The sequence below is a fragment of the Bacteroides salyersiae WAL 10018 = DSM 18765 = JCM 12988 genome, assembly GCF_000381365.1.
Lineage (GTDB): Bacteria > Bacteroidota > Bacteroidia > Bacteroidales > Bacteroidaceae > Bacteroides > Bacteroides salyersiae.
Map to the genome: position 1 here is coordinate 1797564 of NZ_KB905466.1, position 57671 is coordinate 1855234.

Annotated in this window: 47 protein-coding genes (1 of these 47 only partly in view); 16 read left to right on the plus strand and 31 right to left on the minus strand. The window is 42.2% G+C overall.

Annotation, left to right across the window (positions count from 1 at the left end; translation table 11 throughout):
• The 3 genes in view from proB to HMPREF1532_RS06890 are tightly spaced (at most 60 nt apart) and all read left to right on the plus strand, a layout consistent with a single transcriptional unit that may run on beyond the window.
• Positions 1-404, plus strand: partial view of a glutamate 5-kinase gene (gene proB, locus HMPREF1532_RS06880; RefSeq protein WP_005926790.1) — the 3' end only. It extends 679 nt beyond the left edge of the window; 404 of the gene's 1083 nt are visible here — the last part of the coding sequence; its start codon lies beyond the left edge, outside the window; its stop codon occupies positions 402-404.
• A 21-nt stretch (positions 405-425) separates the two neighbouring features.
• Entirely contained in the window at positions 426-1676 is a 1251-nt protein-coding gene (locus HMPREF1532_RS06885; protein WP_005926793.1) for a glutamate-5-semialdehyde dehydrogenase, read from the plus strand.
• Positions 1677-1736: 60 nt separating this feature from the next.
• Positions 1737-2693 (plus strand): Rossmann-fold NAD(P)-binding domain-containing protein, encoded by a 957-nt coding sequence (locus HMPREF1532_RS06890; protein WP_005926796.1) that lies wholly within the window; start codon positions 1737-1739, stop codon positions 2691-2693.
• 118 nt (positions 2694-2811) lie between these two features.
• On the opposite strand, the gene HMPREF1532_RS06895 is transcribed toward HMPREF1532_RS06890, so the two are convergent.
• The 7 genes from HMPREF1532_RS06895 to rpmH form a co-directional block, all read right to left on the minus strand.
• On the minus strand, positions 2812-4986 hold the full coding sequence (locus HMPREF1532_RS06895) for a pectate lyase family protein (protein WP_005926799.1): 2175 nt from the start codon (positions 4984-4986) through the stop codon (positions 2812-2814).
• Between the two features lie 272 nt (positions 4987-5258).
• Positions 5259-5651, minus strand: a complete 393-nt coding sequence (locus HMPREF1532_RS06900) for a rhodanese-like domain-containing protein (protein ID WP_025819143.1) — start codon at positions 5649-5651, stop codon at positions 5259-5261.
• 37 nt (positions 5652-5688) lie between these two features.
• Positions 5689-6834, minus strand: a complete 1146-nt coding sequence (locus HMPREF1532_RS06905) for a 1-acyl-sn-glycerol-3-phosphate acyltransferase (protein WP_005926803.1) — start codon at positions 6832-6834, stop codon at positions 5689-5691.
• Positions 6835-6843: 9 nt separating this feature from the next.
• Positions 6844-7818 (minus strand): D-alanine--D-alanine ligase, encoded by a 975-nt coding sequence (locus HMPREF1532_RS06910; RefSeq protein WP_005926806.1) that lies wholly within the window; start codon positions 7816-7818, stop codon positions 6844-6846.
• The gene (locus tag HMPREF1532_RS06915; protein ID WP_005926808.1) at positions 7815-8891 is read right to left on the minus strand and encodes an RluA family pseudouridine synthase; all 1077 of its coding nucleotides are present in this window, start codon (positions 8889-8891) and stop codon (positions 7815-7817) included. Before HMPREF1532_RS06915 ends, HMPREF1532_RS06910 begins: the two co-directional genes overlap by 4 nt.
• A gap of 34 nt (positions 8892-8925) precedes the next feature.
• Positions 8926-9564, minus strand: coding sequence for a PASTA domain-containing protein (locus tag HMPREF1532_RS06920; RefSeq protein ID WP_005926811.1), 639 nt, complete (start codon positions 9562-9564; stop codon positions 8926-8928).
• Between the two features lie 389 nt (positions 9565-9953).
• Positions 9954-10115 (minus strand): 50S ribosomal protein L34, encoded by a 162-nt coding sequence (gene rpmH / locus HMPREF1532_RS06925; protein WP_004292199.1) that lies wholly within the window; start codon positions 10113-10115, stop codon positions 9954-9956.
• Between the two features lie 191 nt (positions 10116-10306).
• Here rpmH and efp point away from each other — a divergent pair, with 191 nt between their 5' ends.
• Together efp and HMPREF1532_RS06935 are read left to right on the plus strand one after the other, a co-directional pair.
• Positions 10307-10873, plus strand: coding sequence for an elongation factor P (efp, locus tag HMPREF1532_RS06930; RefSeq protein WP_002558969.1), 567 nt, complete (start codon positions 10307-10309; stop codon positions 10871-10873).
• 132 nt (positions 10874-11005) lie between these two features.
• Complete coding sequence (locus HMPREF1532_RS06935; protein WP_025819142.1) at positions 11006-12403, plus strand: alkaline phosphatase; 1398 nt, start codon at positions 11006-11008, stop codon at positions 12401-12403.
• A 91-nt stretch (positions 12404-12494) separates the two neighbouring features.
• Here the strand turns inward: HMPREF1532_RS06935 and HMPREF1532_RS06940 are convergent, their stop codons facing one another.
• The 3 genes from HMPREF1532_RS06940 to HMPREF1532_RS06950 form a co-directional block, all read right to left on the minus strand.
• The gene (locus tag HMPREF1532_RS06940; protein ID WP_005926819.1) at positions 12495-12737 is read right to left on the minus strand and encodes a winged helix-turn-helix domain-containing protein; all 243 of its coding nucleotides are present in this window, start codon (positions 12735-12737) and stop codon (positions 12495-12497) included.
• Positions 12738-12991: 254 nt separating this feature from the next.
• Positions 12992-13756: a UDP-2,3-diacylglucosamine diphosphatase gene (locus tag HMPREF1532_RS06945; protein ID WP_025819141.1), complete on the minus strand. Its 765-nt coding sequence runs from the start codon at positions 13754-13756 to the stop codon at positions 12992-12994.
• An 89-nt stretch (positions 13757-13845) separates the two neighbouring features.
• Positions 13846-14157 carry a metal-sulfur cluster assembly factor gene (locus HMPREF1532_RS06950; protein ID WP_005926825.1) on the minus strand — a complete coding sequence of 104 codons (312 nt, stop codon included), beginning with the start codon at positions 14155-14157 and terminating at the stop codon, positions 13846-13848.
• Between the two features lie 475 nt (positions 14158-14632).
• On the opposite strand from HMPREF1532_RS06950, the gene HMPREF1532_RS06955 reads away from it, so the two are divergent.
• Positions 14633-15247: a hypothetical protein gene (locus HMPREF1532_RS06955; protein WP_005926827.1), complete on the plus strand. Its 615-nt coding sequence runs from the start codon at positions 14633-14635 to the stop codon at positions 15245-15247.
• 225 nt (positions 15248-15472) lie between these two features.
• Complete coding sequence (locus HMPREF1532_RS06960) at positions 15473-17188, plus strand: tetratricopeptide repeat protein (RefSeq protein WP_005926829.1); 1716 nt, start codon at positions 15473-15475, stop codon at positions 17186-17188.
• A gap of 58 nt (positions 17189-17246) precedes the next feature.
• On the opposite strand, the gene radC is transcribed toward HMPREF1532_RS06960, so the two are convergent.
• From radC to HMPREF1532_RS06995, 7 genes are all read right to left on the minus strand, one after another.
• Entirely contained in the window at positions 17247-17942 is a 696-nt protein-coding gene (radC, locus tag HMPREF1532_RS06965) for a RadC family protein (protein ID WP_005926831.1), read from the minus strand.
• A gap of 22 nt (positions 17943-17964) precedes the next feature.
• Positions 17965-18954, minus strand: coding sequence for a glycosyltransferase family 2 protein (locus HMPREF1532_RS06970; RefSeq protein ID WP_005926833.1), 990 nt, complete (start codon positions 18952-18954; stop codon positions 17965-17967).
• Positions 18955-19060: 106 nt separating this feature from the next.
• On the minus strand, positions 19061-20257 hold the full coding sequence (locus tag HMPREF1532_RS06975; RefSeq protein ID WP_005926835.1) for an acetate kinase: 1197 nt from the start codon (positions 20255-20257) through the stop codon (positions 19061-19063).
• Between the two features lie 22 nt (positions 20258-20279).
• Positions 20280-21299, minus strand: a complete 1020-nt coding sequence (pta, locus tag HMPREF1532_RS06980) for a phosphate acetyltransferase (RefSeq protein ID WP_005926837.1) — start codon at positions 21297-21299, stop codon at positions 20280-20282.
• A gap of 133 nt (positions 21300-21432) precedes the next feature.
• A complete protein-coding gene (locus HMPREF1532_RS06985) occupies positions 21433-22935 on the minus strand; it encodes a hypothetical protein (protein ID WP_005926839.1) in 1503 nt (500 codons plus the stop codon).
• 7 nt (positions 22936-22942) lie between these two features.
• Positions 22943-23743: a DUF4384 domain-containing protein gene (locus HMPREF1532_RS06990; RefSeq protein WP_005926841.1), complete on the minus strand. Its 801-nt coding sequence runs from the start codon at positions 23741-23743 to the stop codon at positions 22943-22945.
• A 27-nt stretch (positions 23744-23770) separates the two neighbouring features.
• Complete coding sequence (locus HMPREF1532_RS06995) at positions 23771-24454, minus strand: hypothetical protein (RefSeq protein ID WP_005926843.1); 684 nt, start codon at positions 24452-24454, stop codon at positions 23771-23773.
• 209 nt (positions 24455-24663) lie between these two features.
• Here HMPREF1532_RS06995 and HMPREF1532_RS07005 point away from each other — a divergent pair, with 209 nt between their 5' ends.
• From HMPREF1532_RS07005 to HMPREF1532_RS07020, 4 genes are all read left to right on the plus strand, one after another.
• Complete coding sequence (locus HMPREF1532_RS07005; RefSeq protein WP_005926846.1) at positions 24664-25002, plus strand: CidA/LrgA family protein; 339 nt, start codon at positions 24664-24666, stop codon at positions 25000-25002.
• A complete protein-coding gene (locus tag HMPREF1532_RS07010; protein ID WP_005926849.1) occupies positions 24999-25694 on the plus strand; it encodes an LrgB family protein in 696 nt (231 codons plus the stop codon). The genes HMPREF1532_RS07005 and HMPREF1532_RS07010 overlap by 4 nt, the downstream gene beginning before the upstream one ends.
• Before the next feature lie 56 nt (positions 25695-25750).
• Positions 25751-26668 carry a DUF2156 domain-containing protein gene (locus HMPREF1532_RS07015; protein WP_005926852.1) on the plus strand — a complete coding sequence of 306 codons (918 nt, stop codon included), beginning with the start codon at positions 25751-25753 and terminating at the stop codon, positions 26666-26668.
• A gap of 72 nt (positions 26669-26740) precedes the next feature.
• Entirely contained in the window at positions 26741-27751 is a 1011-nt protein-coding gene (locus HMPREF1532_RS07020) for a GNAT family N-acetyltransferase (protein ID WP_005926855.1), read from the plus strand.
• Positions 27752-27856: 105 nt separating this feature from the next.
• On the opposite strand, the gene HMPREF1532_RS07025 is transcribed toward HMPREF1532_RS07020, so the two are convergent.
• The 4 genes from HMPREF1532_RS07025 to folP all read right to left on the minus strand — a co-directional run bounded on the left by HMPREF1532_RS07025 (position 27857) and on the right by folP (position 32484).
• Complete coding sequence (locus HMPREF1532_RS07025; protein WP_025819139.1) at positions 27857-29176, minus strand: TldD/PmbA family protein; 1320 nt, start codon at positions 29174-29176, stop codon at positions 27857-27859.
• Positions 29177-29265: 89 nt separating this feature from the next.
• Positions 29266-30807 carry a TldD/PmbA family protein gene (locus tag HMPREF1532_RS07030; RefSeq protein ID WP_005926861.1) on the minus strand — a complete coding sequence of 514 codons (1542 nt, stop codon included), beginning with the start codon at positions 30805-30807 and terminating at the stop codon, positions 29266-29268.
• Between the two features lie 13 nt (positions 30808-30820).
• A complete protein-coding gene (cdaA, locus tag HMPREF1532_RS07035; protein WP_025819138.1) occupies positions 30821-31585 on the minus strand; it encodes a diadenylate cyclase CdaA in 765 nt (254 codons plus the stop codon).
• A gap of 44 nt (positions 31586-31629) precedes the next feature.
• Positions 31630-32484, minus strand: coding sequence for a dihydropteroate synthase (gene folP, locus HMPREF1532_RS07040; RefSeq protein WP_005926867.1), 855 nt, complete (start codon positions 32482-32484; stop codon positions 31630-31632).
• Positions 32485-32605: 121 nt separating this feature from the next.
• On the opposite strand from folP, the gene HMPREF1532_RS07045 reads away from it, so the two are divergent.
• Positions 32606-34621, plus strand: a complete 2016-nt coding sequence (locus HMPREF1532_RS07045) for a sensor histidine kinase (RefSeq protein ID WP_005926888.1) — start codon at positions 32606-32608, stop codon at positions 34619-34621.
• A gap of 162 nt (positions 34622-34783) precedes the next feature.
• Entirely contained in the window at positions 34784-36082 is a 1299-nt protein-coding gene (locus HMPREF1532_RS07050; RefSeq protein WP_005926890.1) for a UDP-N-acetylmuramoyl-tripeptide--D-alanyl-D-alanine ligase, read from the plus strand.
• Between the two features lie 22 nt (positions 36083-36104).
• Here HMPREF1532_RS07050 and HMPREF1532_RS07055 read toward each other — a convergent pair whose 3' ends face one another.
• Complete coding sequence (locus HMPREF1532_RS07055; RefSeq protein ID WP_005926892.1) at positions 36105-36494, minus strand: VanZ family protein; 390 nt, start codon at positions 36492-36494, stop codon at positions 36105-36107.
• A gap of 101 nt (positions 36495-36595) precedes the next feature.
• Here HMPREF1532_RS07055 and HMPREF1532_RS07060 point away from each other — a divergent pair, with 101 nt between their 5' ends.
• A complete protein-coding gene (locus HMPREF1532_RS07060) occupies positions 36596-37963 on the plus strand; it encodes a sodium-dependent transporter (protein WP_005926894.1) in 1368 nt (455 codons plus the stop codon).
• A gap of 1 nt (position 37964) precedes the next feature.
• Entirely contained in the window at positions 37965-38873 is a 909-nt protein-coding gene (locus tag HMPREF1532_RS07065) for a ComEA family DNA-binding protein (RefSeq protein WP_005926896.1), read from the plus strand.
• A gap of 179 nt (positions 38874-39052) precedes the next feature.
• Here the strand turns inward: HMPREF1532_RS07065 and HMPREF1532_RS07070 are convergent, their stop codons facing one another.
• The 3 genes from HMPREF1532_RS07070 to HMPREF1532_RS07080 form a co-directional block, all read right to left on the minus strand.
• A complete protein-coding gene (locus HMPREF1532_RS07070) occupies positions 39053-39709 on the minus strand; it encodes an ABC transporter ATP-binding protein (protein ID WP_005926899.1) in 657 nt (218 codons plus the stop codon).
• A 188-nt stretch (positions 39710-39897) separates the two neighbouring features.
• Positions 39898-40626, minus strand: a complete 729-nt coding sequence (locus HMPREF1532_RS07075; protein ID WP_005926902.1) for a tRNA threonylcarbamoyladenosine dehydratase — start codon at positions 40624-40626, stop codon at positions 39898-39900.
• Positions 40608-42740, minus strand: coding sequence for a cation:proton antiporter domain-containing protein (locus tag HMPREF1532_RS07080; RefSeq protein ID WP_005926905.1), 2133 nt, complete (start codon positions 42738-42740; stop codon positions 40608-40610). The genes HMPREF1532_RS07075 and HMPREF1532_RS07080 overlap by 19 nt, the downstream gene beginning before the upstream one ends.
• Positions 42741-42883: 143 nt before the next feature.
• Here HMPREF1532_RS07080 and HMPREF1532_RS07085 point away from each other — a divergent pair, with 143 nt between their 5' ends.
• A complete protein-coding gene (locus HMPREF1532_RS07085; RefSeq protein ID WP_025819137.1) occupies positions 42884-43894 on the plus strand; it encodes an aspartate-semialdehyde dehydrogenase in 1011 nt (336 codons plus the stop codon).
• 269 nt (positions 43895-44163) lie between these two features.
• On the opposite strand, the gene HMPREF1532_RS07090 is transcribed toward HMPREF1532_RS07085, so the two are convergent.
• The 6 genes from HMPREF1532_RS07090 to HMPREF1532_RS07115 all read right to left on the minus strand — a co-directional run bounded on the left by HMPREF1532_RS07090 (position 44164) and on the right by HMPREF1532_RS07115 (position 57541).
• The gene (locus tag HMPREF1532_RS07090) at positions 44164-46626 is read right to left on the minus strand and encodes a phosphodiester glycosidase family protein (protein WP_005926910.1); all 2463 of its coding nucleotides are present in this window, start codon (positions 46624-46626) and stop codon (positions 44164-44166) included.
• A 69-nt stretch (positions 46627-46695) separates the two neighbouring features.
• Complete coding sequence (locus tag HMPREF1532_RS07095; RefSeq protein ID WP_005926912.1) at positions 46696-49185, minus strand: Ig-like domain-containing protein; 2490 nt, start codon at positions 49183-49185, stop codon at positions 46696-46698.
• Positions 49186-49195: 10 nt separating this feature from the next.
• A complete protein-coding gene (locus HMPREF1532_RS07100) occupies positions 49196-50050 on the minus strand; it encodes a TolB-like translocation protein (protein ID WP_005926915.1) in 855 nt (284 codons plus the stop codon).
• 16 nt (positions 50051-50066) lie between these two features.
• Entirely contained in the window at positions 50067-52553 is a 2487-nt protein-coding gene (locus tag HMPREF1532_RS07105; protein WP_224203721.1) for a phosphodiester glycosidase family protein, read from the minus strand.
• Between the two features lie 31 nt (positions 52554-52584).
• Positions 52585-55029: a phosphodiester glycosidase family protein gene (locus HMPREF1532_RS07110; protein ID WP_005926921.1), complete on the minus strand. Its 2445-nt coding sequence runs from the start codon at positions 55027-55029 to the stop codon at positions 52585-52587.
• Positions 55030-55102: 73 nt separating this feature from the next.
• Positions 55103-57541, minus strand: a complete 2439-nt coding sequence (locus HMPREF1532_RS07115) for a phosphodiester glycosidase family protein (RefSeq protein ID WP_005926923.1) — start codon at positions 57539-57541, stop codon at positions 55103-55105.
• Positions 57542-57671 lie beyond the last annotated feature (130 nt).

Below are 57671 nucleotides of genomic sequence, written 5' to 3' on the forward strand. Positions count from 1 at the left end.
GCATTACCGTCATCATTGCCAATGGAAAACGGGATAATATCCTGGTCGACATTCTGCAAAAGCCGGAAGAAACTCTTTGCACCCGCTTCACCCCGTCGCAGGAACCGGTATCCAGTATAAAAAAATGGATTGCACACAGTGAAGGCTTTGCCAAAGGTGAAATACATATGAACGAATGCGCCACGGAAGTTTTGAATTCGGACAAGGCCGTGAGCATATTACCGGTCGGCATCACCCGTATTGAAGGTGAGTTCGAAAAAGATGACATTGTGCGCATCATTGACTTTCGCGGGAATGCAGTAGGAGTAGGTAAAGCAAACTGCGACTCCGCACAGGCCCGTGAAGCAATGGGGAAGCATGGCAAAAGACCTGTAGTGCACTATGATTATCTGTATATAGAATAATAGATTTTAGAGCCCAAAGATATGAACCTCAAAGAAACATTTACCGCCGTACAGGCAGCCAGCCGGAAACTGGCTCTACTGGACGACCAAACAATCAACCGGATACTGAATGCCGTAGCAGATGCCGCCATCGCCGAAACTCCGTTCATCTTAAGTGAGAATGCAAAAGATCTCGTACGAATGGAACAGAGCAATCCGAAATACGACCGGTTGAAGTTGACGGAAGCACGGCTAAAAGGAATTGCAGCCGATACTCGTAACGTGGCTACCCTCCCCTCGCCATTGGGACGGGTATTGAAAGAAACCGTCCGCCCCAATGGAATGAAACTGACAAAGGTCTCTGTCCCGTTCGGTGTCATCGGCATCATTTATGAAGCGCGCCCCAACGTCAGTTTCGATGTATTTTCCCTTTGTCTCAAAAGCGGCAACGCCTGTATCCTGAAAGGAGGAAGTGATGCCGACTGCTCCAACCGGGCCATAGTCAGCGTTATCCACAATGTGTTAAAGCGTTTCGGCGTAGATACACATATCGTAGAACTCCTGCCGGCCGACCGGGAAGCCACGGCGGAACTCCTGCATGCCGTAGGATATGTAGATCTCATCATTCCGCGCGGCAGCAGTAATCTGATAAATTTTGTACGCGAGAATGCAACGATCCCTGTCATTGAAACAGGGGCGGGTATCTGCCATACTTATTTCGACGAATATGGAGATACGGCCAAAGGAGCCGCCATCATCAATAATGCAAAAACACGCCGCGTCAGTGTATGCAACGCACTGGATTGCGTTCTCATCCACAAGAAGCGACTGAACGACTTGCCGGAAATCTGCAAAAAATTACAAGACAGCAACGTCATTATCTTTGCCGACCCCCAAGCCTACCACAGTCTGGAAGGGCATTATCCGCCGGCACTCTTGAAACCGGCTACCCCGGAAAGCTTCGGCACAGAATTTCTGGACTATAAGATGGCAATCAAAACCGTGAAAAGTATTGAAGATGCCTTGGGGCATATTGCAGAATACAGTTCCAAGCACAGCGAAAGCATCATCACAGAAAATAAGGAATGCGCCGCCCTATTCAGCAAAATTGTAGATGCCGCTTGTGTATATACCAATGTATCCACGGCCTTTACCGACGGAGCACAATTCGGATTGGGAGCCGAAATCGGTATCAGTACGCAAAAATTGCATGCTCGCGGTCCGATGGCACTCGAAGAAATAACCTCCTACAAATGGATCATTGAAGGAGACGGACAAACGAGGGAGAGTTGAGAAGAGATGAGAGAGGGGAGAATGGAGATGGGAGAAGTATAATTAAAAAAATAGAGAGATATGAAGAAATTTACTTGTGTACAGGACATAGGCGATTTAAAAATCGCTTTGGCCGAAGCATTTGAGATTAAAAAAGACCGTTTTAAATATGTAGAGTTGGGAAGAAATAAGACTTTGATGATGATCTTCTTCAATTCCAGCCTGCGTACACGCCTGAGTACCCAAAAGGCGGCACTCAATTTAGGGATGAATGTTATTGTTCTCGACATTAATCAGGGGGCATGGAAACTGGAAACCGAACGGGGAGTTATCATGGATGGCGACAAACCGGAACATCTGCTGGAAGCCATTCCGGTGATGGGGTGTTATTGCGACATCATAGGCGTACGCTCTTTTGCACGTTTCGAGAATCGTGATTATGACTATGAAGAAGTAATCATTAACCAGTTCATCAAATACTCCGGTCGTCCGGTGTTCTCGATGGAAGCAGCCACGCGCCATCCGTTGCAGAGTTTTGCCGACCTTATCACCATTGAAGAATACAAAAAAACCGCTCGCCCGAAAGTGGTCATGACTTGGGCACCCCATCCCCGTCCATTGCCACAAGCCGTACCGAATTCGTTTGCCGAATGGATGAATGCAACCGATTACGATTTTGTAATTACCCATCCCGAAGGTTATGAACTCGATCCGAAGTTTGTAGGCCGTGCAAAGGTGGAATACGACCAAATGAAAGCTTTCGAAGGAGCCGACTTTATCTATGCCAAGAATTGGGCTGCCTATACAGGTGACAATTACGGACAGATCTTAAGCAAAGACCGCGAGTGGACAGTAAGTGACCGCCAGATGGCAGTGACCAACCATGCTTATTTCATGCACTGTCTGCCTGTACGCCGTAATATGATCGTAACGGACGACGTCATCGAAAGCCCGCAGTCTATCGTCATACCGGAAGCTGCCAATCGTGAAATATCGGCCACAGTCGTATTGAAAAGACTACTGGAAGGATTGCAATAAGCAGCCTCAACACAGCATATCACAACAACAAAAGCTCCGGTTATCCGGCGGGAATACCGCAGACAACCGGAGCTTTTTCACTAAAACCATATTCAGCCTTCAACAGGCTATCCCAACACTACTGAAAGAATATCTTCTTCCCGTTTCTTATATAAATACCTCTCTGAGGATTCTGAACCACCCTACCGGACAAATCATAGATAATGCCATCTTCATCGGCTGCATCATCAAACGTATCTTCAATACCGGTCGGATCTGAACCAGACGTCAAGTTGATATAGTAAAGATTATAAGAGCCCTCTTTATTCAGTTCATGCGAACCGGCATCAAGCTTATAGGTAATAATATTACCGGAAGTTGCGGAAACTTTCACCCCATCTATTTTCACATCCGGAATAGACCCTTCAGCAAACACCAAAGTCAGAGTCATTGATTCTTCTATGGTAAATTTCACAGAAGTGGCACTCTCCATTTTCAAGCAATATGTATAAGTCGTACCATTTACAGTTGCCTGCCCTTTAGTATTCGAGTAGTTTCCGGTTATCGAATAAAACGAATTCGAAGGTTTCTTGTCTGTGAAGTTACAAGAATAATCTCCGTCAGCCGGAGGCACCGGTTTATCGTCATCATCACCATCGCCGTCACCATCACCATCACCATCACCATCCGAAACACTGCCAAAAATACCTACCAAACTGGTTTTATAAGCTAAAATAGCCGCTTTCAATTCTGCATTAACATCATAATCCGTGTCATCCTTGCTATTGTCAAAAGTCCATTGGAAATCACCACGCTGCATACGTCCGGCACCAAACTGACCTTTCAGGATATCCGGTACGTCATTAGCGTCATCCGGGGTATAGCTGTACATCTTCGTTGCATCCGTATCAAAGTTATCATAAGCCGCTCCCCCTTTCTTGGCAACTACACTTGACGGCACTTGTTCTTCGCGCGAAGAAGCTTCATAAGCATCAAACTCCGTATTGTTTTCCTGATAAGTAACATATTTGAAGTTGGAAGACTTTTCAGCAAACACATTACCGAAAGCCTTGATCATGCCACCGTCTTCTTTGGAAAAAGTCCCCACACTATTGTTTATATCAGATCCTTGCATAGATATCAACATCGGCTTATTAGTATTGCGATAATAATTGTTTTCAACAAAAATATTGGAATTCATCGCAGCCCCTACTCCATACTTGCTACACCCGTCAAAATAGTTATTGTAAACGTGTGCAGAGAAAAGGCGTACGCGGGGATGACGGCTGTCCGAATGATCAAACCAATTGTGATGATAAGTCACCAAATAACCATTCTCACCATCGTTATTACCCAATAAACAAGCCTTTCCACTGTCCCAGAAATGATTATATGAAAGAGTTACATAATTCGATTTCTTACAGTCAAGAGCCCCGTCTCCTTTTGCCTGATCGGAATCACCTCCCGGTAATCCATAAAAAAGATCACAATTGTGCACCCAGATATACTGGTTGTCCTGCTGTAAGCCTACATTATCTCTTTCATCACTATCACATTTCATAAACCCGATATTACGGATTTCCACCAAACGTCCGCCTTTGATGCGAATACCCCAACCGTCAGCCACAGCATCATTGCCAATTCCTTCAATCGTGATTCCCTGACAAACCTCTTTTCCTCCCATATCTACCACAATATCACCTTTATCCGCGTCAGTAGCAGTAGTCACCTGACCGATTAAACGAATCACCAACGGACGACTGTCATACCCTTTCTTAAAACCATTCAGGATTGTCTGAAAACCGGTGCAGGAAGTTACTGCCCCCTTATTGCTCGTTATAACATCAAACGTTATACTGTCCTTATTCTTATTTGTAATATACAATACCACGGCATTGTCTTTCAACGTACCGTCAGCTTTGTATCCACCAGGTACCTTATTGTTATGAAAAGCAAATCCCGCACGATCGTGCGCTTTCACTTCAAATGTAGAAGACTCAACAGCCTGACCGGTCATTTCCGTTCCCTCTTCATCCACCGGTACTATTTTAAATTGATAAGTTCCAGCTTTGACACCTATCACATCCGCACGCCCGTAATCTCCATAATTACGTACCAGTTCCGCATCCAATTTGGAATAAGAGCCGTCAACCGACTTACAATAAACGCTATAGGTAGAAGCCCCTTCTACCAGATTCCAAGTGACATAGCCCGATTCGAACCAGCCTCCCACCTCTTTGATGGAAGTAGCAGCCGATAAAGCCATCGGCATTAATAAGGCAAAGGCAAACAAAAGTAAAGTTTTGAATTTCATAGTCTCCAATTTTATTAATTATATATTCAATGAAAAAAATCGCGGGTTTGACGACTGCAAGATTACGGAGAACTACGAAAACCCATGTGTAATAATAAGCCTTTTATGTAGAAAAAACGGTTTGCCGGGCTTTATCACCCAACAAACCGCTTTATAGTAAGCCTCTCCCCGCCCTCTCCGTAGGAGAGGGAGTAAGAAATGACTCGCAAACAATTGATTAGCAGTACTAACTTTGGCTCCCTCTCCCACGGAGAGGGTTGGGGAGAGGCTGTTTACTGTTCAATTGTCTTTCCTGCCTGCTGCCAGGCATTAAATCCTTTATCCAATTCAAAAACCTGATATCCCCGTTCACTCAAAATATCAGCCGCCTTCTTACTACGCTTTCCACTGCGACAATAAACCGCCACCGGCCTGTCTTTCTGAAGAGTAGAATCGGCAATGGCAGCAAACGAATCATCAAGTACGTTGATATTGATCGAAGCAGGGATACGTCCTTCCGAATATTCGGCCAAAGTACGAACATCCAGACGTTGCACATCGGAAGCTTCTATCAGAGACTCAAAGTCATTCACCGACAGCGACTTAAACTCGCCCTTCTGCTGGCAAGAGAAAAGCGTAGAGAAAAACAGGAAAACTCCTGTAAACAATTTATTCATCTTTGATATTTTTTATCGGGTTAGTATTAAGTTCGTTTCAGCCAGATTATTTAGCAGCCAGATAATTAGTCAACGGATTCGCATACATCAGCAACATCTTTTCGCGCAGAAACGGAATATCTTTATTCGGGATATCGATCTTGCCCAGTTGCTGCTCTATATAGTTTTCAAAATGAGCCTTTTCTTCCGGAGTATAGTAACCGGTAAATTCATCGGTCCCCGTCCGTAAATCATGAGCGATGTAATTACCCGGATACAAACGGTAACTGGCATGAATACGTTGGTCTATCAATGAAGAAATGTGCGCAAACAGCTCCGTCTTCGGCAAGCTGCGATCCATCTTTTCAAGAACATCATTTATGCAGGGAGCGGCCTGGAAATGTACTTTTCCCTTATAGCCGAACAGCCCCGTTTCCATATTACGCAAATCATCCTGCGTCGTTTTCTTATATCCCTCGATATCCCTTTTCAACTGAAACTCCTGCGCCTTGAGAAAATCGCAAGGGTCATATTCATACGAGATCGCCATCGGAGCTATGTTTATCTCCATCAGACGGTCTATAAGATCCCCTTCACCACCCATAGCCAACATCTTGAGCACGCTGTCCTGCGTACGGTCATTGGAGTCCTTGGCACGTCCTTCGCGCTGTGCAATCCAGACGGATTGATTCTTCTCCAGGATTGTGTAATGGATGTATCGTGACATGCGGGCAGAAGATTCCAGCATCTGACGCATGGTCAGCGCACGCTGCACAATAAACGACTTATTGACACGGACAAACTTCTTGATCCACGGATAGATCAGCAGATTGTCTCCGATCGCAATTTCTACTGTATCCATGCCCTGGTCCACAAGCAAAATCGAAAGGAAGCCCGAATCAAGAATGATATCCCGATGGTTGGTTATATACACATACGCCTTCTTTTTATCCGGTAGTGCCGTATGATCGAGAGTCAGGCCATTCGTATGCCTTTCGGACAGTTTCCAAAGGATATCATAGCAGAAGGTCTTCTGGAAATCCAGCTTTGTTTTGCAAGCACGTATTTTCTGGGCCAGAATCTCAAAAGGCACATTCGGTATCACAGTACAAGCGGCTTTCTGAAATGCCGGATCGGCAATTAATTCCTCGAATATACGGGGAAGTTCTTCGTCGTGATAAGGACGGATTTCATCAAACTCTGTTGTATTCATAACGCGTCACTAAAATTTATTCTCTATTATATCAGTCATTACATCCTTTATATCCAATCCGGCAGCACGCACTTGTTGTGGAATAAAACTGGTAGCTGTCATTCCGGGAGTCGTATTTACTTCAAGCAGGTTTATCTTATCACCGGCCGTAATGATGTAATCGACACGGATAATTCCCGAGCATCCCAAGATGTCATAAATGGCAGAAGTCAACGTTTGTACACGGCGTGTCAACTCATCGGAAATACGGGCCGGAGTAATCTCATCCACTTGTCCGTTGTATTTGGCATCGTAATCGAAAAATTCATTGTCGGTTACCACCTCCGTTATAGGAAACACTACTGATTTCTGTTTTGTTTTGTAGCAACCGCAAGTTATTTCAGTACCATCCATGAACGCTTCTACCAGCACTTCCTGCGCTTCACTGAATGCTTTCAGAATGGCGGGCTGTATTTGTTCACGGGTTTTCACTTTCGTCACTCCGAAGCTGGAACCTCCTAAACTCGGCTTGATAAAGCAGGGCAGACCGATTTTCTCTATCACGTCTTCATCCGAAACGGTTTGCCCCTGGCGAAGCAGTAACGACTCGGATATCCGAATACCGAAAGCCTTGAGATACTGGTTACAGATAAACTTATCATAAGTCATGGCAGCCGCCAATACTCCACAGCAGGAATAAGGGATACGCATCATATCGAAATACCCCTGAAGACGCCCGTCTTCACCCGGAGTGCCGTGAATAGTGATATAGGCGAAATCAAACTTCACCTTTTCCGCCCCTTTCATGAAGCTAAAATCATTGCGGTCTACCGGCGCCTTGCGTCCATCAGGCAGTTGCACTTCCCAACGGAGCCCTTCCATTTCAACGATATACAAATCATACTTCTCCTTGTCTATAAAAGAGTATATCCCCTGTGCACTACGCAGGGATACATGAAATTCGGAGGTATCACCTCCTGCCACGATAGCAATTGTGCGTTTCATTCTATTTCTCTGTTACTTATATAGCTTCTCCACTTCTCTATCAACCGGCTCATATCATCGGGCATTTCCGAGGTGAAATACATCTCCTCTCCCGTAACAGGATGTACGAACCCCAATGTCATGGCATGCAAAGCCTGCCGTGGACAAGTGTCAAAGCAGTTATTTACGAATTGTTTGTATTTACTAAAATGAGTCCCTTTCAGAATCTCATGTCCGCCATACCGTTCGTCATTGAACAATACATGGCCGATATGCTTCATATGAACCCTGATCTGATGCGTACGCCCTGTCTCCAGGATACACTCCACCAACGTCACATAGCCCAAACGTTCGAGCACACGATAGTGCGTCACGGCATGTTTGCCGACAGTAGGATCGGACATGACCGCCATCTGCATCCTGTCCTTCGGGTTACGGGCGATATTGCCGACGATCGTCCCTTCGTCCTGCTCCACATTTCCCCATACCAATGCACGATAACGCCGTTTCGTCGTTTTATTAAAAAACTGGATTCCGAGATTCGTTTTCGCATCCGGTGTTTTTGCAATGACCAGCAATCCGGAAGTATCCTTGTCGATACGGTGTACCAAACCTACGTGGGGATCGTTGGCATCATAGTCAGGATTGTCCTTCATATGCCATGCCAGCGCATTGACCAGTGTACCGTGATAATTTCCATGCCCCGGATGTACCACCAGACCGGGCGGCTTATTCACCACCATTACATATTTATCTTCATATACGATGTCGAGGGGAATGTCTTCCGGAATAATTTCATTCTCATAACGCGGACGGTCCATCATCACCGTTATCACATCCAACGGCTTCACCTTATAGCTACTTTTCACCGGTTTCCCGTTGGCCCTTACCAAACCGTCTTCGGCAGCTTTCTGGATACGGTTGCGCGAAGCATTGACAATACGCTCGAACAAATATTTGTCGACTCTCATCATCGCCTGCCCTTTATCCACAACCACCCGAAAGTGTTCGTACAACTGGGCATCCGCTTCCTCTCCGACAGGTTCTATATCATCAATATCATTCTCTATATCGTCCGGCAATTCCTCTATCATACAGTTTTCTTTCTAAATCTTGACAGGTATCCACTTAAAACCACGAATCATCAACCGGTGATTCATGACTATCCATTATGCTGTCTGCATTTTGAATGGAATCATTATCCACAGGCAACTCCTCTCCATCTCCCACCAACAGCGTCAGAGTGGCTCCTACGGGAACCTTATCCCCCATCTCCAATTGCCGGCCCATATACTTCACTCCATACACCCAGTCCTTTTCTCCGGGAATCATTTCATTCTCAGACAGTTTAAATCCCGCAGCCAATATTTTAGCCTGTGCCTGGCGCATCGAACTATTGTCCGCTACATCCGGCACGGGACGCAAAGGAATATTCAATGTATTGATAGTCAGATAAATTATTCTTCCCTCTTTTACTTTTTGCCCCACCGACGGGGTTACATCCAAAATACTTCCGGCCGGCTTATTCTTCACATAACTGGAATCCGATACAACACAAACCAACCCATGATTACGGAAAAGCATTTCCGCTTCATCAATTGTCATGCCTTTGACATTCGGCACTACGACAGCCTCGCCGTGACGGGTATAACTATCCAGCCATTTCAATACTCCGAAAAACAACAGGCAAACCACTGCCACCATTACCATCAGATTTAACCAAAAGTATTTATTGGCCTTGAACGAAAAAAATTCCTTTATTGTCATAAATCTTAGCTGTTAATCCGCGTCAAAGATACAATTTTAACTACACAGTAGCATAGAGTTTGCATAGTTTTTCATTTCCGGAGACAGGGCGAGATACGTTAAGTTCGTTTCATACTATTGAAACGAACGGTTCCTCTTTATTGAAACCAACAGTTTCAATAGCATGGAACGAATGGTTTCATCCGTATGGAACGAATGGTTTCATTAAGTGAAACGAATGGTTCCACACCGAGAAACCCGGCCTGACATGCCGGGATACCCCGGATACCCTAACACAGTACGAATGGTCACCTCCGAAACGACAGGTCACCTGCCAGCATAAAAAAAGAAGCAAAGACAATGTCTTTACTTCTTCAATTTCGTTTTTTACAACTCTGCAGAAGAATTCCTTATGCTTTCACTCCGTTGTATTCGTCAGAAACAGTCAGCTTCTTACGACCTTTAGCACGACGTGCAGCCAATACTCTACGGCCGTTAGCAGTTGCCATTCTCTCACGGAAACCGTGTTTGTTTTTTCTCTTTCTGTTAGAGGGTTGAAATGTTCTTTTCATTACTGTATCTTGTTTTTATTGTTATTATTCTACGTAATCGGGCTGCAAAAATAGGCACTTTTTTTAAATAAACCAAGAGATAACTCATTTTTAGTCAAAAGATTTTGTATTTTTTGCCGATTTAGATTACTTTTGCACCCGGAAAGTCCAGTAGATAACTCAATAACATTAAATAATAAAAGATATCAAGTATGATTAATGCTCAAGACATCAAGAACGGAACCTGTATCCGTATGGACGGAAAGCTTTATTTCTGTATCGAATTTCTTCATGTAAAGCCAGGTAAAGGTAACACATTCATGCGCACCAAGCTGAAAGACGTAGTAAGCGGTTATGTTCTTGAACGCCGTTTCAATATCGGTGAAAAGCTGGAAGATGTACGTGTAGAACGTCGTCCTTACCAGTTCCTATATAAAGAAGGTGAAGATTATATCTTCATGAACCAGGAAACTTTCGACCAGCACCCGATCGCTCACGACCTGATCAACGGAGTAGATTTCCTTCTTGAAGGAGCCGTGCTCGACGTTGTTTCCGATGCTTCTACAGAAACCGTACTCTACGCCGACATGCCTATCAAAGTTCAGATGAAAGTTACTTATACCGAACCGGGAATGAAAGGTGATACAGCTACCAACACACTGAAGCCGGCAACCGTAGAATCCGGTGCAACCGTACGTGTTCCGTTGTTCATCAACGAAGGCGAAACCATCGAAATCGATACTCGTGACGGTTCTTACGTAGGACGCGTGAAAGCATAACAACAGTATTTCATTCATATTACAAAACGGTAAACCGATTGCAATAGACCTGCAATTTGTTTACCGTTTTTTTCGTTTATCCCCTGTGTAATCCGTATATTTGCCTGTCAAAATCAAAAACCTCTTAATATAATGAAGCGATTAATGTATGTATTATGCTTTGTACTGATATCCGTTGTAGCACACGGACAGGCGAAGTATGTCTTCTATTTCATCGGTGATGGAATGGGAGTAAACCAAGTGAATGGCACAGAAATGTATCGTGCCGAATTACAAAACGGACGTATAGGAGTGGAACCGTTACTCTTCACACAGTTCCCCGTAGGCACCATGGCAAGCACTTTCTCGGCCACCAATTCAGTAACAGATTCATCGGCAGCAGGTACCGCCCTCTCCACTGGGGTAAAGACTTACAATGGAGCCATTGGAATGGACGACCGGAAAGAACCCCTGCAAACAATCGCTGAAAAAGCTAAAAAAGCCGGTAAGAAAGTGGGTGTTGCCACCAGCGTAAGTGTAGACCATGCCACTCCCGCCGCGTTTTATGCCCACCAACCCGACCGTAACATGTATTATGAGATCGCAACTGATCTTCCCAAAGCTAATTTTGATTTCTATGCCGGAGCAGGCTTTCTAAAACCCACCACCACAGCAGACAAAAAAGAAGCACCAAGCATCTTCCCCATGTTCGAAGAAGCCGGCTATACTCTGGCCCGTGGTTACAACGATTTTAAGGCAAAAGCCCCGCAAGCTCAAAAAATGATTCTCATCCAGGAAGAAGGTGCCAATGCATCTTGCCTGCCATATGCCATCGACCGCAAAAAAGACGATCTGACCTTGGCACAGATTACCGAGAGCGCAATCGAATTTCTTACCAAAGAAAAAAACAAAGGCTTCTTCCTAATGGTAGAAGGCGGCAAGATAGACTGGGCTTGCCATTCGAACGATGCCGCTACCGTATTCAATGAAGTAGCGGATATGGACGAAGCCATAAAAGTAGCCTATGAATTTTACAAAAAACATCCCAAAGAGACGCTGATCGTAGTCACTGCCGATCATGAGACCGGTGGTATAGCATTGGGAACAGGCAAGTACGCACTGAACCTGAAGGTTCTTCAGCATCAGAAAAACTCCGCCGATATCCTCTCTGCCCGGATCAGCGAACTGAGAAAAGCTAAAAACAATAAGGTTTCGTGGGAAGACATGAAATCTTTATTGGCAGACAATATGGGATTCTGGAAAGAAATTCCTATCTCTTGGGAGCAGGAGAAGAAACTACGCGATGAATACGAGAAATCGTTCGTAAAAGATAAAGTAGTTTTCGAAGAAAGCCTGTATTCGAAGAGTGAGCCGATGGCTGCACGTGCCAAAGAGGTAATGGATGAAATCGCTATGATCAGTTGGGCCAGTGGAAGTCATTCGGCCGGATATGTTCCGGTTTTCGCCATTGGAGCAGGTTCACAGCTTTTCGGAGGAAAGATAGACAACATCGAAATCCCGCAACGAATTGCCAAAGCGGCAAAATACTAAAAGCACATTAAAACAACAAAAGTCCTCTCATCAAACAGAGGACTTTTATTTTTTATACATCACCCAAGCATAACACATGGTACCGGTTTTCTTATCCGAAGGCAAATTCATACTTGCTACTTTGATTGGTTACTACCAAGTTGTCTCCTCTGAATTCAAGGTTGATATTTCTCTCTTTCGCCAACCATCCCAAAATAAAGGCCAAATTCTCTCTGTCGATTCTCAAGTGAGTGGAAGACAGTTTAACAATCAAGTCTTTTGCACTAATTTCACTGGTTTCCCTCAAAATACGTCTGATTTTCAGCAACGCATTATTAAATTCTTGCTCGTTCATAGTTCTCCGTTTAAAAGTTAGACATTATATTAACATATCGCAGAATCCATAAATAGCAGATAAATCGCTTCCGATCTATAAGGGGGGCATAAGATGGCAATTCACTATCAAAAGCAAATATAGCAATTTATATTATAAATACAAATAATACGTCCCTATTTTTATTTAAACTATAAGCTAAAAGATGACTTAATTAAGAATATATCACATTCCTTTATCATTGGGGTAATAATCGAAAAAGGGTATACGGCCTACTACAACTGTGTTTCTCCTTCTATATAATTCTCCAGGAATAAATTCTCACCGTCAAACACGACATATGAAAAGTAATTGATCCAATCTCCCAAGATCAGTACCCGTGCAGTAGTGCTCAACATCAAATCAAGCTCTATATGGCGGTGTCCGTAAATAAAGTAATTTATATTCGGATGATTCTTCAGATATTCTTTGGTATAGAGCACCAGATATTCTTTATCTTCACCCATATAATCAGGCTCTTTCCCGTCTTCACGTTTCATGCGGCTATGCTTTGCCCATGTCAAACCTAAATCGATGCTCCATCGGGGATGAATCATTGAAAACAAAGTCTGCAGCGTTTTGCTATGAAACATCGAACGCAAAAACTTGAATTTCTTGTCCGGATCTCCCAAACCGTCACCGTGAGCCAAATAAAATTCCCTGCCATAGATTTCAGTAGTAAGAGGTTTGCGATGAATAATTACGCCACACTCTTTTGACAGGTAATCCCCACACCAGATATCATGATTGCCGATAAAGAAATGCACTTCTACTCCCATGTCCGTCAACTCGGAGAGCTTTCCCAAAAAGCGTGTATACCCTTTAGGAACCACCAATTTAAACTCATACCAGAAGTCGAACATATCTCCCAGTAAATAAATAGCCCCGGCTTTATGTTTGATGCTATCCAAGAAATTCACCAACCGCCGTTCTTGTGTACGACCGTGCTCAATAGCACGGGAACCCAAATGAGCATCGGAAAGGAAATAGATGTTTTTCATTTTTATTCCATTGAAAGTTTTACAATTCACTATTGACAGTGAAGCGGACAGTGTGGCATTGTACTGCCACACTATCAATTATTTGTTAATTAAAGAAAGCCCAACTCCAGTTTTGCCTCTTCACTCATCATATCCTTGTCCCATTCCGGCTCGAAAACCAAATTAATGGCAGCCGACGGCACTCCGTCTATGGACTCTACCTTCTGGCGAACGTCCTCCATGATGAAATCGGCAGCCGGACAGTTAGGAGCTGTCAGCGTCATATCGATAGCCACCTCTCCGTTATCAGCAACTTCTATTTTATAAATAAGCCCCAAATCGTATATATTGACCGGAATTTCCGGATCATATACAGTTTTCAGCATATCTACAATCTTCTCTTCTATTTCAAACTTTGTCATAATCGTGAACTTTATTGATTACATAGACAAAAATAATGCTTTTCTGCATAGAAAGGTTTATCAGTTCCCTCTTTTTATGCACTTTTGTAAAATTATACAAGAATCAAAAACAGTTTCATTATTTAGACTCCTGTTTCTACCGCATAATTGCGGGGGTTATTGTAGCCTAAAAAAGCTTCTCAAATTTAGAGCCTGCTCATTTTCCATCACATACAATATTAGTTTCAGTACATAGCTCTCTATTAGAACAAATACTACAACAATTTGATTTTCATATCCTTACATACCATCAACGTCCATTTGTTACCATTTTGTTACCAACGACAAAAGATTTAAACGGATATTATTACACAATTGTTACTTAATAAATATCGTAATAATAAAAAAAACAGTGTTCTTTGCAGCAGATAATCCCCAATATTGAAATCATCAAATTGTCCTTTTTAAACAGACTCTAATTTTATATAGCAAAAATATGATAACGAAGAAAAACTTATTAACAGCACTATTGTTCCTGTTCGTATCTTGTCCTATGTGGTCACAGATTTTAAAGAGTTCTGGTATTATTGTGAAAGCGGGTAAAGGTGAAATCGCCTACAACACGCCCACCCACATTGATAACATGGATACAGATATAAAAAATTCTTATATAAAAGGAAAAACAGCCCTTGAATTCGGTTATCGTTTCAGATTACAGCCGAATAAATCACGTTTTTTCTATGACATAGATGCATCCGGCGGATATAGTAAATATGAATATGCCATGAATTTTCTACCTAAAGAAAACACTCAATACGCAGGTTCTTCTGGCTCTAACGTTTTATTATCATTCTCTTTAACCGGTATGGCCAATTACAATATTTTCAAAGGCTTGAACATCGGTTTGGGTGTACAGCCAACCGTTTATATATGGGAAGAAAAATTCTTTGACATTCCCCTACTCGCCAAAGTGAGCTATGACTTAAAATACGTGGAATTAGGATTTTCTTATAAATATGGATTGACCCGAAATTATAAAGTTCCTCTTTTCAAGGACAACCGATTATCGCAATGGCAATTCTCAATCTATATTCCAGTATGGAAAAAATAAAACCGGTAAATCGGCTACAACGAAAACTAAGTTAGCTATTTTATTTCTTGGAAGAATCTGATCGTTCTCTTCAACTAATTTGATAATTAGTTGAAGAGAACGAAAATATATCATAGACTCATGATACAGACAAAACAGTGAATAATACTTAATTAAGAAAGCAAATCAATTTTTCTTGAATCAAAAGAGCTACAAGTTCTTCGATATTATTGCTATATTTGTAGGATGATGAAATACACACAAATTACATTCCAGCTCATCGGCAAACTATTTCTTTTTATCGCCTTGGCTGGATGCCAACAAAACGATAAGTACACCGCCTTGCTATTACAGGCAGATTCTATCATGAATGTTCGTCCGGACAGTGCATTGGCATTACTCAATTCGATACAGTTCCCCCAAGAAATGAAAACTGCCGACAGAGCATTGTATTCTCTCCTCTTCACACAGGCCGAACAGAAAAATCGAATATTACACACCAACGACTCTCTGATCCGGATAGCAGTAGACTATTACAAAGATAAAGACGACAAAGAACAGGAGACCAAAGCTTATTATTATTTGGGATGCGTATATCAGGATATAGGCGATATAGTGGGTGCAACTGATGCTTTTTTGAAAGCATTGAATATAAATCCTCAAGTGATAAATGATACAGAAATACTTACCATGATATACGAAAATTTGGCAGAATGCTATCAAAGCCAAGGGTTTTATGACAAGGCAATGGAAATGTATCGGGCTTCTTATAAAATAAACAAAGAGAAAAATGATAAAAAAAACATTCTTTATTCAATGCAAGGAATTGCCGAGATATTTATATATAAAAACAAATGGGACAGCGCGGAATACTACTACAATGAAATTATTGCAAGGTCGCGCATACTTGGTGATTCGTCGTGGGTCTCAGTGGGGTTTGTAAATCTTGCCCAAATCTATTATGAACAAAAAAGATATCCGGAAGCGTATCAAGCCATAAAAAAGCCTATTTACAATGAAATAGAGAAGAAAAAAGACGAACAAAACGAGACAACAAACCTGCACCTTTTAAAAGCTGATATATTTATCCAAACTGAACAGTTCGATTCTGCCCGCTACTATCTATCACTTTGCCACAAGAAAGACGATCCATCCTTAGAAGCTTCTGCCAATTATTCATTATACGAACTTGAAAAAAAATGTGGGAGGTTTAAAGAAGCCATCCAATATATAGATGCGTATGTTATGCTGTCCGATTCTATCCAAGAAGAAGAGAACAGGAAAGAGATTGCAAAGCTAATCAACGATTTCGCCATAGAAAAATACAAAAAGAAAATTACCTATAAACAAAAGCGTCAGAATCGGATTCTTTTTTCCTCCATGTTCATTTTTGTGGTCACAGGTGTCTTGATGTTCCTGATAATCGACAGGCATCGGAAAAAAGAGTATATCGCCCTTCAAAATTCTTTAATGAAGAACAGAGAAGAGACAATGAAAATTCAAGAAGAATTGATTGAACTGGAAGCAACTCAATCAGAAAGCTCAAAACTGGAGAAAGAAAACAAACAGGATATCTTAAGGAAACTACAAGAAGAAAAATTTCATTACAGTATCCGACTTTTTCAAAAAACACCCTACTACAAGATTTTGGAAGAGTTGAAACTCAAAAGAAAAATTGAAGAGAAAACATTTACCTTAGAAGAGCGCGAACATCTGTGGGATTGTATTTATCAGACCTTTTCCGACACTATGGCTGATTTGAAAGTCAAATGTCCTGATCTTACCCGCGAAGATTTATTATATTGTGTATTTTATCTTTTGGGATATCCCAATCCAATCATCATAGCGTGTACCGGAAGCAATGCCAATGCACTAAAGTCAAGAAAAAATCGGATAAGAAACAAGATGAACGAAGAGTTACGTTCAATTATTTTCAATATAGACAGCAAATTAACACACTGATACATAAAGTATACCTGTATAGTATACATATATTCACAAGATGGTGGGACAAGAGTGACTAAACAAGTCCTTCATCTGCAAAGCTATAATATTTACCATCGCAGACAATCAGATGATCGATCAAATGAATATCCATCGTCTTAACAGCGACGAGTATCCGTTGCGTTAGCACCTTGTCTTCCTGACTGGGACGGGCATTGCCCGAGGGATGATTGTGCACAACAGCTATCTGAGTAGCACGTTGCAACAAAGCTTCCCGCAGTACAGAACGCACATCTACTAATGTGCCGGAAATACCGCCCGTACTGATCCGGACCCGGTCTATCACCTTATTCGCCTGATTCATCAGCAATACCCAAAACTCTTCCAGTTCAAGATCGCACATCAACGGATGAAACAGTTCGTAAATATCCTTAGAACAACTGATAACAGCCCGCTCCTTCACTTCCTGCAATTTACGGCGCTTTCCCAATTCCAAAGCAGCCATAATGGCAATGCTTTTCGCCGGGCCGAAACCTTTAAAACAAGAAAAGTCACGGACTCCCCAATGAGCCAGTTCGTTCAAATCATTATGACAGGAGACAAGTATCCGTCGCATCAGCTCTACCGCGCTCTCTTCGGTATTGCCGGAGCCGATCAGAATAGCCAACAACTCGGCATCGCTCAGGGCGCCCGAACCTTTCAACATCATTTTCTCTCTCGGACGATCCTCTTCCGCCCATTGGCAAATAGTCAGTTTGTGTGTATCTTTCATTGGTATGTGTATATATGTACCTTCATTTATAAAAGTTCTTTTGAAAAGCTTCGAACTCACCTCGCTTCAAAATGCAACGTTGCCACCAAGCTCTCCAGAAACCGGTTCCATAACCGATCAGTTGTATAAAAGAAGCAGCAATAGAGTAAACTCCTATACGCAAACTGTGATTACAACAAGCGGAATCTACGCAAACCAACAAAGCATAAAACAGAATCGGAAGAAGGCTATACGGACAGAACAAACCACCGACGAGCAACAAAGCCACCCCTAAAGTAAAAGCAGCAGGAAGCAGGTGCACCAGCTTTAATGACTCCGGATATTTTTTATAAAGATTGATACGGGCAATACCGGAATTATGCACTTGCTTAAAGAACTTCTTCAAATCGGTGCGCCGCTTATGATACACCCATGCACCGGGAAACAAACGGCATTTGTATCCTCCCTTAAAAATCCGGATACTAAAATCGATATCCTCTCCAAAACGCATCTTGGAAAAACCTCCCAATGCCTGATATACCTCCCGTCTCACCCCCATATTAAAACTACGCGGATAGAATTTATCCATTTTCTTTTTACCACCACGAATGCCGCCGGTCGTAAAGAATGAGGTCATGGAATAATTAATCGCTTTCTGAATGTCTGTAAAAGAATCATGCGCACAGTCGGGACCACCGAATGCATCGGCAGGAGCCGTTTCCAATTCCGCCTCTACTTCATCGAAATAGCTTTCCGGAAGGATGCAATCAGAATCCAATATGATCAGAAAATCCCCCTGACTCCGCTCAGCTCCATAATTGCGGCTTTGCCCCGGCCCGGAATTAGATTTCTGATAATATTTCAAGTCAAGCACCGCCTTGTACTTTTCCGTAACAGCCAGACAAGGAACAGAAGAACCGTCCTCGACTACAATCACTTCAAAATCTTTAAAATGCTGCTTTACGAGGCTTTGCAACAATTCGTCCACCTCGTCGGGACGGTTATACACAGGTATGATGACGGAATATCTCATATTCGTTGGTTTTATCTACCGGCAAAGATACATCATTATTTTAATAAAAAACGGGACTATCCTTATTAGGATAGCCCCGCCTTGCGTATTAATCATTTTTTCGGAATTATTTTCCTACAATATCCATTGTGTCAGAAGCGATCAACAGTTCCTCATCTGTAGGAATAACCACTACTTTTACTTTTGAATCAGCAGCAGAAATGATAGCTTCTTCACCACGGACTTTGTTCTTTTCGGCATCCAGCTTCACGCCCATAAATTCGAGCCCCTCGCATACACCTGCACGACAGCTTGCCTGGTTCTCACCGACACCACCGGTAAAGAGAATCACATCTACGCCGCCCAAAGCAGCAGCATAAGCACCAATGTATTTTTTGATACGATAGAAATACATCTTTTCTGCCAGAATTGCTTTCGGATTACCCTCTGCCACAGCAGCTTCCAACTCACGCATATCGCTCGATACGCCGGAAACTCCAAGAACACCGCTTTTCTTGTTCAGCAGATTGGAAATACCGGTTGTATTAAGTCCTTCCTTGTCCATGATGAAAGTTACGGCACCGGCATCGATATCACCGCTACGTGTACCCATCATCAATCCTTCCAACGGAGTAAGTCCCATAGTCGTATCGATACATTTACCATCTTTGATAGCAGCGATAGAGCCGCCGTTACCAATGTGGCAGGTTATCAGCTTCAACCCTTCGGGTTTAACACCCAAGTACTCACATACGCGTTGAGATACATAACGATGAGAAGTTCCGTGGAAACCATAACGGCGCACACCGTATTTTTCATACAGTTCGTAAGGAACAGCATATAAATATGCATAGTCAGGCATTGTCTGATGGAAAGCCGTATCAAACACTCCAACCTGTGGAATATTGGGGAGAATGGCCGAAATGGCATCCACTCCCTTCAGGTTTGCAGGGTTATGCAACGGTGCCAGATCGTTGCAAGCGGTAAACGCTTCCAATACTTCCTTATCGAGCAATACGGATTTGCTGAAACGTTCACCTCCATGTACCATACGATGACCCACAGCATTGATTTCATCCAATGACTTGATAGCTCCGTATTCCGGATCAGTCAATGTATGAAGGATAAATTCCACTCCGACAGTATGTTCCGGAATGTCCTTTTCCAATATTTTCTTTTCTCCGTTAGGTAAAGTAAATTTCAAGAAAGAGCCTTTCAAACCGATCTTTTCAATACCGCCTTGGGCAATCACTTCTTTACTGTCCATATCGAACAGTTTATATTTGATAGACGAACTTCCACAGTTCAATACTAATATCTTCATTTCTGATTATCGTTTTATTAAATTATTTGTTTTTCTTGGCTGCGATAGCTTGATTGGCTGTAATAGCAATCATTCTATACACATCTTCAATAGAACAACCACGTGAAAGGTCGTTTACCGGACGGGCAATACCTTGCAGAATCGGACCGACAGCATCGGCGTGTCCCAAACGTTGCACTAATTTATAAGAAATATTACCGACTTCAAGACTCGGAACAATCAATACGTTGGCCGCACCTGCAATAGCTGACCCCGGCGCTTTGCTCGCACCAACCTCCGGAACCAAAGCTGCATCTGCCTGCAGTTCACCGTCAATAGCCAATGTAGGAGCCATTTCTTTGGCAATCTTCAATGCTTCAACCACTTTATCTACCACTTCGTGTTTAGCCGACCCTTTCGTTGAGAAGCTGAGCAATGCTACTTTAGGTTCCTCTATTCCGGCAACAGCCTTAGCAGTACCAGCCGTACAGATCGCAATCTGAGCCAACTGAGCAGCATCCGGAACCGGAGTCACGGCAACATCCCCCATCACAAGAATACCGTTCTTACCATATTCGGGAGCATGTGTCAACAACAACATAGCACCGGACACGGTAGTAATTCCCGGAATAGTCTTGATAATCTGAAGCGCAGGACGCAGTACATCACCGGTCGTATTGCGGGCACCGGCCAACTGTCCATCGGCATCCCCGTTCTTAATGATGAGACAACCCAGATACAACGGGTTAAGCACCAGCTTACGGGCCTCTTCGATAGTCATGCCTTTCTTTTTGCGAAGCTCGCACAATAACTGTGCATACTCTTCTTGTTTCGGATGATTCTCCGGGTCAATAATGGTAGCCTTACCGATATTTCCCAGTCCCCATTTTGTAGCAGCCTCATGAATCTCATCAGGGTTACCCAAAAGAATAAGGTCAGCAACTTCATCTGTCAAAATCTGATTGGCAGCTTTCAAAGTACGTTCTTCGGTTCCTTCCGGAAGAACAATGCGTTGGCGATCCGCTTTCGCACGCGCAACAATAGAGTTAATTAAATTGAGCATAGATATTTAAAATATGTATAAATTCGGTAGTAAGGTGTTATTCACGCCGCAAAAGTACACAATTTTGTAATATCTACATTGCAAAACGGGGCGTTTTTACGCCCCGAATCTACAATTATTATAATATTTAACACTAACGAATGATTTGTGGAGAGACTTTCTTGAATTGCTCCATACACATCCCGATAGATGCACCGATATAGGTAGGATCGCAGATCAAATATTTGGCACCATCATCCAATATGACATAATCGCCCGGTATCTCTTCCGTGAATCGAACAGCCGAAGCGATATGATTGGGGTAGTCGAGCAAAACGGCATCCAGTCCCAATAGATCTTTTACCAAAGTAGAATACAAAATAGCACGGTCTTCACAATCGCATGCCGGATAAAAGAAGTTTTCATCCAAAAAGAAAGGCTTTTCATAACCGAACTGATCTCCATCAGTCTGATACTCAAAACCGGTCTGAACAAATTCTATCAGAATATTGGCAGCCTCCTGTTGAGATTTTCCCTTAATAGCTTCTTGCAAAGGAGGATAAAGAGTCGCTTTCAACTCTTCACTCATCGGAGTGTGATAATAAACCGACACGTCGCATTGCGGATAACTCTTATAAAACTCCATCAGGTTCTTGTTCACTACTGTTTCCACTTTAACCGAACCGGATTCAGGAGATACGGATTCTGTGTGCTCAGCCATATCGAACTTCGGAACAGCGTCGATGGAAAGGGAAACATAGTTCTTCGCATTGGGAAAATCTTGTTTATAGGTATAAACTCCCATCGGCCCGTTTGTCTTCTCGGCATCAAATACATAATATTTCGTACCGTCTAATAATATATAAGGTATGCCATACAACACACCGGCCGGTGCTACCATCAATTTCAGCTTCTCATTGATCTTCGAAAGACGGACTTTATATCCCGATTTGTTCAAAATAAACATCTGCAAAAAAGCAATATCATCTTTTTGCTGCTCACCGTAAAGCTGCTCACCTATTTTCTTGGTAAACAATAAATAAGCCCAGTCGCTCATTTTCTTCTCTTCACGCAAAGTCATGCAATCCTTTATCAACTGCTCATGGTCTGCTTTGCAAAGCTGGCTCCATGCATCAGCGACGTCCGCTTCACGATTGCCGGCCAATGCCAGGTTTTCTATGGCATCGGTCGCTATTTCAAAAGCAGAGCCATAATAATTGACAGGAGTACGGTGTATCGGACGCCCTGTAACAGGCACCACCGGAACATCTATTTTCACAGACAGATAAGGCTGTCCCGGTACATATATCCCCGGAACCGGTTTGTCTGTAACAGCCGACAAAGAAGGTTTACCAATATCAACCGGTTTAATCTCCACGGGAGCCTGAGGCCGTTTTCCATCAAAAACAGGTTGTTTTTCCGGTTCCGGACGCACCGGAGCTTTCAAAGGATCAAACGCTTCAAACTTAACCCATGTTTCTCTGAGAAAAGTTTCAAAATCCGCATCGGCCTTATTCTTAAAGTCGTTAAACTCTTTCTGCTGCTGTTTCTGAAAATCATCGAATTCCTTCTCAAAATCCACTTCCTGAGCTTCCATTACAGTAGCAGAGAGGAGCCCTCCAAATACGAAAAGAAAAAAACACCTTATCTTGTTCATCTGTCTATCATTTTATCAATACCATCTCATAAAAAGCACAACGCTGATTGGCAGGCATCGAATAAACCCATTTCAATACACTCTGATAAGTAACCGCCTCCGTAAAAGGGACATTACTTTTCGTTGCAACCATCATAATATTGATTTTTTCATTGCCTTTGCCCGAATGTTTTTCCATAAGATAATCTACCGCATTACTAAAAGGAACCTTATATTCATGCCCGGCTTTCAACAGATTATTCGGTTCGTACGCATTGGGATAAAGCAACGCTCCACCCGTGCTGTCAAACCAGAAAAACTTCAGATAAGAGTCAGTTCCATGTACAGTCAACCGGCATGTAAACACATCCCCTTCTTTATACAGAGTCTCCACGCCTTTCACTTCAAGCGCATACGAACGATCCGGTTTATCGTCTTTTTGTACAGTGGCATCGATCGTTACTACTTTATAGAGGCTACGGCTATCCACATCCCACAATTCTTCTACTTTTTTATTGGTCACATTGACCATTCCTCCGATAGCAAGCACACTCATCTGTGAATATGCTTCATGGAATTCCGCCCCGTCATTTTGAGTGATCTGGCCAAAAACCGACCAGACACTCTCCATAACGCCCGCTTTTTGCAAGGCAGCTTTCTTCGCTTCCATGAAAGCACGTTCTTCGGCTTGCTTCAGAGTTATCTCATCACTAACCTGCCATCGTCCCTGAACACCTTTCACCTTTACAGTATTCTGTGCACAAAGAGTTCCGACAGGTATCAACAACAAAAAAGCTGTTATAAACCCCAGTAGCCTGATTATTTTCATTCAGTTTTCTAATTTTATAATTTGTCTTTAGTAACCGAGCTTATCCAGCTCCTTAGCCAAATCTTCCGATTTTTTCGCCAATTCTGCACGTACGGCACTGATAGCCGCCTTATTGGCCGCTTCCATACTGTATCCTAATGTCACCATCACTTCCACATTCTTGTTGTCCAATGTTCTGTACACTTCGACCAATGGCACTACACGACCCAATGTAGCAGAAATCACACTTTTGCTGGCACCGACCACACTCGAAAGACTGGCAGCTTCCTCCTGTCCCATATCATCGTTTGCCACTTTTGCTTCTATCAATTGAGATACTTTAGTCTGGATCTGTCCGGCCAGATCTATTTTGGCAGCATTCGTAGCCTGTAAAACTGCAGAAGACTGATTCCCCCCGATTGCTCTTGAAGAGGCAACATACCAGAACGGGGTTCCGTCCGGAGTCATCTCCGCCTGCTTCTGCCATGCGTTTTCAATCTGCTTGTCCAAAGGTAACTTACCGACCGGAGTTTTAAAGCCTTCCTTAGTCAATTTTTTAGCCTCTTTCCGTGCTTCCTTAATCGCTTTCTTCTGTAAATCCTTATTCAAAACTTTTTCCTGTTTTGCAATTTCTTTGTAATCTTCCTTGGTTGCTTTTTCCTGTGCAAATGAATTCACTGAAACCATCATAGCCAAAGCAGCAAAAACGCTGACTAATAAACTCTTTTTCATATTCGTCTTGTTTTTTAATTATTAATGTTCATACTTGAATTATGCGTTGTATTTATGCAAAAATAAATATATTTCCCTTTCTTTTTCTTTTTTCTCCTGTTTTTTTTCACAAAAAGAGCGGTAAAAGAAAATTCTTCACGGAAAGCAGTGACAACTCTATCAGTAATTTCATAACTTTGCCGCGTTTTCAAATTCAATAGGTAAAAAATATGATACGTCAGTGTGCCATTTTATTTGGCTGTTTGGCTTTGGGTGAATTGATTGTTTTTCTTACAGGGATCAAGCTCCCGTCCAGCATCATAGGAATGTTGCTGCTCACCCTCTTTCTGAAATTAGGTTGGATTAAATTGCAATGGGTGCAAGGCATGTCCGACTTTCTGGTTGCCAATCTCGGTTTCTTCTTTATCCCGCCGGGAGTGGCGCTCATGCTTTATTTTGACATTATTGCGGCACAATTCTGGCCGATAGTGATTGCAACCCTTATCAGTACCATCCTTGTGCTTATCGTTACCGGATGGGTTCATCAATTAGCACGGAAAATCAAATGAGTTATTTAGAAAATGAGTTTTTCTTGTTGGCGATTACCTTCGGGATTTATTTCTTCGCCAAATTACTGCAAAAGAAAACCGGATTTCTTTTGCTAAATCCTATTTTATTGACCATTGCCGTCCTGATCGTCTTTCTGAAAATGACGCATATCAGTTATGAAACATATAATAAAGGCGGGCATCTGATCGAGTTTTGGTTGAAACCGGCAGTTGTGGCGTTAGGAGTCCCGTTATACCTTCAATTGGAAACAATCAAAAAGCAGTTGTTACCTATCTTGCTGTCGCAACTGGCCGGTTGCTTTATCGGTGTTGTTTCCGTGGTATTGATAGCCAAATTAATGGGAGCATCTCAAGAGGTTATTCTGTCATTAGCTCCTAAATCGGTTACCACACCTATTGCCATGGAAGTAACTAAAACATTAGGAGGCATTCCCTCACTGACAGCCGCCGTAGTAGTTTGCGTAGGGTTGCTCGGTGCTATCCTCGGATTCAAGACAATGAAACTGATGCATGTAGGCAGCCCGATAGCCCAAGGTCTCTCCATGGGAACGGCCGCTCATGCAGTAGGAACTTCCACTGCTATGGATATCAGCAGTAAATACGGAGCATATGCCAGTTTGGGGTTAACTCTCAACGGCATATTTACCGCATTGTTAACACCGACTATTCTCCGATTATTGGGTATGTTATAACAAAAATGACTTATATTTGTTATATAATTATACACTAAAAAAGAAAACGACTTTATATGATAGATTTCAAAGATATCACACTTCAAGATAAAGATACCATCACGGGATATACAATGAACAGTTGTCGCCGCAATTGCGACCTTTCTTTCTCCAACCTCTGTAGTTGGAGATTCCTGTATCATACCAAATTTGCGATCGTCAACGATTGGCTGGTTTTTAAATTCTGGGCCGGTGAAAAGCTGGCGTATATGATGCCCGTAGGACAAGGAGACTTAAAAAAAGTGTTGGAAGCGCTTATTGAAAATGCCCGGCAGGAAGGGCAACCATTCTGCATGCTCGGTGTCTGTTCGTGTATGAGGGAAGAACTCGAAAACATCATGCCCGGACAATTCACATTTACAGCAGACAGAGACTATGCCGACTACATCTATCTCCGCACGGATCTCGCCACCCTGAAAGGGAAGAAATTTCAAGCAAAGCGAAACCATATCAATAAATTCCGTAACACATACGGTAATTACGAATATACCCCTATCACCCCCGATCGCATTCAGGAATGCCTTGATCTGGAAGCCGAATGGTGCAAAGTAAACAACTGCGACCAACAGGAAGGAACCGGTAATGAGCGCCGTGCCTTGATTTATGCATTGCACAATTTCGAAGCATTAGGACTGACAGGTGGAATTTTACATGTAGACGGTACAATTGTTGCTTTCACTTTCGGCATGCCGATCAACAAAGAGACTTTCGGCGTACATGTAGAAAAAGCCGACACAAATATCGACGGCGCTTATGCGATGATTAATTATGAATTTGCCAACCACATCCCGGAACAGTACATTTACATCAACCGAGAAGAAGATTTGGGAATTGAAGGATTACGCAAAGCCAAGTTATCTTATCAACCCGTAACTATTCTCGAAAAGTACATGGCGTGCCTGAAAGAGCAACCACAAAATATGATTAAATGGTAGAACAAACATCCATTTGACTCCTGCATAAAAAAATTCAAGTACACATCAAACACCCAAAGACATAAAAGGAAAATGATAAAGGAAAAAGTAAAGGCATTATGGAAACTTTGCTTTGAAGATAGCGAAGCGTTCATAGAAATGTATTTCCGGCTGCGTTACAACAATGAAGTAAACATCGCCATAGAAAGCGGTGATGAGGTTATTTCCGCACTTCAGATGCTTCCCTATCCTATGACTTTTTGTGGCAAACAGATCCAGACATCATATATCTCCGGCGCCTGTACCCACCCCGACTACCGGGGTAAGGGTGTAATGAAGGAACTATTATCACAGGCTTTAACGAAGATGCTGCACAACAATGTTATCTTAAGTACATTGATCCCGGCCGAACCCTGGTTATTCGATTATTATGCCCATATGGGATATGCACCGGTATTTTGCTATTCAGAAAACGATATTCCAGATCAAGATCGTTCTTCCACCGGTGTCTCCGTAAAGAGATTGACCGATGAACAGGAAGAGGTATATCAATACCTCAATCAAAAGATGAAAGAACGCCCCTGCTGTATCCAACACACTCAAACGGACTTTAAAGTTATTCTTGCCGATCTCGAAATAAGTAGAGGGAAAATGTATATAGCCATTTATGAAAAAAAGATAAGCGGAGTAGCAATTGTGTACCAACAAGAAAACAGATTACAAATAAGTGAATTGTTCGCAGAAAACAAAGAAATAGAAAAAGCTTTGCTCTACCATATCCAACAGGACAAAAAAAACGGTAAAGTCACACTCCTCACTCCTCCCGCGGTAAATGGCAAACCGTTCGTTTTGGGCATGGCACGTATCGTTGACGCGAAAACATTTCTCCAGATCTATGCGGCTTCCTATCCCAATATAGAAATGAACATTGAGCTCACAGACAAAGTATTGACGACAAACAACGGTTACTACTATCTCTGCAAGGGAAAATGCATGTTCAGTAAAGAACGCCTACCGGGAAGTCACTCACAATTGACCATTGGAGAATTATGCGAAAAAATTCTCCTCCCATTGAAGCCTTATATGAGTTTAATGCTCAATTAAAATACGTCATACAAAAACATCCTGTATATCCACTCCGAACAAGAATCCGGAAAACAGACATACAGGATGTTGTGGCATTCCAAAGAAAAAACTATATAAGATTAATCAGAGTCCGCTAAAATCCACTCCCTCAAATACCAATGACGGTATGCGCCAGGAAGAGGAAAGACGGGGATCATTTCCCGTTTCTACCAAAGAAGACCAGAGAGCCAGCATATTACCGGTCACATTCATTTCGGAAACCGGTTGAGTCAATTTTCCATTTTCAATGAGGAAACCCTCGATACCATAAGAGAAGTCTCCCGTAGAACTGTTGCAATTACCACCGTTAAAACCGGTGATCAGAATGCCTTTATCCACTTCTGCAACTAACCCGTCCAAATCGTTTTTGCCTGTTTGCAATACCAGAATAGACGGAGAATTTACCGTAGAAGCTGTTCCCATCTTCTTCGCATTATAAGTATCGATGAAATAAGTATTCAATATACCATTCTTAAAAACAGCCCGACGTTCAGTCGCAACTCCTTCACTGTCGAAATAACGGGCACCGGATGCCTGTACCAGATGAGGTTCATCCATCAAGGTCATTTTATCGGCAACCACTTTTTCATTCAGTTTATTCAGCAAGAAAGAATTTCTCTGCTGCAGGGCAGAACCATATAGCGCGCTTATCAACGGACCCAACAATTGACCGGCATTCAATGGGTCTACTACCATCGTATACTTACCGGACTTAACCTTCTTTTGTCCCACTTTACGCAAAGCACGTTCCAAAGCTTTACGCCCGATATCCCCCTTAACCAGCTTATCAAAATAAAGCGAAGACTCATACCAACCGGCAGAAGGACGTGCCTCTCCTTCTCCTTTTATTGCCACTTCGGCAGAAAGGGAATACCAACTACTCTTTGTTTCCCCTTCAAAGCCATTGCTGGTAAGTCTGTAACCAAAATTCTCTCCATCACTATAGGAAGAACCGACGGAAATAATACGTTCATCCCGTCCCAGTGCTTCCTCGGCAACAGCTTTAGCCAACGCAATCTTATCATCCGGCTGAATAGAAGAGAATTTAGGATCCAGAAGTTTCAAATCCGGTTTTCCCCCTTTATAATAGCGGGAAGCATCCGGCAATACACGAGCCTCGTCTTTTGCTAAATAACGCGTAGATTCGATACCGTTCGTTATAAATGTTTCCAGTTCTTTCTTGTCCAGACGATTGGTAGAATAAGTTCCATAGCGTCCGTCTACATATAAGAAGATAGTCAATCCGTTCTCTGAGGCTTGCTGCAAACGATCCATTTTGGCGTCGCGCAGTTCAAAAGAAGTGTTAGAACCGGAATAAAGGTTCACTTTTGCTTCCTGGCAACCGTTCTTTAAGGCATAATCCATTGCCCATTGAGCCAGTTTTTTATTGTTGTCTGATATCATAAGAGTTGAAAGTTGAGAGTTGAAAGTTGAAAGTTAGACAGAACTTCTGTCCGATGCTTCGACTTACAACTTTTGTTTCTTTTTATGTTTTAGTTTTCTCCTCCAACGGTCAGTTTACTAACCAATGCCGAAGGCATTCCACAGGTTACGGGACAAGACTGTCCGTCTTTGCCACAAGTCCAGGTACCATTATCAATCTTATCATTATCAGCCACCATTGTGATGTCTGCCAATGCTTTCGGACCGTTACCGATAATGTTAATATCCTTAATAGGTTGTGTCAGCTTTCCGTTTTCAATCAGATATCCCGATTTTACAAAGAAAGTAAAGTCACCCGCACCGATTTGCACCTGTCCGTTTGTAAACTGATCGACGAAGATTCCCTGTTTCACAGAAGCAATAATATCCTCTTCTTTCATATTTCCCGGTTCCATATACGTAGCACGCATACGCGGAATAGGTACATTACGGAATGTTTCCCGACGTCCGTTACCGGTAGGTGCAATGCCATAATGCCTGGCACTGATACGGTCGTGCATATAGCTTGTCAAAACCCCTTCCTTCACCAGATAGGTTTTCTGCCCGTCCACTCCCTCGTCATCGAAGTTTACAGAACCGCGATTAAACGGAATCGTACCGTCATCAATTACAGAGATGTGCTCATTGCATACTTTCTTATTCAACTGATCAGAGAAAATAGAAACATTTTTACGATTAAAATCAGCTTCAAATGCATGCCCGATAGCCTCATGCAACAAAATACCGGAACCGCCTGCCCCCATTACCACAGGCATCTCACCCCCTTTAGGTTTTATAGCCTTAAATAAAATGGCAGTATTATCCACCGCTTCACGTGCCAGTATTTCTACCAGATCATCCGAAAGGAATTCAAAACCTTTGCGATAAGCACGGGCGGCATAACTATTTTCCATTCTACCATTCTCTTCCATAATACAAACAGCACCCAGTGTCACCATCGGACGATAATCATAATACATCACCCCTTCACTATTACAGAAAAGAATATGAGAGGTCGTATCACTTTGGTTCGCCATTACTTTGGACACCCGTTTATCCAATGAGAATATCTTATCATTCAGTTTCTGCAAATAAGGCATCTTATCTTTCAAACTGACTTCTTCCCAAGAAGTAGTTACGGAATAATAATTTTTCTTCAAAGTCTTTGCCTTCAAGCCTACCGGCCCCGCCTTTTTGTTTCCGGAAGCAATCCGGGCCGCCGTACGTGCGGCATTCAACATATCATCGAGCGTCACATTTTCCACATAAGCATATCCGCTCTGGTCACCGGCAAGAACACGAACTCCCATACCGAAATCGATATACGAATTACAGCTGTTCACCGCTCCATCTTTCAATCCGATAACATTAGTAAAGGTATGTTCAAAGAAAAGATCGGCATAGTCTCCTCCCTTTTCAAGAGCGGCAGCCAATACCTTTCTCATATTTTCTTCACTCACTCCAAAATGGTTCATAGCCGATAAAAGAGCAGCTTTCTGATCGCCTCCCCCCATGGCTCCTTTTGCCGACGAAGGCATGGCAAGCACCGAACCGGCTGCCAGTGAGCCGAGTAATGCCATTCCTCCTGTTCTCAAGAAATTTCGTCTGTCCATATGTTTTTATTAATCAAGATTTTTTAGTCAACAAGCTTTCCAATTCTTCGGCATTGAGGCGAAGATAAAATTGGCCGCGATAAGCCACAGAAATAGCGCCGGTTTCTTCAGACACAATAATGGCATGTGCATCCGACTCCTGAGAAATTCCCATCGCAGCCCGATGGCGCAGTCCCAATTCCTTGGGAATATCCAAATTGTGCGAAACAGGCAATATACAACCTGCCGCTTTTATACGCTTTTTACTGATTACCATTGCCCCATCATGCAACGGGCTGTTTTTAAAAAAGATATTCTCTATCAAGCGCTGGTTTACATTGGCATTTATCAATTCACCAGTGCGGACAATATTATCCAAAGGCACATTATGTTCAATCACAATCAAAGCACCTACCTTCTGTTTTCCCATACTGATACATGCCATTACCACAGGCATAATATCTTCATGTTCCAAAGATTCTTTCTTATTTCCGGTGAAGAAACGGGCCAGAGCGCTGACATGCTGATGTGAACCCAATGTAAACAAGAAACGCCGTATTTCATCCTGAAACAATACAATCAAGGCCAACACACCCACATTCATCAATGTATTGAAAATAGAACCCAAAAGCTTCATTTCCAATACCTGAGTCACCACCAGCCATATCAAAATAAAAACCAGAATACCAGTAAAAACTTTGATAGAACCGGAAGCCTTCATCAACTTATAGACGTAATACAGCAGGAAAGCAACCAACAGAATATCAATGAAATCTTTTATACCGAATTCAAAAAACATCCCCGCAGCCATAGCTATTATTTGATATTCTCCCATAAACGCATTCAGAATTTATAACCGACTATTTTCTCTACCATCTTTACAGCCTCCACAGCTTCGCGCACATCATGCACCCGGATAATATCAGCCCCTTTCATCAAGGCTATCGTATCCAATACGGTAGTCCCATTCAACGCTTCCTGAGGAGTACTTCCAAACAGACGATAGATCATTGACTTTCTGGATATCCCAACCAATAAAGGCAGTTCGAACACTTTAAACTCCTCGAGATGTGCCATCAGTTCATAATTATGCTCCAATGTTTTCCCAAATCCGAAACCGGGGTCAAGAACAATGTCTTTCACTCCCAAATCACGCAATTGCTGTATTTTCTTTGCAAAATACATAAATATCTCTTTCAGAAGATTATCGTAATGTGGCTCCGTCTGCATGCTCTGTGGGGTGCCTTGCATATGCATCATGATGTAGGGTACCCCCAGACGGGCTACGGTTTCAAACATTTCCGAATCCATTTCACCGGCAGCAATATCATTAATAATGGCAACGCCATACTCTTTCACACACCACTCTGCCACATCAGCCCGGAAAGTATCTACCGAAATGATGGCATCCGGATGATTTCGTTTCAGAACCTCCAAGCCCATCCGTAAACGATGCATTTCCTCTTTCGAAGAGATATTCTCCGCATTCGGCCGGGAAGAGTAAGCACCAATATCGATTATAGAAGCACCTTCGCTCAATATTTGTTGCGCACGCTGCGCAATATCCGCTTCAGTCTGCATCCGGCTGCCGGCATAAAAAGAGTCTGGAGTAACATTCAGAATTCCCATCACTTGAGGGACAGAGAGATCGAGCAACTGCCCGTTAACATTCAAATATCTATGTACTAATGAGTTCATTAATCTCTTTGTTTCTGTTAGATTTATTGCAAATGTAGAGAAAAAAAGCAAGTTACCATGCATCATTGCAAGAAATAAACGTATATTTGCACACACCCCCAACTAAATAAAGACTATTGAGATGAAAGATCTTCCATATATAACAATAGGCAGATTTTCTGTACTATTCATTATACTGCTGCTAAGTACTACCACAATCGCCCAGAACAGGGAAATGAAAGAGTACAACGTAGATAGTACACTTTATGTATACTACCAGCAATGTAAGGCAAATATCCAATCACCGATCGTTTTGCCCATGTCCGATACCTTGTTTACGATGGCCCAAACCAAATCCGACCCAAGGATGCAAGCCGTTGCACTCTCTACAAAGCTCGATTATTATTACTTCAAAGGACAGGAAGACAGTATTATTGCATGGGTAGAGCGCGTAAAAAAATTCGCACAAGAGACAGAGCAATCCAAATATTATTATTTCGCCTGGGGAAAACGATTAATTCTATTTTATATCAAAAACGGAAAATTCAATACAGCTCTTTATGAAGCTCAAAATATGCTGAGAGAAGCACAGCAAGAAGATAATAAAGAAGGTATTGCCTATTGTTATGATTGTATCGGTGATATATACATTCTGAAAAGACTCAGACAGCAAGCAATCGACGCCAAACTAAAGGCTATCGAAATAATAGAAACATACCATTTGAACGCCTATAATCTACATAGTAAATACATGTCGGTAGCTAAGTTGTACAATGACATGCTACAACCGCAAAAAGCTAACGACATAATAAAAAAAGCGGAAAAGCTCGTACATAACAACAACCAGGCATTCGAACAAAAATTACAGTATGTAGCCTACTATTTAAGGGTTAACCAATTGGAAAAAGCTCAAAAAGCCCTTGAAGAAGCGGAAGAACTCTTTAAGCATGACAAAACACTAATCAACAGGCAAAAGAATTTAATAATTTCCCGAGAAAGTTATTACAAACAAACCAAACAGTATCAAAAAGCACTGCAAGCTTTAGAAGAACAGGAAAAACTTGCGGCCGAGATGGGAGAAACACAACTGGGTCTGGAAGTTAAAATGAGAAAAGGGCAAACCTATTATTGGATGAGACAAAAGGATCTGGCAGCCGATTATCTGTATGACTATATCAATCTGGCAGACTCAATAAATAATATAAACGAGCAGGCGGCCATTACTGAATTTTCTTCACTTCTAAATTTTGAAAAGATTAAAATCGAAAAAAAAGAACTGGAGCTAAAAGCGAAAGAAGCCGAATTAAAACACAACCGCAGCTTCATCCTACTATTGGTGAGTACTCTTTTCATCGTGTTTATTCTGTTCTATAGAGAATTCTACTTGAACAAAAAATTGAAACACTCCAAAAAGTTGCTTCTTATCAAAAACCAAGAGTTGACAGAATCAGAAAACAATCTGCGCAAAGCACGGGATAAGGCAGAAAAAGCCAGCAATATGAAAACCTCGTTCATCCGCAACATGACACATGAAATACGAACTCCGCTCAACTCTATCGTAGGGTTCTCCCAAGTTATTTCCAGCCAGTTCAAGAAGGACGATGAAACACATGAGTTTGCCAATCTGATAGAAAAAAACAGTGACAAACTATTAAAATTGATAGATGATGTATTAGAACTATCAGATTTAGAATCGAGCGAAGACATGGAGCTTGAAAGCACCAATATTCATATTTGTTGTGAACAAGCTCTTTCCAAAATCCAACCTTATATATCAAAGGATGTCAGCCTTGAATTCCATCCGGGGAACAGCGAACTCTTTATCCATACGAATAAAGAAGCCGTATCCAAAATACTCTTCAATTTACTACATAACGCCGCCAAATTCACAGAGAAAGGAAAGATCACACTTGCGTACTCTTTATCGGAAGCAAAAGATCAGATTTCCATCAGCGTTACGGATACAGGCATAGGCATACCTGCCGATAAACAAGAAATAATATTCGAGCGCTTCACTAAAGTGAGCAATTTCTCACAAGGGTGCGGACTCGGACTCGCACTCAGCAAGCTATTAGCCCAAAAGTTAGGGGGAAATCTCGTAATAGACAAAACAAACAAAACAGGAAGCCGTTTCGTTTTAACTCTTCCCGTGCAATAATATTATTTTCAAGTTTATCGAATGACATTAAATATAAAATTCCTGGTGATATGGATTATAATCCAACGATAAAAAGCCCGATCTGTTTTATTTCTTCATCAACTTCATATCATAATCAAAGTTTTTTGTGTAAGTTTGCCCGCGTCTTTCAATTATAAAAACATGGAAATTTCTACCCTTTATCAAATATTTCTAAACTGTGGTACAGTAACCACCGACAGTAGAAACTGTCCGAAAGGTTCTTTATTCATTGCGCTCAAAGGTGACTCATTTAATGGCAATGCTTTCGCTGCACAAGCCTTAAATGATGGCTGTGCATATGCAGTCATTGACGAAACAGGCCATAATCCAAAAGATGACGAACGTTATATTCTGGTGGACAACTGTTTGGAAACGTTACAACAGCTTGCTAATTATCACCGTCGCCAATTGGGCACACGCATCATAGGAATTACCGGAACGAATGGTAAAACAACCACCAAAGAATTAATATCCGCAGTATTGTCACAATCCTATCATGTACTTTATACCTTGGGAAACCTGAATAACCACATCGGGGTTCCCACCACTTTGCTACGCTTAAAGGCAGAACACGATCTGGCGGTCATCGAAATGGGTGCCAACCACCCGGGAGAAATTAAATTCTTATCTAATATTGCGGAACCGGATTACGGTATCATTACCAATGTAGGTAAAGCCCATCTGGAAGGATTCGGCTCATTTGAGGGGGTTATAAAAACGAAAGGAGAACTTTATGACTTCTTGCGTAAAAAAGAAAATTCCACTATCTTCATTCATCACGATAATCCCCATCTCATGAATATAGCTTCCGGGCTTAACAAGATTTTTTATGGAAGCGAAGAAAACCTCTATATTAATGGCCGTGTGACCGGAAACTCTCCTTATCTCACTTTTGAATGGAAAGCAGGAAAAGACGGTGAGAAACATGAAGTGCAAACACAGCTTATCGGAGAATACAACTTTCCCAATGCATTAGCCGCCATTACCATCGGGACATTCTTTGGAGTAGAAGCGGATAAAATCAATGAAGCACTTTCTAATTATACCCCTCAAAACAATCGTTCGCAACTTAAGAAGACAGCCGATAATACGCTGATTATCGATGCCTATAATGCAAATCCAACAAGCATGATGGCCGCATTGGAGAACTTCAACCGGATGAAAGTCAAACACAAAATGCTCATATTAGGAGACATGCGTGAGTTAGGTGCAGAAAGCGCAGCAGAACATCAAAAAATAGTAGATTTCATCAAAGAATGCGAATTTGAAAAAGTAATATTGGTCGGCAATCAGTTTACGGCAGCCCGCCATTCTTATCAAACATATGCCAATACCCAAGAACTTATACAAGCACTACAGAATAACACACCCAAAGACCATACTATCCTGATAAAAGGTTCCAATGGAATAAGACTGAGTTCAATAGTAGATTATCTGTAATCTACTATTGAATCTTTATCGATTACCGCTTCAGTATACGGGGGCGCACTACATAATAAGCCACCAGACTTGCCAAGACCGCCCCTGTAGCATTCGCAGCAAAATCCAGCCAATCTCCACCACGGTAAGTGGTACAATACTCCTGCAATAGCTCTACACATCCGCTAAACAGCACCGGACAGAAAAACGCCCCTATCCATGCATGCCACATCGGAGCCGGTACTTTTCTATGAGTACGTAAAAACTCGAGCCATAGCATACCGGACATTCCAAAATACATACAAAGATGAACAATCTTATCAATGTTCGGTATCTTGCTCAGTTCAGTTGAAGGCGGTTTAAAAAACGATAAATAGATAACCGTCAGAATAATTATTATAGAAACAGGATATTTCTTAATATAGTAAAGCATATCTAAATAAATTACAGATGAGTGGCAAATATAAGGAACATTTTCTATATTTGCATGTTTTAGATAAAAAACATATCGAATTGTAAGATAAAAAAGCTTTTATGACGAAAAATGACAGGGCGAATTTTGGTAGTAAGTTAGGTGTAATACTTGCCTCTGCAGGCTCAGCCGTAGGATTAGGTAACATCTGGAGATTTCCATATGAAACCGGCAATCATGGCGGCGCCGCCTTTATCATTATTTATCTGGGATGTATCCTTTTATTGGGTATGCCTATCATGGTATCCGAATTCCTTATCGGCCGGCATTCACGTGCCAATACGGCAAGAGCTTATCAGAAGTTAGCTCCGGGCACTCATTGGCGTTGGGTGGGCCGGATGGGTGTACTGGCGGGATTTCTTATTCTCAGTTACTATTCGGTAGTAGCCGGCTGGACACTTGAATACATTATCGAAGCGGTAACCAATCGTTTTGCAGGAAAAACGCCCGATGAGTTCATTTCTTCTTTCCAAGCTTTTTCAAGTAGCCCTTGGCGACCGATACTGTGGTTGACCCTATTTCTATTAGGAACTCATTTCATCATAGTGAAAGGCGTCGAGAAAGGAATTGAAAAATCATCTAAAATAATGATGCCCCTACTATTTATCATTATTCTTATTCTGGTAGTATGTTCGGTTTCTTTGCCGGGTGCAAACAAAGGGATCGAGTTTCTGCTAAAACCGGATTTCAGCAAAGTAAACGGGAATGTATTCCTAAGCGCCATGGGGCAAGCTTTCTTCTCCCTTAGTCTGGGCATGGGGTGTCTCTGTACTTATGCTTCCTATTTCAACAAAGAGACCAATCTGACAAAAACAGCTTTCAGTGTAGGAATCATCGATACGCTGGTGGCAATCCTGGCCGGCTTTATTATTTTCCCAGCAGCTTTTTCTGTAGGCATACAGCCTGATGCCGGGCCAAGTCTCATCTTTATTACTCTGCCCAATGTGTTCCAACAGGCATTTAGCGGCATCCCGATATTAGCATATATCTTTTCAGTGATGTTTTATGTATTGCTCGCCGTAGCAGCACTTACATCGACCATTTCCATGCACGAGGTAGTTACCGCTTATTTGCATGAAGAGTTTAAATTCACGAGAAAACGTGCAGCACAACTGGTTACAGGCGGATGTATTTTCTTAGGTATATTTTGCTCGCTCTCACTCGGAGTGACTAAAAACATCACCGTATTCGGATTGGGTATGTTCGACTTATTCGACTTTGTCACTGCCAAAATCATGTTGCCTCTCGGCGGGTTATGCGTTTCCATATTCACCGGATGGTATCTCGACAAGAAAATCGTATGGAGCGAGATAACCAATAACGGTTCGCTCAAAATACCGGTTTATAAACTTATCATTTTTATATTGAAATATATTGCACCTATAGCAATTTCCTGTATCTTTATCAACGAACTGGGATTGCTTAAATAACATGTGGAAAGATTTCTTTTATTTTTCTCGTACCGAACGGCAAGGTATTTTAATACTTACCATACTGATCACTTTAGTTTGTACCATCTCGTGGTTCATGCCGGCGAGGGACACCGAAATAAAAGACAATCCGGAATCCGAAAAAGAATATGAAACGTTCATTACATCCATAAAAAAACGGGAGCACTCCCCCAAAAGTGACAATGCTGATCACTTTTCCCAAAAGCATAAAATCGTATTGGCTTCTTTCGATCCCAACACTGCCGATTCCAGTACATTTCTAAGTCTCGGACTCCCTTCATGGATGGCCGGCAATATCCTCCGTTACCGGGCAAAAGGAGGGAATTTCCGTAAGCCGGAAGATCTTCGCAAAATATACGGACTGACAGAAAAACAGTATAAGACTCTTTTACCTTATATTTCTATATCTACAGCAGAAAAACATAGAGTCAAGGATACCATCCGGTTATTAACCCACAAAAAAGCACAGGATTCTCTGCAATATTACAAATACCCGACAGGAACCGTAATCGATTTAAATCAATCCGATACCATCGAATTTAAAAAGATACCCGGTATAGGCAGTGCTATCGCCCGTATGATCGTAGGATACAGAAAACAGTTGGGAGGCTTCTATAAAGTAGAACAGTTACAGGATATACATTTGCCCGTGGACAAGCTATGCACTTGGTTCTCTGTAGAGGAAGGAGGCACTCTCCGGATGAACCTCAACAAAACCGGGATAGAACGTCTGAAAGCCCACCCTTATATCAACTTTTACCAGGCAAAAGCCATCGTCGAGTATCGCAGGAAGAAAGGAAAAATACAAAATCTGGATCAGCTGAAGCTCTATGAAGAATTCTCCGAAAAAGATCTGGAACGAATATCGCCTTATGTCTGTTTTGAATAAAAAAAGATGCATCCTTATCACACTAGATAAGAATGCATCACACACAAACAAAACAAACACTCTACGTACCATCTTCACAGACTTCTGTAGAGAAGCGATATAAAGATACGGCTAATTAGTTAATAATGAACTATACATTAGCCGTTTGGTATCTTTTTTTCAGAATTTCGTTCAACTTATTAACAGTTATTAATTATTCCATCTATTATATGGACTGTCCGATCGGTTATCCGAGCCAAACTCTCATCGTGTGTCACAATAACAAATGTCTGCCCTAACTGGTCACGAAGTTTAAAAAACAATTGGTGCAACTCCTCTTTATTATGTGTATCCAAACTACCGGAAGGTTCATCCGCCAATATCACTGCCGGATTATTGATAAGGGCACGGGACACGGCCACCCGTTGTTTTTCTCCACCGGAGAGTTCATTCGGTTTATGTGAAGCCCGCTCTGCAAGTCCCATAAAGCTCAATATCTCCAATGCACGAGCAGTAGCTTCCTTGGATGAAGTGCCGGCAATCAAAGCTGGAATCATTACATTTTCCAACGCAGTAAACTCCGGAAGTAATTGATGAAATTGAAAAACGAAACCGACGTGCTTGTTTCTAAAGGCAGAAAGTTCTTTTTCTTTCATTTTACTGACTTTGGTTCCATCTATATAGACATTACCGTTATCCGGTTCATCGAGCGTACCCATAATTTGCAACAAGGTAGTTTTACCAGCTCCACTCGGCCCGACAATGCTGACAACCTCCCCTTTATTTATTTCCAAATCAATACCTTTCAAGACTTGCAATGATCCGAAATTCTTTGTGATTCCCTCTAATCTTATCATAAGAATAATGTAATTAATAATAATGTGCCAATGAATAATATGCCAATGTGCCAATATGCCAATGTGCCAATGTGCCAATGTGCCAATGTGCCAATGTGCCAATTACCATGCGGCATGTTTGCCATAGCGCAGCCAATTGGCACATTGGCACATTGGCATATTGGCACATTATTCATTGGCACATTATTCTACAATCGTTTTATAACATATTCTGCTAAATAACAGCCAAATACAGCAGGCATATAGCTCACTGTACCACACGTAGACTTCTTATTCATTTCATCATCAGTCAATAATACAGCTTTCGGATCGGCTTGCTCCGTACTGAATACTACCGGTACTTTCCGTTTTACCCCCATCTTCTGTAAACGCTTGCGCACGGCCTTACTCAATCCGCAATGGTATGTATCCCAAAGATCGGCGAAACGAACTTGGGTTATATCGCTCTTCGCACCGGCTCCCATGCTTGACACTATTTTAATACGTCTTTGCAAAGCATGATAGATAAGATAACATTTCGGACTTAAAGTATCTATTGCATCAACAATAAAATCATATTCATCAGCGTCCAGCAAATCCGGAATATTCTCATCCTTCAAAAAGACAGGTAATACCTTCAACTCCAGATCCGGATTGATATCCTTAAATCTCGCTTCCAAAACATCAGCCTTAAACATTCCCAAGGTAGAATGCATCGCAGGCAACTGCCGGTTTAAATTGGTAATTTGCACCGTATCTGCATCGACAATGGTCATCCGTCCCACACCGGCACGGCAAATCATTTCGGCAGCATAGGCGCCGACTCCGCCCAAACCGACCACAAGTACGTGAGCAGATTGTAAACGAGCCATTTTATCTTCACCCAACAAAAGCTCCGTTCTTTGTTTCCAATTTATCATTAACTCTTCTTTAACCATTTATAGAACCATTTACCCACTTTCTCATAATGCTGCGACTCATTGCTTCCACGCGGATTGGAAAAAGAGAGTGCCTCCTGAGGTTCACCCAACTGATCCGGGTATAAAATAATAAGACTATTATTGGAGAAATATTTTCCAAGTTGTGCCGGCAGTTTCTCGAAAGCCGTATCATAAGAGATTGAACCACGCCGTGCGCTGATTATAACCAGCAGATGATCGTAGTTCACTTGTCCTGTGAGCAATAACAAATCGTCCCAATCATCCAAATGAGAAAAGTCGGTCATCGTCAACCCATATTTATTCTTTACCAACTGCTGTAAATATCCCAAGGTCTGTTCGTTCGCAAAAAAATGTGCCCGGCACCCTAAAATACTTGCCATACGGCAGAAGTGACCGACCCATTTCTGAAAGCCGGCCTCATACTCCGCTTTAGGGGGAACAGCTATGATAATACGTCGCAAAGTATTTACCGGCATGAGGAATTTCGCTATCATTACCTCCCGATGCAAACCTTTCAATAAGCTGTCTGCCAGATTTCCAAAAAAAGAATCTACAATGTTAACCTTACGGTGCAATCCGATAATCACATCTGTCACCTCATATTCCTTGGCAGTATGAATAATACCGGAAGCAATATTCAAATCATACCTGCTAATCTGCGTCAAAGAAACATCTGCCGACGCCGCTATCATGGCCGCGCGTTCCAGATTCCTCTTCCCTCTCGACTCCAACTGCTCGGAACTACTGTTATCATTGATAACATTCAGTGCCATCAGGTTGTTCCTTTGTTTAGAATCACGAATGACCAGAGACAGATTTATCAATTCTTCGATTGTTTCCGGATTTGCCACCGGTATCAAAATCTTCTCCGGAATATTTTTCTTATCCTCCGCATCCAGTTGTGCTTCATTCATTGCCAATTTACGCGCCGCTCTTTCCGTTGCAAACGAACTGATGATACAAGTGAACAAAATCAGGACTATCGTACCGTTCAGCACATCTTCATTCAACAATCGCTCTCCACTGGGAAGAATAATATTATACCCCACCAATACGGCTGCCAAAGTTGCGGCCGCCTGGGCATTACTTAGACCGAACATCAGTTCACGTTCGATCGCTTTCATCTTGTATATTTTTTGGGTAAGCCACGAAGCGATCCACTTGCTGGCCAAAGCTACCGTAGTCATCACCACAGCCACCTTTAACGCATCTCCGTGTCCGAAAAGTATCTTAATATCGATCAACATTCCCACCCCGATCAAGAAATAAGGAATAAACAAAGCATTCCCTACAAACTCAAGGTGATTCATCAACGGTGAGACATGCGGTATGAGACGGTTCAAGACCAATCCGGCAAGGAACGCCCCCAAAATGCCTTCCATCCCGACAAATTCCATCAATCCTGCTCCAAGAAATACCATGGCAAGAACGAAAATAAACTGCATCACGTTGTCGTCATATTTACGGAAGAACCAACGACCAATACGCGGAAAGAAGAAAATGATCAGGAAACCTAAGAAAATGACTTTCACCACCAGCCACAGCCAGAACATCTCCGAAGACTCTCCCTTAAACAGGCCGCCGATTACAGCCAGTACCAGCAGGGTCAGGGTATCCGTTACCGCCGTACCTCCCACTGCAATGCTGACACTGCGATGGCGTGACACTCCATACCGGATCACGATGGGATAAGCAACCAGCGTATGAGAAGCGTACATACTGGCCAGCAGAACCGACGTGATAAAACCATATTTCAATACGGTCATATTGGTAATGAACCCCAATGCCATAGGAATGACAAAAGCCAATAATCCCAACACCACAGCTTTCCCCCGGTTTTTCTTGAAGTCGCCCATGTTCATTTCCAGCCCGGCAAGAAACATGATATAGTAGAGTCCGACTTTACCAAACAGTTCAAAACTACTGTCACGTGCCAAAATATTGAACCCATGCTCTCCAATCACCACTCCAGCCAGAATCATACCGATAATATGAGGAATGCGGAGCCGTCCCAACACCATAGGAGCAAACAAGATAATAAGAAGTACAAGGAGAAATATCCATGTAGGATCTGTTATAGGTAGGTTAAAATCAAAATCAAGCCACTCCATATATCCAAGTTTTTACGTTTTCTCTGCAAAATAACAAAAAAGTTATCAATTATATGCCAGAATGTTATAATTTTGCAGCCAATTATTTACTATTCGGAAGAATAGAAAAGAAAATCAATATTCAATTAAAACAAAAGAAAAAGATGAAAGTAGCTATTGTTGGCGTAAGCGGAGCCGTAGGACAAGAGTTCCTGCGCGTGCTCGATGAGAGAAATTTTCCGTTGGACGAGTTAGTTTTGTTCGGCTCTAAACGCAGTGCCGGAAGCCAATATACCTTCCGCGGTAAACAGATCGAGGTCAAACTCTTACAACACAACGATGACTTTAAAGGGGTAGATATTGCTTTCACATCCGCTGGTGCAGGTACATCTAAGGAATTTGCAGAAACCATCACCAAATATGGTGCTGTGATGATTGATAATTCCAGCGCTTTCCGTATGGACAACGACGTACCTTTGGTGGTGCCCGAAGTGAATGCAGCCGATGCCAAGGACCGCCCGCGCGGTATCATCGCTAACCCCAACTGTACAACTATCCAAATGGTAGTTGCATTGAAAGCCATCGAACAACTTTCACATATAAAAACCGTGCATGTATCTACTTATCAGGCAGCCAGCGGGGCAGGTGCAGCAGCAATGGACGAACTTTACGAGCAATACCGCCAGGTACTCGCAAACGAACCCGTCACGGTAGAAAAGTTTGCATATCAATTGGCTTTCAATCTGATTCCTCAAATTGATGTATTCACCGAAAACGGATATACCAAGGAAGAGATGAAAATGTACAATGAAACCCGTAAAATCATGCACTCGGACATCAAGGTCAGTGCTACCTGTGTACGTGTCCCGGCATTGAGAGCACACTCCGAAAGCATCTGGGTGGAAACCGAACGTCCTATCTCGGTGGAAGAAGCCCGCGAAGCCTTTGCCAAAGGCGACGGTCTCGTTCTTCAGGACAATCCCGCCGAAAAAGATTACCCGATGCCGCTGTTCCTTGCCGGTAAGGATCCTGTATACGTAGGCCGCATCCGCAAAGACTTGACAAATGATTGCGGACTGACTTTCTGGATTGTGGGCGACCAAATAAAGAAAGGCGCCGCACTGAATGCCGTACAGATTGCAGAATATCTGATTAAAGAAAAAAATGTAGGATAAAAACACCGTCTAAAGGTATTATGAAAGAAAAGACGCCCGATCATTGATTGTTCGGACGCCTTTTTCACATTCACATATATTCACCTAACACCCATGACAAGTAAAGTGACCTACAGTTTCACCTATTGAAACGAAAAGTTTCTTTCGGAGGAACCATTCGTTTCATACGGATGAAACGATTGGTTCCATACAGTGGAAACCGTTAGTTTCAATAAAGAGAAACCGTTCGTTTCAATAATATGAAACAGACTCGATGTACCTCTTCCGATCTATTTTCTCACCATTAGCTTGTGTGTATCCCTCCTGCCATCTATCAATACAGACAAGAAGTATACCCCACTGTCCAATGAATGAAGGGGTACATTATATGTATATTTTCCGGCAAGCAAACGATTCGTAAGATGGCTCATAAGATTTCGCCCATCGGCTGTCCACAATGAAATAGAAGCCGTTCCCGCTTTTAATAAAGAATAATGTAAAATCGCCTCTCCACCAGAATAATTCAACCACGAAACAGCATCATCGACAAGAGTTTCAGAAACCCCTACCCCTTGAGATAACGGATAATGGGCCGTAAGGTCTTTAAAAGAGATTCTTGTATCGGTAAAGGTCATCCCCGGCTTAAGATAAAACTTCATACCGGTCAGGGTCAACGGATATTCTATAAGGTCTAATGGGATTCCGTTATCCATAAAAGATATGGAATACACAGAGTCAATCCCCCAGGCAGGTTCCAACCTCACCTTTTCAAAACTTACTTTTGTGTTCGAAGCAAAATCCAAGTAAAGTTCTTTAACCAGATCGTCTTTCACAAACATCCGAAAAGAAATAGAATCGGGCAAGCTATAAAAAGTCACAGGTTTGGTAAATTCAATATATGCCGAACGGCCGGTTTTAACATCAAATACCATATTGACCCCATTATCCCATCCTACCGGTAACCCGTAATTTTCAAACCTCAGATTAGAGAATGTACCAGTCGTTTTCATCGGCCATGACGCCATATCTGCAAAAGTCTCCTGTATCCTGTCTTCATCGGCGATTTCAACTTTTACCTTCACACACACACTCAAATCCTCCAAAGTACCTTGCAACTCTGTTTCACCATTGGCCACTCCTTTTATTATTCCGGCTTCTACCCGGCAGCAATCCGGATTCGAAGAAGTCCAGATAAAAGCACTTGGGTCCAACTGATAAACCTTATTTCCCGATGTTGCATCAATCCTTATCGGAAATTCGCGATGACCGTCTATCAATAGACTTTGAGGATATGCCTGTACATCCGAAACCGGAGATACAAAAACATTCAGAATGGCTTCTTTCCCATCTTTTGATGCGATAATACGCCCTCCTGTAGTATTTAAAGCAGCATGAAATACCCCATCTGCATCCACGTATCCCATATCTTCCGGTATACACCGGTAAGTAAATCCCTGTCCGCCTTTCTCCAAAACTTTACCATATTCATTAAAAGATAAAAGAGTCAACGGATTCAATGACACAGCCGTTGTATACAGGTTAGGAACTACAAAAGAGTAAGAAGCAACGGTCTCTGATTCCGGTTCAGTAGATACGACCAATAAAGCATCGGCTACCGGACGAATTTCTCCTCCACGCATCGGATAATTCAACATTTCATGATCAACTGCTATCGTTGCAGAACCGCCACTGTCAAAGTTGACAACATTCCAGGAGCCATGAACTAACATCCAATTTGCAATGTCAATACAATTCACTCCAGGACTTTCTTTTGTCCCGCCTTCCACAGTCACGATATACACCGTTTTTCCATCTTGAGACATGCCTGCCATTACCCGCGCAGAAACTTCGAACTCACGGCCATTCTCAAAATCATTGTATTCCCCATCGTGTAATTTCCCTTCGTAGGCAATGCTCGGATAACCATGAAAACCGGCAACAATATCCTTCAAAGGTTCACCGAATTTTCCTTTTACAAACTTCTGGAAAACAGCTATAACATCTCCTGCCTTAATTTTATTTTCAAAGCTTTGCACACTTTCATTTCTGGCATAGATTACATATTCGGTAGCCGATGTCTGTATCGGTGTATCAGAGACCTCCTGAACCTCGCATCGGATGTCATTACCGTTCACCGTCCAGGTATCCAACGGTTTTATCTTAATATACAAACCGGGGTCTGTCAGTATCCTGGAATTCATACGATTGAATAGAATACAATTACCTACCAGAGCCGTAGCACTCGAGTTATAATAATCTATATTTACTTCACTACCATCCTTCAAAAGAATTTTCGAGATCAAAGACGGATAAAACACAGCAGCAGTCTTTTCTTGTGAGATTGCAAAAATAGAGCGTCCGCTTCCGGAAGCAAAGGGTATCTCGCCATTGCTAATATTAACACCGATACACACCCCGGATTCATACACAAAGAAATCATGGTTGAATGCCGCACAAACGCGATGTCCCGGGTATGTATTGCTTCTTGACATACTCATCACGGTTTCCCGAGAGACATCGGGTACTTTATTGTGTGATTGCACTTGTTCTATTTGCGTATAAGGATTAGTAAGATCAATAGTAGTAACCCACATTAACACAGGCTTATCCCGATAAGCAATCTTTGTGTATTGTACACCGGCTCCCAACGTATAATGTTCCAATGTATCCGGAGTTCCCCATAAAGGTTCCTGAGCTCTCAAAGTCGTAGCAGAAATCAACAATGCCACATACAACAAAAATATATTCTTCATTTCCATCCTATAATTATAGATGAAGTGACGGCCGGCATACGCCTGCCGGTCGTCACCATAAAATCAACATCAATTTCCCACGAATATCTTTTGTGAAACAGTTCCCCCTGAGCTAAACCCGGCTTCCATTATACAAATGCCCTTTGGCAATCCGCCAAGACTCATTCGAGACGTATCCACATACCGCAGTAACTTGCCCGATAAAGAATACAATTTCATACATACGATTTCTTCACTATTCGCCACGACTTCATTGGTCTCGGCAATATAACTGAAAGAGAAAGTCGAAACCGTTTCAGACGTTATCGATGTCAATGTATTGTCGTAAACCAAGACATTATCTATATAAATAGTTCCGGTATTCGTCAAAGGCCGTTCTTTCTGCCTAATTTTCAAACCTGTAAATGTGTATGTCTTCCCCGCAGGCAAAGCATCTAAAGAGACCTCCACAAAACTCCAATCGCAGAAGGTGAGATCGGTCAGTTTGAGTTCCTGCACATCTCCGTCGGCAGAAGATAATTGTAGCCAAACTTCATTTCCCGTCAAATCACCCAAAATATGCATACCGATTGCCCGGGTTGCATCGACTGGGAATCCGGCCGTTGTCTGATAAGCAACCACCCCATTTGCCTCGTCGGCCGCAAAGGTATATTTCAGCAGACAAGAAGCCGCCCCGAACAGCACTTTGGACGTATTCCGGGAGGTACTTGCAGAAGCCACTTCCACACTATTTTCCGAAGAGTAGGTAAAGGCACCCGTAGCCTCCATGTCCATTCCCACAGTTCGGTCCGTAACTCTTATATCTACCGCCTTAAACGTATAATCCATCGGTTCTACAATATCGATACCGTTCACATCTACCATATTGCGATCGATAACGACCCTATACGTTTCATTCTCAATCAATCCGCCCGAAAGCGTAAATGCCAAAGAACCGTAAGGAGCACTAACCGAATTTACCTTAATAGAACGAGGAACCTTAGATATCTCTTCTCCTTTAGAATCATAGATTTTAACAGCATCTCTTGCCAAAGTAGAATTCAACTTATTATCAAATCTGAATTCAAAAGGTGCACTCGTACCATAATTGACATATTCCATTCCAGGAGTCGGGTAACAGCCTAAAAGTTCCAGTTGATTGCGATTATTGGTGAAGAACTGAAAACTAAAGTCATTTTCCATCGACAGTTCGCCCGGATGTTTCAGACTTTTATCCAGTTTAACCGTATACAACGTCGAAATCTCATAAGGTTTATCCGGAGAAAAAATCATCCGATGCTGACTATCTTCAAACACAATGGAACCTTTCACCTCGGGAGTAATTGAAAATGCCGCTATGGCCGACTCTACATCCACATCCCAATTAAACTCAAATATGATTTTCGTATTACACTCCACCACTTCGTCTTCCCCGACCTGCGGAGAATAGTTGATCACCTCCGGGGGAGTCAAACGTTGCATATCCAGGCGTGCGTCCAAATAAGATGTCTCACCTGCCTTCACCTCCAGTTCATACGTCTTATCAAAATACTGATCAGCCGCCACATTTACCGTATATTTTCCGGGAGCCAGTTGCTTAAACACAAATACTCCATTATCTATATCATCTGTTGTATACGTCAGGTTTCCCGGATTCACGGTAACGACAGCATTGTTCAACGCCAACAGTTCATCTTTCGAATTTCTGATCTTGACATGACTTCCCATATCTTTATTCCTACTATCATGTACACTTCCTGCAATATTTCCCGTCGGAATGGTACCGGCATTAAATATTTCACAAAAAGACTTGTAGAAATGCCATGCTTCCAGCCACTTATATTCCATATTCATCAGGCGGCGGGTCTCAGGAATATAATCATGCATCGAGCCCTCTGATATACATCCGGGTACAGTCAACCCTCTCAACACACCGTATCCATTACTCCACCCCATAACGGTACGCCCAAATGTTTTATCGCCACGGACCGTATATTCGGATGCCCAACTATTCACCTCGTTTTCATAAAGATTCTTTGCAATCACCGTACTGATTTCTCTACTACGGTCCGAAAAAGGAGTGGCAGTAGGATATACATGAGTATCCCCAGGATCTACACCTGCGTATAGTTGTAATACATAATTCGTGACCCCGGCATTACTATGAATCGACAGCATATAATCCGCTTCGGCTTCGTTAGCCATCCGGACAATCTGTGTCAATGGAGTGTCGTCCGTATAGATAATAATCGGGTCCCCATCCTCATCCGTTACAATGTTGCCGGCCTCATCCGTCTTATAAACGGTGGGGTTATTTGACAAACGAGACATCACCACAGTAGCTCCCGCATTTTCAAGAAGCTCACGCAACTGTATTCCTTTATCAAAGTTACTCTGAGACTCCCAAAAACCATTCTGATCGCCCGGTTTGAATTTTCCAAATGGTATATTCCGGTCATCACTGTCAAATCCTCCATGCCCGGGGTTTACCAATATTGTTACTCCGGACAAATCTTGGGAATAGCCCTTATTTGCATTCAACAGAAAGAGAGCTATAATTAGATAACATATATGTTTCATAATACTCATATTACTTTTCCAATTCTAATACAATTATATCACCCTCCAACGTGTTATAGGCTATTCTTCCACTCGACCTATTCACAGCAGGATACATCGCTTTCTCCGTAGATGGTACCAGTATCTGCCGTTGCTTGCCATCAGCAGAAACCATCACAACAGAAGATGAAGTTATATAATCTCCATTATCCTTATCTACCATTCCAACGATTCGATCCCTATCATACCATACCGGTGCATTCAGATATCCGATCTCTGCAAGTACTTTTCCTTTTAAATCACACACATACGTTCCTTTACCTACGGCAGTAAAGAGTATTCTGTTTCCATCCGGAGACAAACTCCCCCACAAATATCTATCCGTTTTTTCCAACGGATGTAATACGTTTTTCAATCCATTCGTTTCAACGATCAGGCATAGTTTATCCGTATAAGCCGTCAGTGTATTGCCCATCGGGCTTCCTAAACGCTGCGCCGACAACGGACGCGCAGTCGCTGCATCTGCACAACGCACATTTTTTTCTTCTTTCCGCTGATAACACATCCATGTGTTCTGCTGACGCATATTCACTTTCTCCGTGGCCCGATAGTAAACTTGTTCGCCATTCCGGTCAAAGGCCGGATTATATCCTGCACCGTCCACTTCGGTTATCACATCAGAGGTTTTACTCTTCAGGTCGTACAAGAATAGTCCCTTATAATTTTCGGAGGTATACAACAATTCCTTCCCGTCATTACTAAAAACAGGATAAAAGCCCGGTGTCTCTTTATTTATTTTATAACTCCGCTCTACCTTTACTAATTGGGCTTGAGCAAGAAAGACATTACAGGCCAGTAATATCCACAAACAATAATTTTTCTTCATAAACCTATTTTTTAGATTAACGTTTCATGCATTTGAAAACAGCCGTTTCAGTCCCTTTATAAACTTTCAACAGATACATTCCCCTTTCGAGGCCACCATCATTCAATTTAAACTCACCTGTCTGACAAATACCCAGATTTTCCATTCTAAGCTTTCTTCCGGCAATCGAATAGATTTCATAGATTACCGGAACACCCTCATCCATAGCCAAATATAGATAAACACCGTCTGTACCATTCCATATTTTCATTTCATTGCTACCGGCTTCATCAGGCATCAACCCGACTCCCTGATCATCATAAATCAAAGTAAACTCTTTCAATTCAAATGTATATTCGGTACCCACACTATGTCCGGAAGCGTTCAGAGTAAATTTCAACGAATTAAATTGGAGAGGCCAGATAGCCATATCATTAGGATCCGTCACTATATCAGACACAGGCAAATAGATTTCATTATCCTCATTCGCCTTTATATCCGAGAATTCTTTAATGACAGCATAAGACTGATTATTCGGCAGGAGATCCAGTACGATTTTATTTAAAGGCAGTTCGTGAGGATTAAATACAATCTTCAATGCCTTAGGCAAACTATACAGGTTTATCTTCTTCGTCAATTGAAAATACGGAGAACGGGTTGTTGCATAGGTATAATTTATGTTCAGTCTATCATTTCCGCTCATCGAAATACCTTTCAAATTGGAAGTCAACTTCAACAAAGGATCGGTAAAGTCAATTGCCGGTAACGAACCTGCCTGTGGTATCTCGACATTCACCTTTAAAGAACCTTGAAAATCATTCATCGTACCGACTACTGTAGAAGTACCATTTGCAACTGCAGTCAATATGCCTTTCTCTATTTTACATACATTTTCATCGGCTACCACCCAATTCAAAGCATTATGATCAATCAATACCTTATTTCCCTCCAGTGTGGTTTGTACTTCGATCGGATAGGCTGTTCTTGCATCCAGAAGTACCGAATCCAGACGAATAGCCAAATCTGCAGCTTCTTTTACCGTGACTTCTTGAGCAACCTCCAAGTCACCGTAATGAGCTGTCAGAATACCGGAAGAAGCCGTTCCCGAAACAACAAAATTACCGGCATCATCAATATGCCCAAGTTCCGGAGAACAGGAGAATGTCACTTCCTCCAGATTTTCCTCCAAAAGGCGGTCATACCGGTTATATCCCATCACGACGGGTTTTATAATTCCATGTCTGGGCAACTCGAATTTATAATCCAAAAAACGTAAACGCTCAATCTCCGGAGATTCCTGAGACAAATCTACCACCAACCAGCCATTGCCTACGGCGCGTTCTTTTCCATCCGAAGGGCGATTGGCTACTTTGTTGTTTACTATTATTTCTGAAGAACCTCCTCCATCGAGTCCTATGGCATCTGCCGCACCCCAATGTTTCAAGATATCACATACCTCTGTTGTGGTCAAGCCTCTGGAAGTGGAAGTTTTCCCATCTGCCACCAAAAGATATACCCAGCGTTTATCTTTAGATGCTCCTACGGCCGTACGCGGATATGGAACAGCATTGTAACTTTCAGTCGTATTACGTTCGGTCAATACACCATCATACATCAATGCCGTATTTCCTCCTATCATTTGTTCTATTTCCGGGTACGTACCAAAGTTCACACAACGTATTCCCATATGAATGGAAATTTCCTGCCCTTCAGTCAAATTACGCAAAAAGGCCCTGGACTTTTCACTTGTTCCCGAGAGCACGCACTCATCGGCGGCAATCGGATTGCCCCCTTTGTTTTCAAGCCTCCGCCCGACTATACATTGAACAGGACTATTTACTTTCCATTTTTCCCCTGCGGCCAATTTCAAGTATACTTCCGTACGTTCTACCCCATACATCTCACTGAAGTTTTCATCCTGTCTGGTTCTCTCTCCTGCATAACGATTGAAGAAAGTCAAATCACAAGCATCACAATCGGCACGGGGGATGTTGACGTGCTGGAATTTATAAACTCCGGCATCCCCGGCATTCACTGTCCCCTCAAATTCCATATGGTCGAATACCGGAATATTATCGGCATCTATCGTAGCAAATCCCCACCAAGCATCCCGTGGTTCACGTTGTATCTCCCCATCTCTGATACTCCCCCCACGAGGAGCTCCTAATGGAAATTCCTTATGATCCGTTACGTTAAAGAAATCACCATTGATTCCACAATAAGCCTTATGCCCTTCATACGTCAGACGCTCACAGGCACGAGTCACCAATTCCGTCCCCGGTATGCTGTCATTAGCCAAAAATGTTTCGATTTTATTGTATGGATTTTGCATATCCAATTTCAAGATATAGGCATAAACCGGCATATCCGGAATATAAAGGGAGGTATAGACTGCTCCGGGGCCCACGACTTTATGTTCAAGGGTATCCACGTAATACGGTTTATCGGTAATCGTTATATATCCTCCGGCATAAACCCACTGTGCGCCGCAAAGCAACAGTAATCCCCCTAATATTTTTTTCATCTTCATACTATTAATGTTTAATATCTCTTTATTAATGATGAATAATAAGTTTGATAGTCTCTGTTTCACCATCCACTGTGATTTTCACCAAATAAGTACCATTATCCAGCCCGTTTGTCGGCAAAGCAAGATTTCTTCCATCGCATATTCCATAATTCCTGTAAGCAACCTGCCTCCCGGAAGTCGTATAGATTCTTAAATTTACACTCGACCGCCGATCCGTCTGTATATTTAAGAACGCCTCCCCTTTGGCCGGATTCGGATATACGGAAAAACGTTCCGCCTTTTCCTGCCGATCGAAGCCTACCGTCATATAATCATATACCATCATCATCTCTTTAATCTGTATCTTATTGGGCCCAACCGGATTATCAGATGTAAAAGCAAACCTCATTGAACGGAAATGTATAGGATATCCGGCCAAATCATCCACATCCGATAAAATATCAGAAATTTGTATACTGATCTCTTTATCTTCATTCTTGGGTATTTCCTCAAATTCATAAGGAGTATAAACCGACTTATCATTTGAACGCAGAGACAAAACGACCTTGTTTAAACCGGCATTTCCAGCATTTAATACCAATCGGATGGAAGTAGGCAGACTATATAGGCAAAAATCATTCGTCAACTCTATATATGGAGACCGGCCGGTACTATAAGTATACTCAACTCCATCCGGCACCAGTACTATATTCTTCAGATTCGAAGTACTTTTAACCATCCATGAAGGTGTGCCCAACACAGGCATAGCCAATGTAGATTCAACCGGAATTTCAACCTTTACTTTCAATGTACATGAAAAATCGCCCAACGAACCATGAATATAAGTTACACCGTTTGACAGTCCTTTCAGTACCCCATTCGAAACCGAACACACAGAGGGAGCATCAATCTCCCATTGCAATAATTCCGAAGCAATCTGCTGTGTTTTACCTTCCACCTGAGCTAACAATTCGATGTGATACTCTGACTGATGATTCAGCAAAACAGAATCCAACCGCAATTTATAAACAGATTCGACCAAAGAAACCGGTACCGAAGTTTTCACTCCATTGTATTCCGCCGTCAATGTTCCGGTTCCGGCAACCTCTGACCCTACAAAATTTCCTTCGTCGGTAATGTGACCGATCTCCGGACTACAGGAAAACGAAACACCTCGCAAATCCTTATCCAAGAGATCGCCATATTTATTGTAAGCATAAACAACAGGCTTCAAAAAGCCACATGTCGGTAATGCATAAGATACCGGTGCAAAAGCCAATGAAGCAACTTCCCGATCAGCAGGAGCATTTGAGACAACCAACATGCCATTACCGACAGGACGCACAGCACCATCCGAAGGAGAGTTCTTGACTTCTCCGTTTACAATCATGACAGAAGACCCACCTCCATCCATATTGACCGCATTCCAAGCACCGATACCTTTGAATATATCACCAAACTCAAAAAGTGTAACTCCCCTTGAAATACTTTGCCGCCCGTCTACTTCGACTAAATGAACTTTCGTACTGTCTTTGGAGAATCCAATCCCGGTACGGGGATTGGCCGATTCATCACCTTCATAACGTTCTCCGTCTCTTAATAGAATATGGTCGCTCCCTCCCATCAACTCCTTAAAGTCGGATAAATCCCCCGGGTTATTTCTCAAATCAGTCTTAAGATTTATAACCAGTTCGTCGCCCGTTCGCAAAGTTTTCAAGAAATCAGAAGAAACCCCTCGCCCATGCAACACGGCCTTTCCTTCCGGAATCAGACTGAAACCTTTATTTTCCGTAACTTCTTCCACAATACAAGTTATCTCCTTGTTCGCAGAAAAGAAAAAAGTTTCTCCCTTCCGGGGAGTTATAACGACTTTCGTACCCTCTTTTATCCCGCTGGTATGTGTTCCATAAGCATTGGTGTAGAGTGTAAGCAAATCCGTCACTTCCGGCTCCCATTCCAAACGCTGCATATTGACCGTGTGTAACCGGGTCGTCTGATTTTTACTCTTCACTGTTCCCGAAAAATCAATCCGATCGATATAAGGACGGTTATCTTTATCCAGAACAAAAGCAGCCCGGCCCACAGGATTAGTTATACATTCATTAGCCGTAAATTGCCCGCTACGTGGTATACCGATCTCTACCGGATCAATAAAAAAATAGAAATCACCATTGGTCGCCGCAAAAACGCTATGTCCTTCGGTCGATTTACGTAAAGCCATACTGGTAGGGCGTTCGGTTGCCACAGCACTGTCTCCGCCCAGGCATGTCTCCAACATTACATTCGGATTCTTCAAATCAATCTCGAGTACATGAATTTTTAAGGGAAATTCCGGTAAATCAACATAAACATACTCCGTACCGGGCCCTACCCGATGTTTATAAATTAATGTGTCGATACGATAAGGCTTATCGTTTATCGTTATGTACTCCTGGGCAATCAGGCAAGGGCCTAAAAGTAATAAAAACAATATAAGTAGTATATTCTTCATTCCAATTATACTTATCGGTTAAAACAAGGTGATTTCTCCCATTTTACCACAATAAAATGGGAGAAAAAGAAACTCATCTTACAATCAATTTCAGAGTTTCACACTCACCGTTATCCATACAAACTTTTACCAAATAGAATCCTGATGCCAAATTAGCAACCGGAATTTCCAACACACCTCCTTTTATATTATCAGCAGGAACAACATTTTGCAGTTGTCCTTCCGAATTAAATACTGAAACATCCGTTATACTCAACTCGTCCGTTTTCAATGCCACATAAGCCCGCCCATCGACAACCGGATTAGGATAGACCACTAACGAAGAGAGTAACTTTAAAGAAGAAACACCTACAGATACCTGCTCATAAACCAACTCCATATTTTTAATCTGAATCACATTCTCCCCGATCGGATTTCCAGATGCGACAAACGGAAATTTTATAGAATTAAAATGTACAGGGAATAATGCATGCTCTACTGTCTCTTTCGAAAACCATTCTTTCATTGACAATAAAATCTCCGTATCTGCATTCTTAGACAACTCATTGTTATATTCATAGATAGAACTGGAGGTTGCCAAATTCTCCTTACCGGAAACAACTACTTTCGAAATAGCAGCATTCCCCGGATTAATAACGAAACGAATCGCCTCGGGCAGGCTATAAAACTCAAAAGCATTTATCAATTCGATATAAGGAGAACGTCCCGAAGAGTATGTATACTTTATACCATTATCAAGCAATTGGATATCCTTTATATTTGAGCTTGATTTTACGCTCCAGGAATCTTCTTTCAAAGGTAAAAGTGTAGCTGTATGCGCCTCAGGAATCTGAACTCGTACTTTCAAACTACATTTCAGATCATCCAAAGTGCCGTGAATCAACGTTTCACCGTTTGAAAGGCCGTTGAGCACTCCGTTATCTACCGTACAAATAGCAGGATCATCTGCCGTCCATGTCAATGCATAAGGAGCTAAAGGATATTTCTTATCGCCGATAAATGCATTCAGTTCAATCGGATAACCGGCAAAACCGTCAACGATTACAGAATCCAGTCGAAGTGCGATCGATTCCTCTTTCAAATATTTAATACGTATAAATGTTTCCAATTGATTCCACTTCACCTTTATCAATCCATTCTGGCTACCATCGGCAAAGAAAGTCCCGTCATCTTTTATAGTCCCCACTTCCGAATCGCACTCATAAATTACATTCTCCACATTCAGATCGATCAACGTACCATATTTATTATAGCCATAGATAACCGGAGTAAATGAACCGTATTTAGGTAGTGCTACCACCTGCTCAAAAGGTAATATCTCCGCAACCTGATTATCGGTTTCTGCAAGGTTAACAGCAAAGATTCCATTCGAAACAGCACGTTCGCGACTATCGCTCGGCTGGTTCATCAAACCGAATTTTTCTACATAAAGGCCACTCGACCCACCACCGTCCAGATTTAAGGCAGTAGCAGCACCGGCACTCTTCATTATATCTGCCAGATGCTTGGTAGTCACTCCGCTCGAAATGGAAGAACGGCCGTCTACTACACAAAAATAAATTTTATTACCATCAGCCGAATAACCGACAGACGTACGCGGATGACGTTCCGCCCAATCATTTTCCTGCACAATACCATCTTTCAAAATAATCCGGTCGCCTCCCACCATAGCCGTAATCTGGGAAGCCCTTCCTCCCGTCTTATCCACACCGATAAAAAGAGTGATTTCATCACCTTCTGATAAAGTTCTCAATGGTTCGGCGGCAGTACCGTGCCCGGACAAGACAGCATGTTGCGGCAAAATATACATATTGCCTTTACCCTCAACAACACTCACCACTTTTGCTTTCAAAGTTTTATTAATGCCCCATTCCGTACCCGGTTGTAATTCCACCAGTACCTCCACGCCATATGCATTAGTATGTGTATAGTTTCCGTTTAATGTATTATATAGTATTAACTGATTTTCTTTTCTACCTGTATTCATCCCGTTTATCGGATAATCTTTTCCATCTATCGAACAAACACTGTTAGTAAAAAGCATGTTATCGATCAAAACTTCTTTTCCGGAAAAAGCCAGATGCGGAGTCTGTGCCGGAGTCCGTCCCATTTGTCCTTCAACAATACTCCCATGAACCGGATAACCGATGTCTCCGGATGTTGCAAAAAAATCCGCATTTGTCCCTCCAAAATAGACTTTTCCCTCCTTGCTCTTTCGTTGGGCCATCGAGGTTATCCCTTCACAAGTTATCAAAGAGTCTTTTCCATGTACAGCTTCAAAAGTTATGTAGGGATTCGTCGCATCTACCTCCAGAAAAAAAGTCCGGAGTCTGACACTGGAAGTATAATAATGCAGAGCAGTATAATAAGAGCCGGGACCTACCTTAAAGTGGCTCAAAGTATCAACTTGATATTCTGTCCCTCCAATCATGATAGTAGTCTGAGCACGACCGGCATTATCATAATTCAGAAATAGAAAGAAAAATAATAGCAGTACTGATAGTTTTTTCATAATTTTATTTTTCAAGCTAAAAGAAAAAGAGATAAAAAAAGAGCTGCATCAAGTAATTACATACCTGTCTTCAACAGTATATTTTTACAGATACAGCTCAATGTTTCAAAGGATCTCATTGGGGGATGAG

What these genes read in the sequence shown, in the direction of transcription:
- HMPREF1532_RS06885 (WP_005926793.1), top strand. Translation starts at nt 426, where the DNA reads ATGAACCTCAAAGAAACATTTACCGCCGTACAGGCAGCCAGCCGGAAA.
- HMPREF1532_RS06890 (WP_005926796.1), top strand. Translation starts at nt 1,737, where the DNA reads ATGAAGAAATTTACTTGTGTACAGGACATAGGCGATTTAAAAATCGCT.
- HMPREF1532_RS06895 (WP_005926799.1), bottom strand. Translation starts at nt 4,986, where the DNA reads ATGAAATTCAAAACTTTACTTTTGTTTGCCTTTGCCTTATTAATGCCG.
- HMPREF1532_RS06905 (WP_005926803.1), bottom strand. Translation starts at nt 6,834, where the DNA reads ATGAATACAACAGAGTTTGATGAAATCCGTCCTTATCACGACGAAGAA.
- HMPREF1532_RS06910 (WP_005926806.1), bottom strand. Translation starts at nt 7,818, where the DNA reads ATGAAACGCACAATTGCTATCGTGGCAGGAGGTGATACCTCCGAATTT.
- HMPREF1532_RS06915 (WP_005926808.1), bottom strand. Translation starts at nt 8,891, where the DNA reads ATGATAGAGGAATTGCCGGACGATATAGAGAATGATATTGATGATATA.
- HMPREF1532_RS06920 (WP_005926811.1), bottom strand. Translation starts at nt 9,564, where the DNA reads ATGACAATAAAGGAATTTTTTTCGTTCAAGGCCAATAAATACTTTTGG.
- rpmH (WP_004292199.1), bottom strand. Translation starts at nt 10,115, where the DNA reads ATGAAAAGAACATTTCAACCCTCTAACAGAAAGAGAAAAAACAAACAC.
- efp (WP_002558969.1), top strand. Translation starts at nt 10,307, where the DNA reads ATGATTAATGCTCAAGACATCAAGAACGGAACCTGTATCCGTATGGAC.
- HMPREF1532_RS06935 (WP_025819142.1), top strand. Translation starts at nt 11,006, where the DNA reads ATGAAGCGATTAATGTATGTATTATGCTTTGTACTGATATCCGTTGTA.
- HMPREF1532_RS06940 (WP_005926819.1), bottom strand. Translation starts at nt 12,737, where the DNA reads ATGAACGAGCAAGAATTTAATAATGCGTTGCTGAAAATCAGACGTATT.
- HMPREF1532_RS06945 (WP_025819141.1), bottom strand. Translation starts at nt 13,756, where the DNA reads ATGAAAAACATCTATTTCCTTTCCGATGCTCATTTGGGTTCCCGTGCT.
- HMPREF1532_RS06950 (WP_005926825.1), bottom strand. Translation starts at nt 14,157, where the DNA reads ATGACAAAGTTTGAAATAGAAGAGAAGATTGTAGATATGCTGAAAACT.
- HMPREF1532_RS06955 (WP_005926827.1), top strand. Translation starts at nt 14,633, where the DNA reads ATGATAACGAAGAAAAACTTATTAACAGCACTATTGTTCCTGTTCGTA.
- HMPREF1532_RS06960 (WP_005926829.1), top strand. Translation starts at nt 15,473, where the DNA reads ATGATGAAATACACACAAATTACATTCCAGCTCATCGGCAAACTATTT.
- radC (WP_005926831.1), bottom strand. Translation starts at nt 17,942, where the DNA reads ATGAAAGATACACACAAACTGACTATTTGCCAATGGGCGGAAGAGGAT.
- HMPREF1532_RS06970 (WP_005926833.1), bottom strand. Translation starts at nt 18,954, where the DNA reads ATGAGATATTCCGTCATCATACCTGTGTATAACCGTCCCGACGAGGTG.
- HMPREF1532_RS06975 (WP_005926835.1), bottom strand. Translation starts at nt 20,257, where the DNA reads ATGAAGATATTAGTATTGAACTGTGGAAGTTCGTCTATCAAATATAAA.
- pta (WP_005926837.1), bottom strand. Translation starts at nt 21,299, where the DNA reads ATGCTCAATTTAATTAACTCTATTGTTGCGCGTGCGAAAGCGGATCGC.
- HMPREF1532_RS06985 (WP_005926839.1), bottom strand. Translation starts at nt 22,935, where the DNA reads ATGAACAAGATAAGGTGTTTTTTTCTTTTCGTATTTGGAGGGCTCCTC.
- HMPREF1532_RS06990 (WP_005926841.1), bottom strand. Translation starts at nt 23,743, where the DNA reads ATGAAAATAATCAGGCTACTGGGGTTTATAACAGCTTTTTTGTTGTTG.
- HMPREF1532_RS06995 (WP_005926843.1), bottom strand. Translation starts at nt 24,454, where the DNA reads ATGAAAAAGAGTTTATTAGTCAGCGTTTTTGCTGCTTTGGCTATGATG.
- HMPREF1532_RS07005 (WP_005926846.1), top strand. Translation starts at nt 24,664, where the DNA reads ATGATACGTCAGTGTGCCATTTTATTTGGCTGTTTGGCTTTGGGTGAA.
- HMPREF1532_RS07010 (WP_005926849.1), top strand. Translation starts at nt 24,999, where the DNA reads ATGAGTTATTTAGAAAATGAGTTTTTCTTGTTGGCGATTACCTTCGGG.
- HMPREF1532_RS07015 (WP_005926852.1), top strand. Translation starts at nt 25,751, where the DNA reads ATGATAGATTTCAAAGATATCACACTTCAAGATAAAGATACCATCACG.
- HMPREF1532_RS07020 (WP_005926855.1), top strand. Translation starts at nt 26,741, where the DNA reads ATGATAAAGGAAAAAGTAAAGGCATTATGGAAACTTTGCTTTGAAGAT.
- HMPREF1532_RS07025 (WP_025819139.1), bottom strand. Translation starts at nt 29,176, where the DNA reads ATGATATCAGACAACAATAAAAAACTGGCTCAATGGGCAATGGATTAT.
- HMPREF1532_RS07030 (WP_005926861.1), bottom strand. Translation starts at nt 30,807, where the DNA reads ATGGACAGACGAAATTTCTTGAGAACAGGAGGAATGGCATTACTCGGC.
- cdaA (WP_025819138.1), bottom strand. Translation starts at nt 31,585, where the DNA reads ATGTTTTTTGAATTCGGTATAAAAGATTTCATTGATATTCTGTTGGTT.
- folP (WP_005926867.1), bottom strand. Translation starts at nt 32,484, where the DNA reads ATGAACTCATTAGTACATAGATATTTGAATGTTAACGGGCAGTTGCTC.
- HMPREF1532_RS07045 (WP_005926888.1), top strand. Translation starts at nt 32,606, where the DNA reads ATGAAAGATCTTCCATATATAACAATAGGCAGATTTTCTGTACTATTC.
- HMPREF1532_RS07050 (WP_005926890.1), top strand. Translation starts at nt 34,784, where the DNA reads ATGGAAATTTCTACCCTTTATCAAATATTTCTAAACTGTGGTACAGTA.
- HMPREF1532_RS07055 (WP_005926892.1), bottom strand. Translation starts at nt 36,494, where the DNA reads ATGCTTTACTATATTAAGAAATATCCTGTTTCTATAATAATTATTCTG.
- HMPREF1532_RS07060 (WP_005926894.1), top strand. Translation starts at nt 36,596, where the DNA reads ATGACGAAAAATGACAGGGCGAATTTTGGTAGTAAGTTAGGTGTAATA.
- HMPREF1532_RS07065 (WP_005926896.1), top strand. Translation starts at nt 37,965, where the DNA reads ATGTGGAAAGATTTCTTTTATTTTTCTCGTACCGAACGGCAAGGTATT.
- HMPREF1532_RS07070 (WP_005926899.1), bottom strand. Translation starts at nt 39,709, where the DNA reads ATGATAAGATTAGAGGGAATCACAAAGAATTTCGGATCATTGCAAGTC.
- HMPREF1532_RS07075 (WP_005926902.1), bottom strand. Translation starts at nt 40,626, where the DNA reads ATGGTTAAAGAAGAGTTAATGATAAATTGGAAACAAAGAACGGAGCTT.
- HMPREF1532_RS07080 (WP_005926905.1), bottom strand. Translation starts at nt 42,740, where the DNA reads ATGGAGTGGCTTGATTTTGATTTTAACCTACCTATAACAGATCCTACA.
- HMPREF1532_RS07085 (WP_025819137.1), top strand. Translation starts at nt 42,884, where the DNA reads ATGAAAGTAGCTATTGTTGGCGTAAGCGGAGCCGTAGGACAAGAGTTC.
- HMPREF1532_RS07090 (WP_005926910.1), bottom strand. Translation starts at nt 46,626, where the DNA reads ATGAAGAATATATTTTTGTTGTATGTGGCATTGTTGATTTCTGCTACG.
- HMPREF1532_RS07095 (WP_005926912.1), bottom strand. Translation starts at nt 49,185, where the DNA reads ATGAAACATATATGTTATCTAATTATAGCTCTCTTTCTGTTGAATGCA.
- HMPREF1532_RS07100 (WP_005926915.1), bottom strand. Translation starts at nt 50,050, where the DNA reads ATGAAGAAAAATTATTGTTTGTGGATATTACTGGCCTGTAATGTCTTT.
- HMPREF1532_RS07105 (WP_224203721.1), bottom strand. Translation starts at nt 52,553, where the DNA reads ATGAAAAAAATATTAGGGGGATTACTGTTGCTTTGCGGCGCACAGTGG.
- HMPREF1532_RS07110 (WP_005926921.1), bottom strand. Translation starts at nt 55,029, where the DNA reads ATGAAGAATATACTACTTATATTGTTTTTATTACTTTTAGGCCCTTGC.
- HMPREF1532_RS07115 (WP_005926923.1), bottom strand. Translation starts at nt 57,541, where the DNA reads ATGAAAAAACTATCAGTACTGCTATTATTTTTCTTTCTATTTCTGAAT.